Origin of the sequence: Paenirhizobium selenitireducens ATCC BAA-1503 (assembly GCF_900492185.1) — a bacterium.
Classification (GTDB): Bacteria; Pseudomonadota; Alphaproteobacteria; order Rhizobiales; family Rhizobiaceae; genus Allorhizobium; species Allorhizobium selenitireducens_A.
Map to the genome: position 1 here is coordinate 395,422 of NZ_UEYP01000003.1, position 56,216 is coordinate 451,637.

At 64.0% G+C, this 56,216-nt stretch carries 54 protein-coding genes (1 of these 54 running past the window's edge); 29 read left to right on the plus strand and 25 right to left on the minus strand.

The window, feature by feature from the left end:
- Positions 1-185: 185 nt before the first annotated feature.
- The gene (locus RHIZ70P_RS08035) at positions 186-353 is read left to right on the plus strand and encodes a DUF1328 domain-containing protein (protein WP_028738513.1); all 168 of its coding nucleotides are present in this window, start codon (positions 186-188) and stop codon (positions 351-353) included.
- 165 nt (positions 354-518) lie between these two features.
- Here RHIZ70P_RS08035 and RHIZ70P_RS08040 read toward each other — a convergent pair whose 3' ends face one another.
- From RHIZ70P_RS08040 to RHIZ70P_RS08060, 5 genes are all read right to left on the minus strand, one after another.
- Positions 519-704, minus strand: coding sequence for a hypothetical protein (locus RHIZ70P_RS08040; protein ID WP_115669857.1), 186 nt, complete (start codon positions 702-704; stop codon positions 519-521).
- Positions 705-1,052 carry a hypothetical protein gene (locus RHIZ70P_RS08045; protein WP_181903974.1) on the minus strand — a complete coding sequence of 116 codons (348 nt, stop codon included), beginning with the start codon at positions 1,050-1,052 and terminating at the stop codon, positions 705-707.
- 90 nt (positions 1,053-1,142) lie between these two features.
- Complete coding sequence (locus RHIZ70P_RS08050; RefSeq protein ID WP_115669858.1) at positions 1,143-2,201, minus strand: zinc-binding metallopeptidase family protein; 1,059 nt, start codon at positions 2,199-2,201, stop codon at positions 1,143-1,145.
- Positions 2,202-2,325: 124 nt separating this feature from the next.
- Positions 2,326-3,312 carry a sensor histidine kinase gene (locus tag RHIZ70P_RS08055; RefSeq protein ID WP_235842176.1) on the minus strand — a complete coding sequence of 329 codons (987 nt, stop codon included), beginning with the start codon at positions 3,310-3,312 and terminating at the stop codon, positions 2,326-2,328.
- A 109-nt stretch (positions 3,313-3,421) separates the two neighbouring features.
- Complete coding sequence (locus RHIZ70P_RS08060; protein ID WP_115669860.1) at positions 3,422-4,216, minus strand: response regulator; 795 nt, start codon at positions 4,214-4,216, stop codon at positions 3,422-3,424.
- Positions 4,217-4,369: 153 nt separating this feature from the next.
- On the opposite strand from RHIZ70P_RS08060, the gene RHIZ70P_RS23230 reads away from it, so the two are divergent.
- Positions 4,370-4,558: a NepR family anti-sigma factor gene (locus RHIZ70P_RS23230; RefSeq protein WP_115669861.1), complete on the plus strand. Its 189-nt coding sequence runs from the start codon at positions 4,370-4,372 to the stop codon at positions 4,556-4,558.
- A 96-nt stretch (positions 4,559-4,654) separates the two neighbouring features.
- On the opposite strand, the gene RHIZ70P_RS08070 is transcribed toward RHIZ70P_RS23230, so the two are convergent.
- Together RHIZ70P_RS08070 and RHIZ70P_RS08075 are read right to left on the minus strand one after the other, a co-directional pair.
- On the minus strand, positions 4,655-5,101 hold the full coding sequence (locus RHIZ70P_RS08070) for a hypothetical protein (protein WP_115669862.1): 447 nt from the start codon (positions 5,099-5,101) through the stop codon (positions 4,655-4,657).
- A 3-nt stretch (positions 5,102-5,104) separates the two neighbouring features.
- Positions 5,105-5,473 carry a DUF883 family protein gene (locus RHIZ70P_RS08075; RefSeq protein ID WP_115669863.1) on the minus strand — a complete coding sequence of 123 codons (369 nt, stop codon included), beginning with the start codon at positions 5,471-5,473 and terminating at the stop codon, positions 5,105-5,107.
- 349 nt (positions 5,474-5,822) lie between these two features.
- Here RHIZ70P_RS08075 and RHIZ70P_RS08080 point away from each other — a divergent pair, with 349 nt between their 5' ends.
- From RHIZ70P_RS08080 to RHIZ70P_RS08095, 4 genes are all read left to right on the plus strand, one after another.
- Positions 5,823-6,020: a CsbD family protein gene (locus RHIZ70P_RS08080; protein ID WP_115669864.1), complete on the plus strand. Its 198-nt coding sequence runs from the start codon at positions 5,823-5,825 to the stop codon at positions 6,018-6,020.
- A gap of 179 nt (positions 6,021-6,199) precedes the next feature.
- Entirely contained in the window at positions 6,200-7,156 is a 957-nt protein-coding gene (locus tag RHIZ70P_RS08085) for a D-2-hydroxyacid dehydrogenase (RefSeq protein WP_115669865.1), read from the plus strand.
- 426 nt (positions 7,157-7,582) lie between these two features.
- On the plus strand, positions 7,583-8,722 hold the full coding sequence (locus RHIZ70P_RS08090) for an acyl-CoA dehydrogenase family protein (RefSeq protein WP_115669866.1): 1,140 nt from the start codon (positions 7,583-7,585) through the stop codon (positions 8,720-8,722).
- A gap of 10 nt (positions 8,723-8,732) precedes the next feature.
- The gene (locus RHIZ70P_RS08095; RefSeq protein ID WP_115669867.1) at positions 8,733-9,806 is read left to right on the plus strand and encodes an enoyl-CoA hydratase/isomerase family protein; all 1,074 of its coding nucleotides are present in this window, start codon (positions 8,733-8,735) and stop codon (positions 9,804-9,806) included.
- A gap of 15 nt (positions 9,807-9,821) precedes the next feature.
- Here RHIZ70P_RS08095 and RHIZ70P_RS08100 read toward each other — a convergent pair whose 3' ends face one another.
- A complete protein-coding gene (locus RHIZ70P_RS08100) occupies positions 9,822-11,231 on the minus strand; it encodes a helix-turn-helix domain-containing protein (protein ID WP_115669868.1) in 1,410 nt (469 codons plus the stop codon).
- Between the two features lie 131 nt (positions 11,232-11,362).
- On the opposite strand from RHIZ70P_RS08100, the gene RHIZ70P_RS08105 reads away from it, so the two are divergent.
- From RHIZ70P_RS08105 to scpA, 5 genes are all read left to right on the plus strand, one after another.
- Entirely contained in the window at positions 11,363-12,895 is a 1,533-nt protein-coding gene (locus RHIZ70P_RS08105) for an acyl-CoA carboxylase subunit beta (RefSeq protein ID WP_115669869.1), read from the plus strand.
- Between the two features lie 13 nt (positions 12,896-12,908).
- Complete coding sequence (locus RHIZ70P_RS08110; protein WP_115669870.1) at positions 12,909-13,286, plus strand: hypothetical protein; 378 nt, start codon at positions 12,909-12,911, stop codon at positions 13,284-13,286.
- A 57-nt stretch (positions 13,287-13,343) separates the two neighbouring features.
- Entirely contained in the window at positions 13,344-13,709 is a 366-nt protein-coding gene (locus tag RHIZ70P_RS08115) for a hypothetical protein (RefSeq protein ID WP_419178279.1), read from the plus strand.
- Positions 13,706-15,712 carry an acetyl-CoA carboxylase biotin carboxylase subunit gene (locus RHIZ70P_RS08120; RefSeq protein ID WP_115669872.1) on the plus strand — a complete coding sequence of 669 codons (2,007 nt, stop codon included), beginning with the start codon at positions 13,706-13,708 and terminating at the stop codon, positions 15,710-15,712. Before RHIZ70P_RS08115 ends, RHIZ70P_RS08120 begins: the two co-directional genes overlap by 4 nt.
- Before the next feature lie 246 nt (positions 15,713-15,958).
- Positions 15,959-18,094 carry a methylmalonyl-CoA mutase gene (gene scpA, locus RHIZ70P_RS08125; protein ID WP_115669873.1) on the plus strand — a complete coding sequence of 712 codons (2,136 nt, stop codon included), beginning with the start codon at positions 15,959-15,961 and terminating at the stop codon, positions 18,092-18,094.
- A gap of 4 nt (positions 18,095-18,098) precedes the next feature.
- Here scpA and RHIZ70P_RS08130 read toward each other — a convergent pair whose 3' ends face one another.
- Positions 18,099-19,040, minus strand: a complete 942-nt coding sequence (locus RHIZ70P_RS08130; RefSeq protein ID WP_115669874.1) for a LysR family transcriptional regulator — start codon at positions 19,038-19,040, stop codon at positions 18,099-18,101.
- Between the two features lie 168 nt (positions 19,041-19,208).
- On the opposite strand from RHIZ70P_RS08130, the gene RHIZ70P_RS08135 reads away from it, so the two are divergent.
- The 7 genes from RHIZ70P_RS08135 (at position 19,209) to mmsB (ending at position 26,398) form a co-directional block, all read left to right on the plus strand.
- Positions 19,209-20,411: an ABC transporter substrate-binding protein gene (locus RHIZ70P_RS08135; protein WP_115669875.1), complete on the plus strand. Its 1,203-nt coding sequence runs from the start codon at positions 19,209-19,211 to the stop codon at positions 20,409-20,411.
- A gap of 25 nt (positions 20,412-20,436) precedes the next feature.
- A complete protein-coding gene (locus RHIZ70P_RS08140; protein WP_115669876.1) occupies positions 20,437-21,216 on the plus strand; it encodes an ABC transporter ATP-binding protein in 780 nt (259 codons plus the stop codon).
- Positions 21,216-21,917: an ABC transporter ATP-binding protein gene (locus tag RHIZ70P_RS08145; protein ID WP_115669877.1), complete on the plus strand. Its 702-nt coding sequence runs from the start codon at positions 21,216-21,218 to the stop codon at positions 21,915-21,917. The genes RHIZ70P_RS08140 and RHIZ70P_RS08145 overlap by 1 nt, the downstream gene beginning before the upstream one ends.
- A 4-nt stretch (positions 21,918-21,921) precedes the next feature.
- Positions 21,922-22,809, plus strand: coding sequence for a branched-chain amino acid ABC transporter permease (locus RHIZ70P_RS08150; RefSeq protein WP_115669878.1), 888 nt, complete (start codon positions 21,922-21,924; stop codon positions 22,807-22,809).
- Position 22,810: 1 nt separating this feature from the next.
- Entirely contained in the window at positions 22,811-23,812 is a 1,002-nt protein-coding gene (locus tag RHIZ70P_RS08155) for a branched-chain amino acid ABC transporter permease (RefSeq protein WP_115669879.1), read from the plus strand.
- Between the two features lie 93 nt (positions 23,813-23,905).
- A complete protein-coding gene (locus tag RHIZ70P_RS08160) occupies positions 23,906-25,501 on the plus strand; it encodes a GMC family oxidoreductase (protein WP_115669880.1) in 1,596 nt (531 codons plus the stop codon).
- A 21-nt stretch (positions 25,502-25,522) separates the two neighbouring features.
- Positions 25,523-26,398 carry a 3-hydroxyisobutyrate dehydrogenase gene (mmsB, locus tag RHIZ70P_RS08165; protein WP_115669881.1) on the plus strand — a complete coding sequence of 292 codons (876 nt, stop codon included), beginning with the start codon at positions 25,523-25,525 and terminating at the stop codon, positions 26,396-26,398.
- A gap of 637 nt (positions 26,399-27,035) precedes the next feature.
- Here the strand turns inward: mmsB and RHIZ70P_RS08175 are convergent.
- From RHIZ70P_RS08175 to speB, 5 genes are all read right to left on the minus strand, one after another.
- Positions 27,036-27,836 carry an ABC transporter permease gene (locus tag RHIZ70P_RS08175; RefSeq protein WP_115669883.1) on the minus strand — a complete coding sequence of 267 codons (801 nt, stop codon included), beginning with the start codon at positions 27,834-27,836 and terminating at the stop codon, positions 27,036-27,038.
- Positions 27,833-28,687, minus strand: coding sequence for an ABC transporter permease (locus tag RHIZ70P_RS08180; protein ID WP_115669884.1), 855 nt, complete (start codon positions 28,685-28,687; stop codon positions 27,833-27,835). The genes RHIZ70P_RS08175 and RHIZ70P_RS08180 overlap by 4 nt, the downstream gene beginning before the upstream one ends.
- Positions 28,684-29,718 (minus strand): ABC transporter ATP-binding protein, encoded by a 1,035-nt coding sequence (locus RHIZ70P_RS08185; protein ID WP_115669885.1) that lies wholly within the window; start codon positions 29,716-29,718, stop codon positions 28,684-28,686. The genes RHIZ70P_RS08180 and RHIZ70P_RS08185 overlap by 4 nt, the downstream gene beginning before the upstream one ends.
- Before the next feature lie 267 nt (positions 29,719-29,985).
- Positions 29,986-31,074 carry an ABC transporter substrate-binding protein gene (locus RHIZ70P_RS08190; protein ID WP_115669886.1) on the minus strand — a complete coding sequence of 363 codons (1,089 nt, stop codon included), beginning with the start codon at positions 31,072-31,074 and terminating at the stop codon, positions 29,986-29,988.
- 77 nt (positions 31,075-31,151) lie between these two features.
- Entirely contained in the window at positions 31,152-32,207 is a 1,056-nt protein-coding gene (gene speB, locus RHIZ70P_RS08195; RefSeq protein WP_115669887.1) for an agmatinase, read from the minus strand.
- Positions 32,208-32,376: 169 nt separating this feature from the next.
- Here speB and gcvA point away from each other — a divergent pair, with 169 nt between their 5' ends.
- The 7 genes from gcvA (at position 32,377) to RHIZ70P_RS08230 (ending at position 40,732) form a co-directional block, all read left to right on the plus strand.
- A complete protein-coding gene (gcvA, locus tag RHIZ70P_RS08200; RefSeq protein WP_115669888.1) occupies positions 32,377-33,387 on the plus strand; it encodes a transcriptional regulator GcvA in 1,011 nt (336 codons plus the stop codon).
- A gap of 17 nt (positions 33,388-33,404) precedes the next feature.
- Entirely contained in the window at positions 33,405-34,580 is a 1,176-nt protein-coding gene (locus tag RHIZ70P_RS08205; protein ID WP_115669889.1) for an aminotransferase, read from the plus strand.
- A gap of 36 nt (positions 34,581-34,616) precedes the next feature.
- Positions 34,617-35,831: a TIGR03862 family flavoprotein gene (locus tag RHIZ70P_RS08210; RefSeq protein WP_115669890.1), complete on the plus strand. Its 1,215-nt coding sequence runs from the start codon at positions 34,617-34,619 to the stop codon at positions 35,829-35,831.
- A gap of 186 nt (positions 35,832-36,017) precedes the next feature.
- On the plus strand, positions 36,018-36,821 hold the full coding sequence (locus RHIZ70P_RS08215) for a TIM barrel protein (protein WP_115669891.1): 804 nt from the start codon (positions 36,018-36,020) through the stop codon (positions 36,819-36,821).
- Between the two features lie 309 nt (positions 36,822-37,130).
- Positions 37,131-38,060: a sugar ABC transporter substrate-binding protein gene (locus tag RHIZ70P_RS08220; RefSeq protein ID WP_115669892.1), complete on the plus strand. Its 930-nt coding sequence runs from the start codon at positions 37,131-37,133 to the stop codon at positions 38,058-38,060.
- 70 nt (positions 38,061-38,130) lie between these two features.
- Positions 38,131-39,669, plus strand: a complete 1,539-nt coding sequence (locus tag RHIZ70P_RS08225) for a sugar ABC transporter ATP-binding protein (RefSeq protein ID WP_115669893.1) — start codon at positions 38,131-38,133, stop codon at positions 39,667-39,669.
- A 49-nt stretch (positions 39,670-39,718) separates the two neighbouring features.
- Positions 39,719-40,732 carry an ABC transporter permease gene (locus tag RHIZ70P_RS08230; RefSeq protein WP_115669982.1) on the plus strand — a complete coding sequence of 338 codons (1,014 nt, stop codon included), beginning with the start codon at positions 39,719-39,721 and terminating at the stop codon, positions 40,730-40,732.
- Positions 40,733-40,830: 98 nt separating this feature from the next.
- Here RHIZ70P_RS08230 and RHIZ70P_RS08235 read toward each other — a convergent pair whose 3' ends face one another.
- The 9 genes from RHIZ70P_RS08235 to RHIZ70P_RS08275 all read right to left on the minus strand — a co-directional run bounded on the left by RHIZ70P_RS08235 (position 40,831) and on the right by RHIZ70P_RS08275 (position 50,020).
- Complete coding sequence (locus RHIZ70P_RS08235) at positions 40,831-41,334, minus strand: DUF3833 family protein (RefSeq protein ID WP_235842177.1); 504 nt, start codon at positions 41,332-41,334, stop codon at positions 40,831-40,833.
- A gap of 73 nt (positions 41,335-41,407) precedes the next feature.
- A complete protein-coding gene (locus tag RHIZ70P_RS08240; protein WP_115669894.1) occupies positions 41,408-42,121 on the minus strand; it encodes an SDR family NAD(P)-dependent oxidoreductase in 714 nt (237 codons plus the stop codon).
- A 106-nt stretch (positions 42,122-42,227) separates the two neighbouring features.
- The gene (locus RHIZ70P_RS08245; RefSeq protein ID WP_115669895.1) at positions 42,228-43,346 is read right to left on the minus strand and encodes a Gfo/Idh/MocA family protein; all 1,119 of its coding nucleotides are present in this window, start codon (positions 43,344-43,346) and stop codon (positions 42,228-42,230) included.
- A gap of 42 nt (positions 43,347-43,388) precedes the next feature.
- Positions 43,389-44,198 (minus strand): 5-deoxy-glucuronate isomerase, encoded by an 810-nt coding sequence (gene iolB, locus RHIZ70P_RS08250; protein ID WP_115669896.1) that lies wholly within the window; start codon positions 44,196-44,198, stop codon positions 43,389-43,391.
- Positions 44,195-44,437 carry a hypothetical protein gene (locus RHIZ70P_RS08255; RefSeq protein ID WP_115669897.1) on the minus strand — a complete coding sequence of 81 codons (243 nt, stop codon included), beginning with the start codon at positions 44,435-44,437 and terminating at the stop codon, positions 44,195-44,197. The genes iolB and RHIZ70P_RS08255 overlap by 4 nt, the downstream gene beginning before the upstream one ends.
- Positions 44,434-45,339, minus strand: a complete 906-nt coding sequence (gene iolE / locus RHIZ70P_RS08260) for a myo-inosose-2 dehydratase (RefSeq protein WP_115669898.1) — start codon at positions 45,337-45,339, stop codon at positions 44,434-44,436. The genes RHIZ70P_RS08255 and iolE overlap by 4 nt, the downstream gene beginning before the upstream one ends.
- 2 nt (positions 45,340-45,341) lie before the next feature.
- Positions 45,342-47,162 carry a 3D-(3,5/4)-trihydroxycyclohexane-1,2-dione acylhydrolase (decyclizing) gene (gene iolD / locus RHIZ70P_RS08265; RefSeq protein WP_115669899.1) on the minus strand — a complete coding sequence of 607 codons (1,821 nt, stop codon included), beginning with the start codon at positions 47,160-47,162 and terminating at the stop codon, positions 45,342-45,344.
- Positions 47,159-49,072 (minus strand): bifunctional 5-dehydro-2-deoxygluconokinase/5-dehydro-2-deoxyphosphogluconate aldolase, encoded by a 1,914-nt coding sequence (locus RHIZ70P_RS08270; protein WP_115669900.1) that lies wholly within the window; start codon positions 49,070-49,072, stop codon positions 47,159-47,161. The genes iolD and RHIZ70P_RS08270 overlap by 4 nt, the downstream gene beginning before the upstream one ends.
- Before the next feature lie 129 nt (positions 49,073-49,201).
- Positions 49,202-50,020 carry a MurR/RpiR family transcriptional regulator gene (locus RHIZ70P_RS08275; protein ID WP_115669901.1) on the minus strand — a complete coding sequence of 273 codons (819 nt, stop codon included), beginning with the start codon at positions 50,018-50,020 and terminating at the stop codon, positions 49,202-49,204.
- Positions 50,021-50,228: 208 nt separating this feature from the next.
- Here RHIZ70P_RS08275 and iolG point away from each other — a divergent pair, with 208 nt between their 5' ends.
- The gene (gene iolG, locus RHIZ70P_RS08280; protein WP_115669902.1) at positions 50,229-51,224 is read left to right on the plus strand and encodes an inositol 2-dehydrogenase; all 996 of its coding nucleotides are present in this window, start codon (positions 50,229-50,231) and stop codon (positions 51,222-51,224) included.
- 88 nt (positions 51,225-51,312) lie between these two features.
- On the opposite strand, the gene RHIZ70P_RS08285 is transcribed toward iolG, so the two are convergent.
- A complete protein-coding gene (locus RHIZ70P_RS08285; RefSeq protein WP_115669984.1) occupies positions 51,313-52,356 on the minus strand; it encodes a Gfo/Idh/MocA family protein in 1,044 nt (347 codons plus the stop codon).
- Positions 52,357-52,361: 5 nt separating this feature from the next.
- Positions 52,362-53,147 (minus strand): ThuA domain-containing protein, encoded by a 786-nt coding sequence (locus RHIZ70P_RS08290; protein ID WP_181903976.1) that lies wholly within the window; start codon positions 53,145-53,147, stop codon positions 52,362-52,364.
- 129 nt (positions 53,148-53,276) lie between these two features.
- On the opposite strand from RHIZ70P_RS08290, the gene RHIZ70P_RS08295 reads away from it, so the two are divergent.
- The 3 genes from RHIZ70P_RS08295 to RHIZ70P_RS08305 form a co-directional block, all read left to right on the plus strand.
- Positions 53,277-54,164, plus strand: a complete 888-nt coding sequence (locus RHIZ70P_RS08295; RefSeq protein ID WP_115669985.1) for a PfkB family carbohydrate kinase — start codon at positions 53,277-53,279, stop codon at positions 54,162-54,164.
- A 96-nt stretch (positions 54,165-54,260) separates the two neighbouring features.
- Entirely contained in the window at positions 54,261-54,560 is a 300-nt protein-coding gene (locus tag RHIZ70P_RS08300; protein WP_181903977.1) for a DUF982 domain-containing protein, read from the plus strand.
- Between the two features lie 252 nt (positions 54,561-54,812).
- On the plus strand, positions 54,813-56,216 hold the 5' portion of the coding sequence (locus RHIZ70P_RS08305) for an ABC transporter substrate-binding protein (protein WP_115669905.1). It continues 120 nt past the right edge of the window; the window shows 1,404 of its 1,524 coding nt (coding positions 1-1,404); the start codon lies at positions 54,813-54,815; the stop codon falls past the right edge of the window.

Genomic DNA, 56,216 nt, shown 5'->3' on the forward strand with positions numbered 1-56,216 from the left:
TTATGACTATCGTGGCGACAAAACGATTGGAAAGCCAGAAGGTTCCGTAATGTTTATCGCAATTTGACCAGCCCCTTTTTCCCGGCGGACCAGCTTCTGAAGACCGGCTGAAACAAGATGATTAATCGTCGGGGAACAATTTAAGCGCAGCGCCGTTCTTCTGCCATCGAAAAAGGAGAACCGCCATGCTTTACTACGCTCTCGTCTTCCTCGTCGTCGCGCTGATCGCCGGTGTCCTCGGCTTCGGCGGCATTGCCGGCGCATCTGCCGGTATCGCCAAGATCCTCTTCCTCGTCTTCATCGTCCTGTTCCTGATCTCGCTCGTTTCGCAGCTGTTCCGCCGCCGCGCCTGAGCAGACGTGACGCTCCCCTCTACGCATGGAAAGAGCCGGCGCCGCCCGGCTCTTTCCATTTGGCCGTTTCCTGCCCCCCCAGCTCATGGCCTGCCGCGCATACAAAAAATCCGCCGTTGCGGCGGAGATCAGGATCAAAGGCTTTGGAAGGTGGCGGCGTGGCCGTCAGAACAGGATCGACGCAAGCATGGCGACCAGTGTCGCCACGATCAGAAGAACGACAATAACCGTCGAGCCGCGCCAGCGCGGCGGAACCATGCTTTCCAGATCGCTGTCGAGTTTGGCTTCCTGGGCCATATCCCGCGTCTGGCCGTCGATCCGCCGATCCCTGTCGCTCAGGCTCTCGGGCATTTACTTATTCCCTTCATACAGATCGAACGCCGTCCGGCCCGGGCGCGCCGCATCGGCGGAAAACGCCTTGGCCTGCACGGTTTCGCCCGCCCGACCGTCGAGTGCGGACAATTTGACCGGATCGATCGTCTGACGGATCTGCCGACCCGCCAGCAGTTCGGCGTTGACCGGAACGCAATCGCCGTAGATCAGGCCGGCCAATTGGCGCGCCTTGTCCATTTCGCGCGGAAGCGCCGCACGACAATCGGCACTCGTGTCATAGGAGATGACTGCGACCGGCTCTTCGAGGCACGTTGTCTGCTCGGGATGGCACGCCACCAGAATCATGAGGGCAGCAAGCGTATTCATCGACGTTCTCCTTGGTTGAAAGGTTAACGTCGCAAGGGGTTAATGGTTCCGCCGCCCCCCCCCTGCGTCCGGCTCCTGCCGCTCCGGCCGTCAGGCCGCGGGTGCGGCGTGGATCAGTTCGTGGATGTATTGCAGCTTGCCCATCACCGGCGCGGACAGCACGAACGGGTAAAGGTCGCGCTGGCCCATGCTGCGGTTGATGCTGTTGATGGCGATGGTGAGCGGGACCCAGGCGTCGACCAGGACGCGGGCATCGACGGCCCGATAGCTGTCGAATGTCGTCGTCAGCGCCAGTTCCGGCGCATCGGTCTCCGGACGGGTCCGCAGGCCGAAGGCATCCGCCGTATCCAACGCATCGACGATGTGGAAGTAATGCGCCCAGGTTTCGGCAAAGTCCTCCCAGGGGTGGCTCGCCGCATAGGCACTGACAAAGGACTGTTCCCAGCCTGGTGCCGGTCCCTCGGCATAGTGATGCTGGAGGGCCGCGCCATAGTCCTGGCTTTCGTCGCCGAACACGGCGCGGAACGTCTCCTGCTTACCCCGGTCACGCACCAGCCGGTCCCAGTAGTAGTGGCCGACCTCGTGGCGGAAGTGGCCGACCAGCGTGCGGAACGGTTCGCCAAGCGAAACGCGTCGCGCCTCGCGCTCCGCATCGGAGGCTTCGGCGACGTTGAGGGTGATAAGGCCATTGGCGTGACCGGTCAGGACCGTCGAGCCGGCGCTGCTGTCGTCGGCGAGAAACTCGAAGCCCAGGCCGTTCTCCGGATCTTCGATGCGGGTGACCAGCGGCAGCCCGAAGCGCATCAGCGAATAGAACAGATGGCGCTTTGCCAGTTCGATCCTCTGCCAGTTCTCGCTGTTCTCCGGGGTCGACAGATCGGGAATCGTCAGATTGTGCCGGCAGGCCATGCAGAAGCCCGATGGATGCTCGTCCTCGACCAGCCAGTTGCAGGCGCCGATACCGGCATTGGCGCAGGGATTGAGCGGGGTCTGGCGATCGGACGGTTCGAAGAAGGCATCGCCATCCTGTTGAAGGGCGATCATGTCGAACCGGCCGGGACGATATCCGAGCCGCAGTCCGCAGCTGACGCACCCGTCATTGTCGAAGTGGACGACGTTGGTGCAGTTGGAGCAGTGGAACAGACGCATGCGAGTTCCCCGTGACGGTGAGACGAAGGGTCCGGATTTTGGACGGCTCGCACATAACGAAGCGTGGCATTACCCGGCGGGCTTACAATCACTCGCATCGAAAATCGTTCCGACGCAGCGTCGCCTATTCGTAGCTTTCCTGCGGGAAAGTGAGTTCGTAACGGACCTGGTCCTTTTCCAGACTGTGCCTCGCCTGGCCGTTGACCGAGGACGGAACGACCCTTTCCAGGACGGTGCTGCCGAACCGGGCCGTCCTTGCCGCCTTCAACGCCTCGCTGTCGAGGCTTCCCACGGGTTCGACCCACAGAACGCGGATCTGCGGCCCTGCATCGGTCTCGATCCGTTCGCAACTGACCTCGATCCGCCGGCGGCGCGACAGGAAATCGCCGTGGCTGACCGCGTTGACCACGAGTTCGTGCAGTGCAAGCCCGATGTGCAGCGAGGCGTTCGGGGTCAACAGAACGTCCTCTCCCGAAACCTTCACCAGGTCGGCGTTCTCCTGAACGTAGCGATCGACCTGCTGCTTGAGCAGGTCGCGGAAATAGGCCCCGCGCCAGCTCGAATCGGTGATCAGGTCCTGGGATTGCGACAAGGCATGCAGCCGGCCGCGGAACTTCGTGAGGAAGGTCTCGAGCGTCCCGGAATAGCGCGCAGTCTGCGATGCGATGCTCTGGATGATCGCAAGCAGGTTCTTCGAGCGATGGCTGACCTCGCGCAGCAGGGCCCTCAGCAACCGCTCCCGCCGCCGGTCCTCGGTGCGGTCGATGACAATAGTCATCAGGCTGACCTCCTGATCGGCCATTGCAATCATGCGACAACGGAATTCGAAGAAGGTGTCGTCCCCTGCCTCGATCTCGAGTTCGGCGTGATCGCCGGGCTTTGCCAGCCCGGCTTTCATTTCCTTCAGGCGGGCGCCGATATCCGCCCCGAAGATCGCCTCGTCGCTGGGCGTTACCCCCGACTTCAGCGACCAACGCGCGGGCAGAGTAGTGATGCAGATGTACCGGCCCTCGCTGTCCTGAAGGCACAGGCTGGCACTCATGTCGATCAGCGCGGTGATTAGGAACTCGCGCAACTTGTCGTCGCCGCGCTCAGGTTCAAACCATGTCAATCGATGTACCAATTTTTCACTCCGCCGCTGTTCGGCAAACTGCTGTGAGCCTCACCGGGGCTCTGGTGCCCCCGTCCGCGTGGAGCATCCGCTGGCCTCCTTGAGCCCGTCAGGCGCTTTCGGCGACCCGCTCGTTGAAGAACAGCGCCTGGCTGATCAAGGCCTTCACCATATCGGGGTTGAAGGGCTTGGTAACGAGGAAGGCGGGTTCCGGTCGCTCACCGGTCAGCAGTCGCTCGGGGAAGGCCGTGATGAAGATAACCGGAACGGTATCGACCTTGAGGATGTCGTTCACCGCATCGATACCCGAGCTGCCGTCAGCGAGCTGGATGTCGGCAAGCACCATCTTGGGGTTCGTGCGCTTGTAGAGATCGATCGCTTCCGCATGGGTACGGGCGATGCCGGTGACACGGTGACCGAGATCCTCGACCATCTGCTCGATGTCGAGCGCGATCAGCGGCTCGTCCTCGATGATCATGATATCGGTCGCCACCTGGCGCGAGATCTCGGCGGATGCTTCGTTGAACAGGGCATTGAATTCGGCTTCCGTCACGCCGAGAACCTCGGCTGCCTCGCTCGGCGAGAACCCTTCCACCGTGATCAGCAGGAAGGCATGGCGCGCCCGCGTCGGCACGTTGGCGAGATTGGCGGCGGCGCGCTTTTCCCAGGCGAACGGAGTGGAGATTTCCGGGATTTCCACATGCGTGGAATCAAACAGCGTGACGAACAGCTTGTAGAGAGAAACGCGATCATTGGCGCCCTTCGGAAAGATCGAAAGGTCGGCGATCAACGCCTCGAGCGTCGCCGCGACGTAGGCGTCTCCGGAAGTCTGGGAGCCGGTGACGGCTCGAGCGTATCGCCGGAGGTAGGGCAGATGGGCGGCAACGCGGGCAGTAAGAGACATGCGGTTTCTCCAATTGAATATAAGTATGGGTGCGGACTGGGCTGAAAACGCGCAATCCAAAAAAAAGTTCCGCCGGTAAGGAACTTTTTTTCCGTTGCCCCACTTAATAGATTAATTTCATGCGCGCCTAGGGGTCAAAGGGGATTGATGAAAATGCCGGACAAGCAAGCCGATCAGGGCAAGGGGCCTGCGCCCACCGCGTCGAACAAGAAGGACGCCAACGCCATGATCGCCGGAAAGCTGCGCGGCTATTACGACAGTATCGTCGAAGAGGGCACGCCTCCCGCATTCCTCGATCTTCTCGAGCGCCTCGACAAAGCGGAGCGCGGCGAAAAGGATTGAACCCGGTCCGCACCATGGTTCCGTCCTTCCGCCTGCGCCCCGGCCCGCTGCCGATGTGAGGGGAGACCAGGCCTCCCCAAAGCGATAGGTTCGGCGCTAACCGCGCGGCCCTCGTCCAAAACCCCGGCTACGCGCCAGCACGTAGACCAGACTGCCGACCATGATCGTCGTGACGATCGGGCTGTGCCGCATCATGACGGGCAGTTCGGCGATCAACCGGCCCGTGACCGGATCCGGACCGCGCGCGGCCATCGCGGCCTGCCGCTCCAGCATGCGGCGTTCGGTCTGCCGGTTGAGCACGGCGACCACCGCGAGAACCACGAGCGCCGCAGCCATGGCCGCACCCGCGACCACCAGGCTTGCCGCGATCGGCCCCGCCTCTGAGGCGACAAAAAAGGCCAGCGCCATCACCAGGGCCACATAGGCGGTCAGGAAGAAGAGGCTGGCAATTACCCCGCCGACCGCCCTGCGCTTGACCTCGACCACGGTCGTCGAGACATTGCCCAATGCCAGGACGACAATCTGCTGGAGCAATCCCCGCATGGATCAGCGCCGGCTCAGGAGAGCGGCGAGAAAGCCGACGCCGGCTGCAATCGCGACCGCCTGCAGCGGCTTGCTGCGGATCTGCGCTTGGAGATCCTGTTCGGCCGACCGAAGGCTGTCGCGGGCGCTCTCGACATACTGGGCGGAGACGTCGGCGGCTTCGGAACCGAGCTGGCTGGCCCGGATGCTGGCTTCCTTGAGCTTGCCCGTGCCGAAGGAGGCGACGGTCTGGGTCAGCGCGGCGATGTCGCGACGCAGGTTTTCCAGTTCCGCCTGAACGTCGCCGGCGCTTGCGCTGGTGGCAACCTCCGCCTCGTCGATCAGGTTGTCCGCCTTGGCCTTCGCCTTGTCCGCCATGGATACAGTCGCCATCAGAAATCTCCTTGTGAACTTTTGGGACGCGTCATCGGCTTGGTGCTGATGAGTACGCGTGATCTGCCTCGTGCTGAAAACGTCTCAACCGTCGATCGGTTCCTCATTTTTCTAGGCTTTCCCCCGATAGCGCGCAAGCGTCCTCGACTCTCAGACAGTCCATCGCTCCACGCCCTTCTACGCACTCTCATGCGTGCTTACGCGCTCTCATGTGTGAAGTTTACACGGAATGGAATCTCGGGCGGGGGAGAAAATCTTTCGGCTCGAGCACCGGAACCTAACCCCGCCGGTCGCGTTGTTGAGCCGAGGACAACGACCTCTACCGTAACCAACCGAGAAGGAGATCGGCATGAATTGGAACCAGATCGAAGGCAATTGGGAGCAGTTCAAGGGCAAGGCCCAGGAACAGTGGGGCAAGATCACCGGCGACGACATGGACGTGATCGCCGGCAACCGCAAGCAGCTGTCCGGCAAGATCCAGGAAGCCTACGGCAAGTCCGAGGAAGAAGCCGAACGCGAGATCGACACCTGGCTCGGTCGCCACTAAACGATTGCACGAACAACGAGCCCGGGACCACCGTCCCGGGCTTTTTCGCGTCCGCTTTTCCCGACCCTGTCTTCTCAACGCATGCGTGTTGGACCGTACTCTTCGCCGCCGAACCGTCCTTGCCATGGTAATGAACCCTCTTTCTAATGCGCGTGCCTGAGCAAGGAGTGCCGACTGCCATGTTGACGATCGTCTTTCTCGACCGCGATACACTTTCCCCCGAGACCATTCTGCGCCCACCCGGATTTCCGCATGAACTGGTGGTTCATGATCGAACCACCGCCGAGCAGGTCCGCGAACGGATCGCCAGGGCCGACATCGTCATCTCCAACAAGGTGCCGCTGCGGCGTGAAAGCCTGATCCACGCCCCGCGCCTGAAGATGATCGCGGTCGCCGCCACCGGCACCGACATCGTCGACCTCGCCGCCGCCAAAGAGCGCGGCATCACCGTCTCCAACATCCGCAACTATGCAAAGCACACCGTGCCGGAGCACACCTTCGCCCTGATTTTGGCGCTTCGCCGCTCGATCGTTCCCTATCGCCAATCGGTGCTCGACGGGCGCTGGCAGGAGGCGGCGCAATTCTGCTTCTTCGACCACCCGATCGCTGACCTTGGCGGCTCCACGCTCGGCATTATCGGCCACGGCACGCTCGGAAAGGCCGTCGGCCGCATCGCCGAGGCTTTTGGCATGAAGGTGCTGATCGCCGGCCGCAAGGGAACGGACCAGGTCAAACCCGGCCAGACGCCGTTCGACGAGGTGATGCGCCGAGCCGATGTCCTCACCCTGCACTGCCCGCTCAATGCCGAAACCCGCGGCATCATAAGCACGCGAGAATTCGCCCTGATGGAGAAGACGCCGATCCTCATCAACACCGGCCGCGGCGGACTGGTCGACGAGCTGGCATTGGAGCAGGCGCTGGAAAAGGGCGAAATCGCCGCTGCCGGCTTCGACGTCACCGACGGCGAACCGCCGGCCGCCGACAGCCCGATGATGCGCATCGCTACCCGCCCCAACGTCATCCTCACCCCGCACGTCGCCTGGGCCAGCCGCGAGGCGATCCAGGCGCTCGCCGACCAGTTGATCGAGAACATCGAATTCTTCGTCGCCGGCACGCCAAGGAATGTGGTGGGTTGACGGACCGACGATCGCTCCGGACCTTGAGGCGTGCGTGAAGCGATCTCGAACTGTCCGCCTCCGCCCCATCACCTGTAGTTTGCCCCTCATCCGCCCGCCGGCACCTTCTCCCCGCAGGCGGGGAGAAGGACCATGCGGCACCGCCGTGGCCGTCCCCTCTCCCCGTTTACGGGGAGAGGGTCAGGGTGAGGGGCAAATGCCAGACGCAAACGACACCCCCTTGGTTTCCGTTCGCGCGCCCTCATCCGGCGCTGCGCGCCACCTTCTCCCGGCCAGAAGCCAGGAGCACCCGCCCAAAAGATCGCACACTCCCTTTTCGCAACCCCGACTTTCGCCAGGGGTGATCGTCGGTCCGAAGCTGTGGTAAGCCGGTCGGCAATCAAGGGCGCCGTGACGCAGGCGGTGCCCATCTCTTGGAGGAGAGCCATGGATTTCACCCTCAGCGATCAGCAGCAGGCCTTCGTCGACATGGCGACCGACTTCGCCGCCGAGGAACTTGCCCCCTTTGCGCTTGAATGGGACCAGAGCAAGCATTTTCCCATCGACACGCTGAAGAAGGCGGGCAGCCTCGGCCTCGGCGCCATCTGTGTCGCCGACGACGTCGGCGGCTCCGGGCTCGGCCGGCTCGACACGGCGCTGATCATCGAGGCACTCGCCACCGGCTGCCCGACGGTTGCCGCCTATATCTCGATCCACAACATGTGCGCGACGATGATCGACCGCTACGGCACGCCCGAGCAGCGCGAGACCCACCTGCCGGCACTCGCCACCATGGATGCGCTCGCCAGCTATTGCCTGACCGAACCCGCCTGCGGCTCGGATGCGGCCGCCCTGAAGACCCGCGCCGTGCGCGACGGCGACGATTATGTGCTGAACGGCCAGAAGCAGTTCATCTCCGGCGCGGGCGCCAGCGCCCTCTATCTCGTCATGGCCCGCACCGGCGAAGATGGCCCGAAGGGCATTTCCACCTTCCTCGTTCCCGGAGATGCCAAGGGACTGACCTTCGGCGCCAACGAAAAGAAGATGGGCTGGAACGCCCAGCCGACCCGCGCCGTGATGATGGACGGAGTGCGCGTGCCCGCCGAAAACCGGCTCGGCGCCGAAGGCGACGGCTTCAGGATCGCCATGTCCGGGCTCGACGGCGGACGCCTCAACATTGCCGCCGCATCGCTCGGCGGCGCGCAATTCGCCTTCGACAAGGCGGTCGCCTACATGAAGGACCGCAAGGCCTTCGGCCGCCCGATCGCCGAATTCCAGGCGCTGCAGTTCGAACTTGCCGACATGGCGACCGAACTGGAATCGGCCCGCACCTTCCTTTGGCGCGCCGCAAGCGCGCTGGACGACAGGGCGCCCAACGCCACGACGCTCTGCGCCATGGCCAAGCGTCTGGTCACCGATCGCTGCTTCGATGTCGCCAACCGCGCCTTGCAGTTGCATGGCGGCTATGGCTATCTCGCCGAATACGGCATCGAGAAGATCGTCCGCGACCTGCGCGTCCACCAGATCCTCGAAGGCACCAACGAGATCATGCGGGTGATCGTCGCCCGCTCGGTGATCGGCGCGTAAGGAGAGAACCATGCGATACCTGACGACGGACCTCACCGGCGAGGAGGTGCTGACCGGCCAAACCGGCGCGCTCGGCCTGATCGCGCTGAACCGCCCCCGTGTCATCAACAGCCTGTCGCGCGAGATGATCCGCCAGATCGAGACGGCGCTCGACACCTTCGAGACCGATCCGTCGATCGCCGCGGTCCTCGTCACCGGCGAAGGCGAGCGCGGCTTCTGCGCCGGCGGCGACATCAGAATGCTCTACGAGAGCGGCCGCGCCGGCAGTCCGGACGCGCAAGAATTCCTGCGGGAGGAATACCGGCTCAACGGCCGCATCGGCCGCTATCCGAAACCTTACGTCGTCATCATGGACGGCATCACCATGGGCGGCGGCGTGGGCTTGTCCGGCCATGCCAGCCACCGCATCGCCACCGACACGACGAAGCTCGCCATGCCGGAAACCGGAATCGGCTTCTTTCCCGATGTCGGCGCAACCTGGCTTCTGTCCCACGCCCCGGGCGAACTCGGCACCTATATGGGCCTGACCGGCGAGCCTATCGGTCCGGCCGACGCCATCGCCGCCGGCTTTGCCGACGTTTTCGTTCCCGCCGCGAATCTCGTTTCCCTTGCAGAACGCCTCGCAGCAATACCCGCTGGCGTAGACGCCCAAGCCGTGACGGACTTGATCGCGAACTTCGCAGCGAAGGCGCCCGAGGGACAGTTCGCCGCGAACCGCGCCCTGATCGACCGCTGCTTCGCCTTCGACAGCGTCGAGCAGATTCTTGCCGCACTCGAGGCCGAGGACAGCGACTTCGCGGCGAAAGCCAAGGCGACCATGCTGACCAAGTCGCCGACGAGCCTCAAGGTGACGCTGGCGCTACTGCGCGCCGGCCGGACCTCGCCGGATCTCGAAACCTGCCTCGCGCGTGAATTTTCCGCGACTGCGCAGACGTTGAAGACTCCGGATTTCTACGAGGGCATCCGCGCCGCCATCATCGACAAGGACCGTAACCCGCAATGGTCCCCGGCCACGCTCGATGCGGTCGGCCCGGACATCGTCGAAGCGTTTTTCGCGCCCCATCCGCAGCCGCTGTTCGGGTAAAAGGGTCTTCCCCCCTCACTCGATCTCGTAAGGCGTCGCGTTCCGCACGCTGTGGTCCACCACCAGCTTGCGCTTCAAGGGCGGCACGGCGCGGCTGGTGCATTTGACCCTTTCGCAGATCCGGCAGGAAATGCCGATCGGGTCGAAGGCGGCGCGGTTGGAGAGATCGAGATCGTCGGCATAGACGAATTGATCGGCGTAGGAGATCTCGCAGCCGAGCGCGAGCGCATAGCGCGGCTGGGCGGCGCGAAAGCCGAGCGTGCCCTTGTTGACCTGCATGGCAAGACAGAGATAACGCACCCCATCCGGCGTCTCGGCCAGCTGGCGGATGATCCGCCCCGGCGCCTCGAAGGCCTGGTGGGCGTTCCACAAGGGACAGGCCGCGCCGAAACGGGCGAACTGCAGACGCGCCGCGCTGTGCCGCTTGGTGATGTTTCCGGCCCTATCGATGCGGGCAAAGAAGATCGGCACGCCCTTCAGCCCCGGCCGCTGCAGCGTCGAAAGCCGATGGCAGACCTGCTCCAGCGATGCGCCGAAGCGGGCGGCGAGAAGCTCGATGTCGTGGCGCAACTCGCGCGCCGCCTGGTGGAAGCTGCGATAGGGCAGGATCAATGCGCCGGCGAAATAATTGTGCAGCCCAATCCGGCAGACCTCGACCGCCTCCTCGGTGCGGAAGCCCGCCTGCTTCAGCACCTGCTCGATCGTGTCGCTGGCGTGGAGTTGCGCCACCTGGACGGCGATCTGGAAATCGCGGGTCGGCGCCGAGGCATAGCGCGAGAGCGTCAGGATGCGGCTTGCCGGGTCGAAGCGGCGGATCGCCTCCTCGCCCGCATCGCCGCGCACCACGCGCACCCCGTGGCGGCTCTCGAGGAAGCCGGCAAGCGCCGCGTAGTTCTCTCCCTCCCCGAGCTTCAGCTGGCCGGCCAGGCTCTCCGCCAGGATGTCGATGTCGTGGATGTAGTTGTCGACGAAGTGGAAGAAGTCGCGCACCTCGTCATAGGAGGTGGTCTCGTTCGAGGGGGCGGCGCCGAACCGGTCGTCATAGCTCACCAGCTGTTCGCTGTTGCGGCGATAGGCCTGATGGCAGGTGATCAGCGCATGGGCGAGCCCCGGCGCATTCTGGGTGACGAGCTTCAACTCCTGCAGGCTCGGCGAATAGGTCTCGAACAAGGGGTCGCTCAGCGCCTCCGACAGGGCCGACAAGAGCCGGTCGTTCTGACCCGACGAAAGTTCAGTGATGTCGATGCCGAACTTCTCCGCCAGTGCCAGCAGCACCGAGGCCGAGACCGGCCGCTGGTTGTTCTCGATCTGGTTCAGATAGCTGGTGGAGATGCCGATCTTGTCGGCAAACTGGGCTTGCGTGGCATGGCCCGCCTGCCGGATTTCGCGCACCTTGCGCCCGATGAAAAGCTTGCCGATCGCCATTTGCAATTTCGCATTTTGCTGTTTGCAAATTCATAATTCCACAATTGCACCTGTTCAATCATTTTCTTTGCAAGCCCCTCCGTTTAAGGGCACAAATCACAGAGGCGCCTTGCATTTTGTCGGGAGGAAGCATGCTACAGATTCTGGACCAGCTCGAGGCGCGCCGCGCCGAGGCCCATCTCGGCGGCGGCCAGCGCCGCATCGACGCCCAGCATGCCAAGGGCAAGCTGACGGCGCGCGAGCGCATTGAAGTCCTGCTCGACGAGGGCTCCTTTGAAGAATACGACATGTATGTCACCCATCGCTGCACCGATTTCGGAATGCAGGAACAGAAGATCGCCGGCGACGGCGTCGTCACTGGCTGGGGCACGATCAACGGCCGCCAGGTCTATGTCTTCTCCCAGGACTTCACCGTGCTCGGCGGCTCGCTGTCCGAGACCCATGCCCAGAAGATCTGCAAGATCATGGATATGGCGCTGAAGAACGGCGCGCCGGTGATCGGCCTCAACGATTCGGGCGGCGCCCGCATCCAGGAAGGCGTCGCCTCGCTTGCCGGTTATGCCGACGTATTCAAGCGCAATGTCGACGCCTCGGGCGTCGTGCCGCAGATTTCCGTCATCATGGGCCCCTGCGCCGGCGGTGCGGTCTATTCGCCGGCCATGACCGACTTCATCTTCATGGTGCGCGATAGCTCCTACATGTTCGTCACCGGCCCGGACGTGGTGAAGACCGTCACCAACGAGATCGTCACGGCCGAGGAACTCGGCGGCGCCGGCACCCACACGAAGAAGTCCTCGGTCGCCGACGGCGCCTATGAGAACGACATCGAGGCACTGGAGCAGGTCCGCCTGCTGTTCGATTTCCTGCCGCTCAACAACCGCGAAAAGCCGCCGGTGCGCCCCTTCCACGACGACCCGGCGCGCATCGAGGCCCGCCTCGACACGCTGATCCCGGACAGCTCCAACAAGCCCTACGATATGAAGGAACTGATCTACGCGCTCGCCGACGAGGGCGATTTCTTCGAGATCCAGGAAGCCTTTGCCAAGAACATCATCACCGGCTTCATCCGCATGGAAGGCCAGTCGGTCGGCGTCGTCGCCAACCAGCCCATGGTGCTCGCCGGCTGCCTCGACATTGATAGCTCGCGCAAGGCCGCCCGTTTCGTCCGCTTCTGCGATGCCTTCAACATCCCGATCCTGACGCTCGTCGACGTGCCCGGCTTCCTGCCCGGCACGGCGCAGGAATATGGCGGCGTCATCAAGCACGGCGCCAAGCTCCTGTTCGCCTACAGCCAGGCGACCGTGCCGATGGTGACGCTCATCACCCGCAAGGCCTATGGCGGCGCCTACGACGTGATGGCTTCCAAGCATATCGGCGCCGACATCAACTATGCCTGGCCGACCGCCGAAATCGCCGTCATGGGTGCCAAGGGCGCGACCGAAATCCTCTACCGCTCCGAACTCGGCGACGCCGAGAAGATCGCGGCCCGCACCAAGGAATACGAGGTCAACTTCGCCAACCCGTTCAAGGCTGCCGAGCGCGGCTTCGTCGACGAGGTGATCATGCCGCATTCCTCACGCCGCCGCATCGCCCGCGCCTTCGCCTCGCTACGCAACAAGCAGGTCGGCACGCACTGGAAGAAGCACGACACGATCCCATTGTAAGGGGAACATGCCCATGGCCAAGACCCCCGAAATGACCAAGCATCGCGGCTTTCCGTCCGGACTGCCGGGACACGGTCATCATTTTACCATCAGGCGGCCGAACCAGAACGGGGCGACACCGCTGAAGCCCCTGCAACGGCTCGCCCGGCCCAACACGATCGAGCAGAAGGTCGACGCGGCCTTCCTGCACGCGCTCTGGCACCATTTCGGCGACGAACCGTTCGAGCGCGGCAATCTCGATGCCGGCCGACTCAACCTGCTGTTCGGCCGCGAGGTGATCCCGGCCGAGAGCCCGTTCGACCCGACCTCCTACCAGGCGCTGCTGCGGATCGACGAGCGCGTCGGCCGCAAGAGCTTCCCGGAAGCCTTCGAAGACGTAATGGAAATCTGACATGGCGCCCGACGAAATCCGCCAGCGGGGTCGCAGCTGATGGCCAAGGATCCGCTCATGCCCAAGCATGCCGGCTTCCCGGCCGGACTGCTCGGAACCCAGTGGCAATTCACCATCCGCCGGGCCAATTCCAAGGTCACGCCACTGACCGCCTGGCCGCGCCACCGCACCATGGACAAGTCCGTGGCGCTCGCCGACATCGAATTCGTCCAGGCGCTCTGGCGCCATTTCGGCACGGAACCGTTCCAGCGCGGAAACCTGGATGGCGAACGGCTCTGCCGCTTGTTCGGGCGCGAAGTGCTGCCGGCGGAACGGGCCTTCGATCCCGCCTCGTATTTCGCCCTGCTGAAACTCAATGCAAGCCTGGCGCGGAAGAACTTCCCGCAAGCCTTCGAAGACACAATGGAAGCCGGAAAGCCATGATCAAGAAACTCCTCATCGCCAACCGTGGCGAAATCGCCTGCCGCGTCATCAAGACCGCTAGGAAGATGGGCATCAAGACCGTCGCCGTCTATTCCGACGCCGACCGTGACGCGCTGCACGTGAAGATGGCCGACGAGGCCGTGCACATCGGCCCGGCGCCGTCCAACCAGTCCTACATCGTCATCGAGAAGATTCTCGAGGCGATCGCCAAGACCGGCGCCGACGCCGTCCATCCCGGCTACGGCTTCCTGTCGGAAAACGCCGTCTTCGCCGATGCGCTGGCCAATGCCGGCATCACCTTCGTTGGCCCGCCGGTCAATGCGATCCAGGCCATGGGCGACAAGATCACCTCGAAGAAGCTCGCTGCCGAAGCCGGCGTCTCGACCGTTCCGGGCCATATGGGCCTGATCGAGGACGCCGACGAGGCGGTCAAGATCTCCGACCAGATCGGCTATCCGGTCATGATCAAGGCGTCGGCCGGCGGCGGCGGCAAGGGCATGCGCATCGCCTGGAATGCCGAGGAAGCCCGCGAAGGCTTCCAGTCGTCCCGCAACGAGGCGAAGAACTCCTTCGGCGACGACCGCATCTTCATCGAAAAATTCGTCACCGAGCCGCGCCACATCGAGATCCAGGTGCTGGGCGACAAGCATGGCACCGTGCTCTATCTCGGCGAACGCGAATGCTCGATCCAGCGCCGCAACCAGAAGGTCATCGAGGAGGCCCCCTCGCCCTTCCTCGACGCCGCCACCCGCAAGGCCATGGGCGAACAGGCCGTGGCTCTCGCCAAGGCGGTCGGCTACCACTCCGCCGGCACGGTCGAATTCATCGTCGATGGCAAGCAGAACAAGTTCTACTTCCTCGAGATGAACACCCGCCTGCAGGTCGAACATCCGGTCACCGAACTGATCACCGGCCTCGACCTCGTCGAGCAGATGATTCGCGTCGCCTCGGGTGAGAAGCTGTCCTTCGGCCAGGACGACGTCAAGCTCAATGGCTGGGCGATCGAAAGCCGCCTCTATGCCGAAGACCCCTACCGCAACTTCCTGCCGTCGATCGGCCGGCTCACCCGCTATCACCCGCCGGTAGAGGGCGTGCAGGACGACGGCACGATCGTGCGCAACGACACCGGCGTCTATGACGGCGGCGAGATCTCGATGTATTACGACCCGATGATCGCCAAGCTCTGCACCTGGGCTCCGGATCGTCTGACCGCGATCGACGCCATGTCGAAGGCGCTCGACAGTTTCGAGATCGAAGGCATCGGCCACAACCTGCCCTTCCTCTCGGCCGTGATGCAGCAGGAGCGCTTCCGCTCCGGCAAGATCACCACCGCCTACATCGCCGAGGAGTTCAAGGACGGATTCACCGGTGTCGCTCCCGACGAAAAGGCCGCCCGCAAGCTGGCCGCCATCGCCGCCGTCATCAACCAGACGCTGCAGGAGCGCGCCGTCGCCATTTCCGGCACGATCGGCAATCACCAGCGCAAGGTGGGCCGCGACTGGGTCGTCACGCTTGCCGGCCATGAATTCCCGGTTGCCCTGTCCACCGGCGTCGACGGCATGGCCGTTGCCTTCGCCGACGACGGCAAGTGCGCCGTCACCGGCGGATGGCTGCCCGGCCAGTTGCACACCGTCTTCCACATCGACGGCGAGGCCGTCGGCGTGAAAATCAACCTCGTCGGCCCGGCGATCCGGCTGCGCTGGCGCGGCATGGACGTCACCGCACGCGTGCGGTCGCCGCGCGTCGCCGAGCTTGCCAGGCTGATGCCGGAAAAGCTGCCTCCGGACACCTCGAAAATGCTGCTCTGCCCGATGCCGGGCGTCATCACCTCGGTCGCCGTCAAGGAAGGCGACCAGGTGGAAGCCGGCCAGGCGCTCGCCACCGTCGAGGCGATGAAGATGGAGAACATCCTGAAGGCCGAGAAGCGCAGCGTGGTCAAGAAGATCGCGGTCAAGGCCGGCGAAAGCCTCGCCGTCGACGGCCTGATCATGGAATTCGAATAGTCGTCCCGACCCCTTCTCCCCCACAGGGAGAAGTGCCGAGCGAATGCGAGGCGATGAGGGGGCCACGGGCACAGTGCTTCGCCCCTCATCCGCCTGCCGGCACCTTCTCCCCGTGAACGGGGAGAAGGCCGAGGCGGCAAAGCTTGCGTTACCCTCTCCCCGCCCGCGGGGAGAGAGCAGGGTGAGGGGCAAACAGCAACACTAGCCGTCGGCCCGCAGTTGGTGCGGAGCAGGGAGACTGGACCAATGACCGAAAAGACCATCAAGGACTGGGAAGCGCTGGCCGAGAAGGAGCTGAAGCGTCCGGCCGATACGCTGACCTGGCACACCCCGGAAGGCATCGACGTCAAGCCGCTCTACACGGCGGACGACCTTTCCGGCATCGACCATCTCGGCTCGCTGCCCGGTTTCGCGCCCTTCGTGCGTGGACCGCGCGCCACCATGTATGCCGGCCGCCCCTGGACGATCCGCCAATATGCCGGCTTCTCCACGGCGGAAGAATCCAACGCCTTCTATCGCAAGGCGCTCGCCGCCGGCCAGCAGGGCGTCTCGGTTGCCTTCGACCTCGCCACCCATCGCGGCTATGACTCGGATCACCCGCGCGTCGTCGGCGACGTCGGCAAGGCCGGGGTGGCGATCGACTCGGTCGAGGACATGAAGATCCTGTTCGACGGCATCCCGCTCGAAGCCATCTCGGTCTCCATGACCATGAACGGCGCGGTCATCCCGATCCTCGCCAACTTCATCGTCACCGGCGAGGAACAGGGCGTTTCGCGCGACAAGCTCAGCGGCACCATCCAGAACGATATCCTCAAGGAGTTCATGGTCCGCAACACCTATATCTACCCGCCGGCCCCCTCGATGCGCATCATCGCCGACATCATCGAGTACACGGCGAAGGAGATGCCGAAGTTCAACTCCATCTCGATTTCCGGCTACCACATGCAGGAAGCCGGCGCGACGCTGGTGCAGGAACTGGCCTTCACGCTCGCCGATGGCCGCGAATATGTCCGCGCCGCGCTCGCCAAGGGCCTGAACGTCGACGATTTCGCCGGCCGCCTGTCCTTCTTCTTCGCCATCGGCATGAACTTCTTCATGGAAGCCGCCAAGCTTCGCGCCGCCCGCCTTCTCTGGACCCGCATCATGCAGGAGTTTCAGCCGAAGAAGGCCTCCTCGCTGATGCTGCGGACCCATTGTCAGACCTCGGGCGTGTCGCTGCAGGAGCAGGATCCCTACAACAACGTCATCCGCACGGCCTACGAGGCGCTGTCGGCGGCGCTGGGCGGCACCCAGTCGCTGCATACGAATGCTCTGGATGAAGCTATCGCGCTGCCGACCGATTTCTCCGCTCGCATCGCCCGCAACACCCAGCTCATCCTGCAGAACGAGACCGGCGTCACCAAGGTCGTCGATCCGCTCGCCGGCTCCTACTATGTCGAGAGCCTGACCAACGAGCTGGCGGAAAAGGCCTGGGCCCTGATCGAGGAAGTGGAAGCCATGGGCGGCATGACCAAGGCGGTCGATGCCGGCCTGCCGAAGCGGCTGATCGAGGAGGCCGCGACCCGTCGCCAGGCCGCCGTCGACAAGGGCGAGGAAGTCATCGTCGGCGTCAACAAGTTCCGGCTGGAGAACGAAGACCCGATCGACATCCTCGACATCGACAACACTGCCGTGCGCACCTCGCAGATCAAGCGCATCGAACAGACCCGCCGCCAGCGAGACCCGAAGGCGGTGGAAACCGCGCTCGCCCGCATCACCGATTATGCCCGCACCGGTGAGGGCAATCTCCTGGAAGCCGCCGTAGAGGCTGCCCGGGCCCGCGCCACCGTCGGCGAGATCTCCGACGCCATGCGTGCCGTCTATGGCGACCATGCCGCGACCCCTGTGGTCGTGCACGACATCTACGGCAAGGCTTACGAAGGCGACCCGGAAATGCAAATGCTGTCCGGCCGCCTGAACGATTATGCGAAGAAGGCCGGCAAGCCACGCATCATGGTCGCCAAGCTCGGCCAGGACGGCCACGACCGCGGCGCCAAGGTGATCGCCTCGGCTTTCGGCGACATCGGCTTCGACGTCGTTGCGGGTCCGCTGTTCCAGACGCCGGAAGAGGCCGCCGCACTCGCGGTTTCCGAAAAGGTCCAGGTGGTTGGCATGTCGTCGCTCGCCGCCGGTCACAAGACGCTCGCGCCGCAACTGGTGGAGGCGCTCAAAGCCAGGGGCGCCAAGGACGTGATCGTCGTCGTCGGCGGGGTTATCCCGCGCCAGGACTACGACTATCTCATGCAGCACGGCGTCTCGGCCGTGTTCGGTCCGGGCACCAATGTCATGGAGGCGGCGCGCACCGTGCTCGACCTCATCGAGGGGCGCCTGCGCAACGCCTGAGGCGTCAGCCCACTGCTCCGATGACCGGACGCCCGACGGCGGGGCGTCCGGTGAAGGCTTCCGCCTGGCCGCTGACCACGCCGCGCAGGAATTCGATCACGGTCCGCACCCGCGCCACCTGCCTCAGATCGTGATGGCAGGCGATCCAGTAATGGCGGCAGAGGTCGATCTCGTCTTCCAGCACCACCTGCAATTCCGGATAGCGCTCGGCAATGAAGATCGGCAGCACGCAGAGCCCCAGCCCGCTGCGGGTCGCGGTCAGCTGGGCGAAGATGCTGGAACTCTGGAAGTGAGGCCGGATACGCGGATGGATGTCGCCCAGATAATCCAGTCCCGGCGCGAAGATCATGTCCTGGATATAGCCGATGAAGGCATGTTCCAGCAGTTCGTCCCGGTTCTTCGGCTCGCCGCGCCTGGCGATGTAATCGCGCGTCGCATAGATCTTCAGGTGATAGTCGGTGAGCTTCTCGGTAAAGTAAGGCCCGCCCTTCGGCGGATCGAGGACCACTGCGACGTCGGCCTCCTTGCGCGACAAGGCCATGATCTGCTGGATCGTCACCAGTTCTAGCGAGACGTTCGGGTGCCGGGTGGTGAAATCCGGTAACATGTGCGTGAAGAAGAAGTTGGAAAACCCCTCCGGCGCCGACAGCCGCACCACCCCGCGCTGCGCCGTCGGCCCGCCCGCAAGATCCGCCTGCAACCGCTCCGTCTCCTGCTCGATCTTCTCCGCCGTCTCGACGAAGCGCTGGCCCATGACGGTCAGCACGTAGCCTCGCGGATTGCGCTCGAACAGCTTGACCTTCAGCGCGAACTCCAGCCGGTCGATCCGCCGCGAGACCGTCGCATGGCTCGAACGAAGCTGTCGTGCGGCGGTCGACAACTGCCCCGTCCGCGCCACGGCGAGAAAGAATTGCAGGTCGTCCCAGGTGAAATTGAAATTGCTCATGCAGCCCCCGTCTGTTCAAAAATGAACAGAGCCTGTTTGCATTTAGTCAGGAACTCCGCTTGCGTCAACGGGAGCTTTCCGGGATCATGCCACCTGACATGCTGCTCTGAGGAGGACAGCTGGTCAATTTTGAACAGGTTCGCGACCTGCACTCTGGGAGGAGATCAAATGCGCAACAAGCTCATCGCGTCCATGGCCATGGTTCTGGCATCGAGCACGGCGGCCTTCGCCGAGCCGTCTGACGGCAAAGTGAAGATCGGCATCCTGAACGATCAGTCCGGCGTCTATGCCGACTTCGGCGGTAAGTTCTCCTACGAGGCCGCCAAGATGGCGGTCGAGGATTACGGTGGCAAGGTGCTCGGTGTTCCGGTCGAAGTCGTCACCGCCGACCACCAGAACAAGCCCGACATCGCGTCCAACATCGCCCGCCAGTGGTATGACACCGAGCAGGTCGACACGATCATGGAACTGACCACCTCGTCGGTCGGCCTCGCCGTCCAGGCGCTGTCCAACGAGAAGAAGAAGATCACCATCAACACTGGTGCGGCTTCCACGGACCTGACCGGCAAGCAGTGCACCCCTTACGGCTTCCATTGGGTCTATGACACCCATGCTCTCGCCGTCGGTACCGGTGGCGCCATCGTTGAGCAGGGCGGCGACAGCTGGTTCTTCCTGACCGCCGACTACGCCTTCGGCTATTCGCTGGAAGAAAACACCGCCAACTTCGTCAAGGAAAAGGGCGGCAAGGTACTCGGCGCTGTGCGCCATCCGCTCGCCACCACCGATTACTCCTCGTTCCTGCTGCAGGCCCAGTCGTCGGGCGCCAAGGTCATCGGCCTTGCCAATGCCGGCATGGACACCCAGAACGCCATCAAACAGGCGGCTGAATTCGGCATCGTCCAGGGCGGCCAGCGCCTGGCGGCCCTGCTCTTCACCCTCGCCGAAGTTCACGGCCTCGGACTTGAAGCCGCCCAGGGCCTGACGCTCACCGAAGCCTTCTACTGGAACCGCGACGACGAGAGCCGCGCCTTCGGCAAGCGCTTCTTCGAGCGCACGGGAGCCATGCCGAACATGGTTCATGCCGGCACCTATTCCGCCGTCACCTCCTACCTGAAGGCCGTCGAAGCCGCCGGTACCGACGAGACGGAGGCGGTTTCCGCCAAGCTGCATGAACTGCCGATCAATGACGTCTTCGCCAAGGGCGGCAAGGTCGCCGCCAACGGCCGCATGATCCACGACGTCTACCTGATGGAAGTGAAGAAGCCGGGCGAAAGCGATGTCGCTTGGGACTATTACAACGTCCTGTCGACCATCCCCGGCGACGTGGCTTTCATGGACCCGGCCAAGTCCGGCTGCCCCCTGGTCAAGTAAGCAACCGAAGAACGCGGACAGATAAATGAGCAATGATCCTGTGCACCAGCAGGACGAGCCGCGGGTGGTCCTTTCCGCCCGCGGCCTTGGCAAGGATTTCTTCGGCTTCACCGCCGTGAACAATGTCGATCTCGACGTCCACCACGCCCGTATCCATGCCCTGATCGGGCCGAACGGCGCCGGCAAGACGACGGTGTTCAACCTCCTGACCAAGTTCCTGCAGCCCACCCGGGGAAAGATCACCCTTCTCGGCACCGACATCACCAACACCAAGCCCGACAAGATCGCGCGCATGGGCATGGTGCGGTCGTTCCAGATCTCGGCCGTCTTTCCGCACCTGACCGTGCTCGAAAACGTCCGCGTCGCCCTCCAGCGGCCGAATGAACTGGCCATACAGTTCTGGCTGCCGCTCTCTTCGCTCGACCGCCTCAACGGCCGGGCGGAGGTCCTGATCGACGAACTCGGGCTCACCCCCTATCGCGACACGCGCGCCGCCGACCTGTCCTATGGCCGCAAGCGCGTGCTGGAAATCGCCACGACGCTGGCCCTCGATCCGGAAGTCCTGCTGCTCGACGAGCCGATGGCCGGCATGGGCCAGGAGGACGTCCGCATGGTCGCCGACATCATCCGCGAAGTCGCCCGTCACCGCGCCGTGCTGATGGTCGAACACAATCTCTCGGTCGTCGCCGACATCTGCCACCACGTCACCGTCCTGCAGCGCGGCGAGATCATCGCCGAAGGCGACTACGCCACCGTCAGCCAGGATCCGCGGGTGCGCACCGCCTATATGGGCACGGAGGACTAATGGCACCGCTTCTCAACGTCGCCGGGCTTCAGGCCTGGTATGGCGAAAGCCACGTTCTTCATGGCGTCGATCTCTACGTCAATGAAGGCGAAATGATCTGCATCCTCGGCCGCAACGGCATGGGCAAGACCACCACGCTCAGGACCATCATGGGCATCCTGCGCAAGCGCTCGGGCGAAATCACCTTCGCCGGCCAGGACATGATGTCGGTCCCGCTGCACAAGTCGGCCCGCGCCGGCCTCGGCTTCGTGCCGGAAGAGCGCGGCATCTTCGCCACGCTCTCGGTCGAGGAAAACCTGATGCTGCCGCCGGTGGTCGCCAAGGGCGGGATGAGCCTCGAGGAAATCTACGAGCTCTTCCCCAACCTCGAGGAGCGCCGCAACAGCCCGGGCACCAAACTGTCGGGCGGCGAACAGCAGATGCTCGCCATGGCCCGCATCCTGCGCACCGGCGCCCGCTGCCTGCTGCTCGACGAGCCGACCGAAGGTCTTGCCCCGGTCATCATCCAGCGCATCGGCGAAGTCCTGGTCAAGCTCAAGGAGCGCGGCATGACCGTCGTTCTCGTCGAACAGAATTTCCGCTTCGCCTCCAAGATCGCCGACCGCTTCTACCTCATGGATCACGGCCAGATGGTTGCCGAATTCCCGGTCGGCCTTCTGCCCGAGCGCATGGATATGCTCAACAAGGTTCTGGGGGTCTGACACCATGATGATGATTTTCGGAATTCCCCTGCAGGCCTTCCTCGGCCAGTTGCTGATCGGCCTGATCAACGGCTCGTTCTATGCGCTGCTCAGCCTTGGCCTGGCGGTCATCTTCGGCCTGTTGCGCGTCATCAACTTCGCCCATGGCGCGCAATACATGCTCGGCGCCTTCGTCGCCCTGCTGCTCCTGACCAAGGGCGGCGCCAGCTACTGGGTGGCGCTTGTCGCCTCGCCGATCATCGTCGGCCTGGTCTCGGCGGCGATCGAACGGACCATGCTGTCGCGGCTCTACAAGCTCGACCATCTCTACGGCCTGCTCTTCACCTTCGGCCTCGCGCTGACGATTGAGGGCACGTTCCGCTATTTCTTCGGTGCTTCCGGCCAGCCCTACCCTGCGCCATCGCAGCTTCAGGGCGCCGTCAACCTCGGCTTCATGGTGCTGCCCATCTATCGCGGCTGGGTCGTGGTGCTCTCCATGCTCGCCTGTCTGGCCACCTGGCTGCTGATCGAAAAGACCAAGCTCGGTTCGTATCTGCGCGCCGCGACCGAGAACCCGGTCCTCGTGCAGTCCTTCGGCATCAACGTGCCGCTGCTGCTGACGCTGACCTATGCGCTCGGTGCCGCCCTTGCCGCCTTTGCCGGCGTTCTCGCCGCCCCGATCTACCAGGTCTCACCGCTGATGGGGACGAACATCATCATCGTCGTCTTCGCCGTCGTCGTCGTCGGCGGCATGGGCTCGATCATGGGCGCGATCGTCACCGGCTACATGCTCGGCATTGCCGAGGGCCTGACCAAGGTCTTCTACCCGGAAGCCTCCAACATCGTGATCTTCGTCATCATGGCAATCGTACTGATCCTGCGTCCGGCAGGCCTGTTCGGGAAGGATGTCTGACATGTCCCACCACGCACCCGCCGTTTCGGACGCCAACACCGTCTCCGCCCATCCGCAGGCCTCTCTGCTGCGCTACGGGCTGCTCGCCATCCTGCTGGCCCTGCTGTTGGCGGCACCCTTCCTGGTCTATCCGATCTTCGTGATGAAGCTTTTGTGCTTCGCCCTCTTCGCCAGCGCCTTCAACCTGCTGCTCGGCTATACCGGCCTCCTGTCCTTTGGCCACGCCGCATTCTTCGGCGGCGCGGCCTACTTCACCGCCCATGCGGTCAAGGAATGGGGCGTCCCGCCAGAGATCGGCATCCTGATCGGCATGGCCGGAGCGGCCGTCCTCGGCCTGCTGATGGGCCTGATCGCGCTCCGCCGCCAGGGCATCTACTTCACCATGATCACCCTGGCTCTAGCGCAGATGTTCTACTTCTTCTGCCTCCAGGCCAGCTTCACCCATGGCGAGGACGGCATCCAGTCGGTACCGCGCGGCCATCTGTTCGGCTTCATCGACCTGTCGGTGACGACCAACATGTATTATTTCGTGCTCGCCGCCTTCCTCATCGCCATGGCCGTGATCTGGCGCTTCATCAACTCGCCCTTCGGCATGATCCTCAAATCGATCCGCGAGAACGAGAACCGCGCCATCTCGCTCGGCTATTCGGTCGTCCACTACAAGCTCGGCGCCTTCGTCATGTCGGCGGCACTCGCCGGTCTCGCTGGCGGCATCAAGGCGCTGGTCTTCCAGTTCGCGACGCTCACCGACGTCACTTGGCAGATGTCGGGCGAAGTCGTGCTGATGACCCTGCTCGGCGGCATCGGCACCATCATCGGCCCGATCTTCGGTGCCGGCCTCGTCGTCGCGCTGCAGAACTTCCTCGCGACCTCCGACTTCCCCGTGACGGTCATCACCGGCGTGGTCTTCATGGTTTGCGTGCTGCTCTTCCGTCGCGGCCTTGTCGGCGAATTCTACGGCTCGCGGATCGGCCGCAAGCTCGGCTTCGACCACCGCGTCTGATCGCGGCTGCCGACAGCCTGAACAGTGCTTTGAAATTGCGAAATGACAATTCCCGGCCCTTGGGCCGGGAACGGTGTGCCTCGGGGTAAAGACATGGAAAGCTACGACTATATCGTCATCGGCGCCGGCACAGCCGGCTGCGTCATGGCCAACCGGCTGGCGGCCGATCGGTCGACCCGCGTGCTGCTGCTGGAGGCCGGCGGCAGCGACAACTACCACTGGGTGCACATCCCTGTCGGCTATCTTTATTGCATCAACAATCCGCGTACCGACTGGTGCTTCACCACCGCCAAGGAAGAGGGCCTGAACGGCCGCTCGCTGAGTTATCCGCGCGGCAAGGTGCTGGGCGGATGTTCCTCGATCAACGGCATGATCTACATGCGCGGCCAGGCCCGCGACTACGACCAGTGGCGCCAGATGGGCTGCGAGGGCTGGGGCTGGGACGACGTCCTGCCGCTGTTCCGGAAATCGGAAGACTTTTACAAGGGTGCCGACGAGATGCACGGCGCCGGCGGCGAATGGCGGGTTGAAAAGGCGCGCGTCCGCTGGGCGGTGCTTGAAGCCTTCCAGCAGGCGGCCAAGGAGGCCGGCATCCCCGAGACCGCAGACTTCAACCGTGGCAGCAACGAAGGGTCTGGCTACTTCGACGTCAACCAACGATCCGGCATCCGCTGGAACACCGCCAAGGCCTTCCTGCGCCCCGCCGTCAAGCGCGGCAACCTCACCGTCCTCACCAAGGCGCACGTCAAGCGCCTGATCATCGAGGATGATGCCGTGACCGGCGTCGAGGTGCATCATGACGGCGTGACCAAGCAGTTCTCGGCAAGGCGCGAGACAGTGCTGTGCGCCGGCGCGATCGGATCGCCGCATATCCTGGAGCGCTCCGGCATCGGCCGCGGCGAGGTGCTGAAGAATGCCGGCATCGAGGTGGTGAAGGAGGTCCGGGATGTCGGCGAGAACCTGCAGGACCATCTCCAGCTTCGCCTCGCCTTCAAGGTTACCGGCGTGCCGACCTTGAACGAGAAGGCCACGAGCCTGATCGGCAAGGCATCGATCGGTCTCGAATACCTGTTGAAGCGCTCCGGTCCCATGGCCATGGCACCGAGCCAGCTCGGCATATTCACCCGGTCCGGGCCGGAAAAGGAAACGCCCGACCTGCAATATCACGTCCAGCCGGTGACGCTGGAGAAGTTCGGCGAGCCGGTGCATCCCTTCCCGGCCGTGACCGCCAGTGTCTGCAACCTGCGGCCGGAAAGTCGCGGCTCTGTCCATGCGGCGGCACCCGACTTCGCCGCCCAACCGGTGATCGCACCGCACTACCTCACCGCACCGGCCGATCGCGAGGTGGCGGTCAAGGCGATCCGGCTGACCCGCAAGATCGCCAGCCAGCCCTCCTTCGCCCGATACAATCCGCAGGAATTCAAGCCCGGACCGGCCTACGAATCCGACGAAGATCTCATGCGCGCCGCCGGCGATATCGGCACGACGATCTTCCACCCTGTCGGTACCTGCCGTATGGGTGCGGACGAGGGAAGCGTCGTCGATCCGCGGCTCAAGATGCGCGCGTTGAAACGGCTGAGGATCGCCGACGCCTCGATCATGCCGACCATCACCTCCGGCAACACCAATTCGCCGACCATCATGATCGCCGAGAAGGCGGCCGAGATGATCCTTGCGGACAATCGCTGACGCGAAAGACAGGAGAGAGACATGGCCACTATCGCATTCATCGGACTGGGCAATATGGGCGGCCCCATGGCTGCCAATCTCGTCAAGGCAGGACACACGGTGAAGGGGTTCGACCTATCGGCCGACATCCTCAAGTCGGTGGCCGCCTCCGGCGTGACGCCGGCAAGCTCGATCGAGGAGGCGACCTCGGGCGCCGATACCGTCGTCACCATGCTGCCGAAGGGCGCGCATGTCCTCTCCGTCTGGAGCAATCTCGCCTCGGCGGTGAAGTCGGGCACGCTGCTGATCGATTGCTCGACCATCGATGTTGGAAGCGCCCGCAAGGCGCATGAGCTCGCCGCCGGCGCCAACTGCCTTTCGCTCGACGCGCCCGTCTCGGGCGGCACCGGCGGTGCCGCGGCCGGCACGCTCACCTTCATGGCCGGCGGCAGCGACGGTGCCTTCGACCGGGCCAGACCCGTGCTCGAGGCCATGGGCAAGAAGATCGTCCATTGCGGCGGCAACGGCGCGGGACAGGCGGCCAAGATCTGCAACAACATGATCCTCGGCATTTCGATGATCGGCGTGTGCGAGGCCTTTGCGCTCGGCGAAAAGCTGGGGCTGAGCCACCAGGCATTGTTCGACGTCGCCTCGACCTCGTCCGGCCAGTGCTGGTCGATCAACACCTATTGCCCGGTCCCCGGCCCCGTGCCGACTTCGCCGGCCAACAACGACTACAAGCCGGGCTTTGCCGCAGCCCTGATGCTGAAGGATCTGAAGCTGGCGCAGGAAGCAGCGCTTGCTGCCGGTGCCGCGACCCCGCTCGGCGCGGAGGCAGCACAACTCTTCGACTTGTTCGACAAGCAGGGCCATGGCGGGCGCGACTTTTCCGCCATCATCGAGATGCTGCGCGGCTGAGTCTCCTCCCTCGCCCGCACGCAAACGGCCGACGGAAGCGCTTCCGTCGGCCGTTTTACATTCAAGGGGGTGGAGGAGTACGACTCTGGGGGGGGTGGGGTCGTCGTACTCCTCCCGCGATGCCTATCGAGGTCATGGCCGTCCGGCATGGGGCAGCGGGACGGCGCCGATAGGCATCGCGACGGTCCCATACGTGATGGGACCGATGGCGTGACTATCAGGACTTCGAAGGTCGCGGGCGCACCGCGTCGGTCGCACGGACGGCGCACAGCATGCGCAAGTGTCCGCGCACGGTCGAAGGACCGAGTAAGCGGGCTAAAATGGATCGAAGTATGGATGCCGCGCGTGGCCCGGTGAACTTCAGGAACGCCTCGATAGGCGACCTTGGGGCCCTCGCGGGCCGTGAAGGCGACAAATCACTCGCGTCCGCCATGAACGCGGACCCTGTTGCGCACGTCATGTGCCTCATCCCCATGTTTCATCATCCGCTACGTCATGCGCGGAGTTCCATCCGGAACAGAGCAAGGGTTAGGCCCCAAATCTAAACGAAGGGTAAATGCGGTCGCTTCTTCCCCCGCATTTACTTTTCCGAAACGAAAGGCGTCGGATGGCCCCCGGCGCCTTTGCAGGATGCGGATCAGCGGTCGTCGTCGGCCATGGCCCCGAGCAGCTTGGGCAAGTCGCCGAAACGGGCAACGAGACCGAAGATGAGCGCCGCGACCACGACAAACAGGATCGTCACTGAGGCCATGGTCGGCGTGTAACCGTAGCGCAGGGCATTGAAGATCTTGATCGGCAGCGTCTCCATGGTGAAGCCCACCGTCATGTAGGCGACGATGTATTCGTTGAGCGACAGCACGAAGGCAAAGGCATAGCCGGAGATCAGATAGGGGCGGATCAGCGGCAGGACCACGGTGCGAAACACCGTCCTGTCATCCGCGCCCATGGTCGCCGCCGCCTCGACCAGCGAGCGGTCGATGGCCGAAAAACCGAGCGACAGCGTCACCAGCGGCAGGGTGACGAAGAAGATCGCGTGCCCGATAACCGCCGTCCACGGTTGGCCGTAAAAGCCCGTGGTGGCCCAGAAGGTCAAAAGCCCAAGCGCCGTGATGACCGGCGGCAGGGTGAACGGCGCGATGCCGAGCACCTGGAAGATGTTCGCCCACGGCGCGATCCGCCGCCACAGGAACCAGGCGAGCGGCAGGGCGATGGCGACCGCCAGCGCCGCCGAAGCGAGTGCCAGCATGACCGAGGCAAAGAAGGCCGAGCGCCAGCCGGTATCGGTGAAGATCGCGCCGTACCAGGCGAGCGAAAAGCCCTGTGGCGGAAAGGTCAGGCTCTGCTTCTCGTTGACCGAGACGCCGGCGACGACGACGATCGGGGCGGCGAGAAAGAGACCGATCAGAAAGAAGTAGATACGCGTCAGGACCGTGTTCATGCCGTCTCTCCCTTGCGCCCGACGAACAGCGTCAGCGCCACCATGCCGAGCGTGACCAGCACGAGGAACACCGCCATGGCAGCCGCGAACGGCATGTTCGACTGGTAGATCGCCTGGTCGGTGATGAGCACCGACAGCGTCCAGTGCTGCGGCCGCCCGAGGATCTGCGGCAGAAGGTACGAGCCCAGCGCAAAGATGAAGACCATGATCAGCGTGGCGAGAATGGTGTTCCTCAGCGCCGGGACGACGACGGTGAAGAAGGCGCGGATCGGCGAGGCGCCCAGCGTTCGCGCCGCTTCGGTCAACGTCGGATCAAGCCGAACGAGCGCGGGATAGAGCACCAGCACGGTATAGGGCAGCGCCTGATAGGCCATGCCGGTCAGCACCGCGCCGAAATTCGGCATCAGCGCGACGGGCTTCTCCATCAGCCCAATCATGACGAGCAAGTTGGTGATGCCGGCCGTGCGCGAAAACAGCGTCGACCAGGCAAAGCCGATGATGACCTCGGAGAGCGACAGGATCGACAAAAGCACGACCAGCCATAAAACCTGCGCCTTGCGCGACATGCGGGCGAGAAGATAGGTGAAGGGCAGGCCGATCACGACGCAGACCACGGCAACCGCGATTGCCAGCATCAGCGAGAACCCGAGCACGCCGGCGAAGAACGGGCTGATGAAGCGGGCATAATTGTCCAGCACGAAGGCCGGGGAGTAAAAGCCGGCCGGATTGCGCTGGAAGAACGAGACCGCGATCATCGTCGCGAACGGCACGACGAAGAACAAGATCAGCATGGCCGCCGGAAAGGCGAGCGGCGCATAGTCGAGGGCTTTCTGCGGCGGTTCGCGTCTCATGCGGCAAGCACCACGGCTGTTGCTGGATCGATGACCACGCCGACCTCTTGTCCCACCGAAACCATCGGCCGCTCGCGCGGCGTCGAGACGGCCACCACTTCGGCACCGGCCACGTCGACGAAGGTTTCAATCGTGCCGCCGAGATCGCGGATGAAGGTGACGCGACCTGTCAACCGCCCCTCGCCCGGCGCCGACAGATGAATGTCTTCCGGCCGGACCGACAGGCTTGCCGTGGACTGGCCCGCAGGCGGGGCGAAACCCGCGACCGCCTGGCCGAGCACCAACGTGCGCCCGCCCTCGACGGTAAGGGGCAGAAGATTGGTGGAGCCGATGAAGTCCGCGACGAAGCGGTCGGCGGGCTTGCGGTAGATCTCGATCGGGCTTGCTGCCTGGCGGATCTTGCCACCGTTCATCACGACGACGGTGTCGGCCATGGTCATCGCCTCGCGCTGGTCATGGGTGACGACGATGGTGGTGATGCCGAGCTGCTGCTGCAGCTTGCGCAGCTCGACCTGCATGGCCTCGCGCAGTTTGGCGTCGAGCGCCGAGAGTGGCTCGTCGAGCAGGAACAGTTTGGGCGAAATGGCGAGCGCCCTGGCAATCGCCACGCGTTGGCGCTGGCCTCCGGACAACTTGGTGACCGGCCGGTCCGCATAACCGGTGAGATGGATCATGTCGAGCAATCCCTCGACCCGTTTCGCCTGCTCCTCGCGACCGATGCCACGGATCCTCAAGGGATAGGCGATGTTTTCGCCGACGGTGAGGTGCGGGAACAGCGCCAGCGACTGGAACACCATGCCGAGATTGCGCTTGTGGGTCGGCAATGCGGTGATGTCGACCCCGTCGAGCACGATCGAACCCGTGCTCGGCTGTTCGAGACCGGCGATCATGCGCAGAAGAGTGGTCTTGCCGCAGCCGGACGGGCCGAGCAGGCAGACGAAACGCCCTTCCGGCACCGAGAGCTGCGCCTGATCCACGGCCGTGAAGGGACCGAATTGCTTGGTAACGGCGTTGAGGGTCAGACCGGACATTCTGTCTCCGAGATAACTATGGGCAATGGAAATCAGACCCTGTCTGCCCCGGCGGCGCTCTTCCATCAAGGAGAAATTGTTGCGCGGTCGATTCGAGGCGCGAGCGGGATACTCGCTTTCTCAGCATGCGGAAGGGCAAGAATCTGCCCCAATCAACCCTGCCGGGCACCTCCTCCCCGCGGGCGGGGAGAAGGAAACACGCCGTAAACCCTGCCGTTCCCCACTCCCCGCAAGCGGGGACAGGGGAATGGCAGGACAATTTCATACTCAGCCCACGATCAGTTCGGTCCACTTCTGGTTCAGCCAATCCGACTTGGTCTGGTAGAGGTCGTAGCGCGGAATGATCGGCGCGATGTCGGACGATACGGCGGCGAACTCTTCGGCCGTCAGGTCGAGCAGTTCGCGCTTGACGGTCGGAGCCGTGCCGACCTTGCGCGACAGGGTCGCCTGGATCGACGGCTGGGACATGTAGTCGATGAAGACATGGGCCTCTTCGGACTTGGTCGAAGCGCGCGACAGCGCCCAGCAGCCTGAATCCATGATGCCGCCTTCCTTGGGGAAGGTCGAGCGAACCGGATGACCGTCGGCGGCGGCAAGACCGGTGACGTCGTGGTAATACTGGCCCATCGGGATCTCGCCCGACTTCAGCGCCTGTTCGAACTGCGCCTCGTCACGATACCACAGGCGGACATTCGGCTTGACTTCGGCGAGCTTTTCGAAGGCCTTGAGGATGCCTTCCTCGGTGTCCAGGGCATTGGTGCCGCCGAAATGGGTCTTGGCCGTCACTTCCAGCAGGAAGGAGTTGGAGACGAGCGCCAGAAGGCCGAGCTTGTCGGCATTCGCCGGGTCCCAAAGGGCAGCCCAGGAGGTCGGCGCTTCCTTGAACACGTCGGTATTGGTGACCAGCGTGATGTACCAGGCAACCGCACCGATGCCGGCCACACGGCCGTCCGGATACTTGTTGACGAAGGCGTCGATCAGGCCCGAGGCGTTCTTGATCTTGGCCATGTCGAGTGGGGTCCACAGCTCGGTCGACTGACCCTTCAGCATGGAGACCTGCGACATCATCGAGACGTCGGCCGGCGCCTGGCCGGCCTTGGCGGCCTGCTCGAGCTGGACGAGCCAGGCTTCGCCGGTCGGCTCGGCGACGGATTCAACTGCGATGCCGGTTGCCTTGGTAAATTCCGGGAAGATGTTCTTGTCGAACGAATCCTTGAAATAGCCGCCATAGACGCCGACCTTGAGCGACTTGTCCTGGGCCTTGAGGATCGACGGCATGGCGAGCATGCCAGCACCGGCGAGCGAACCGGCCAGCACGCCGCGGCGGCTGACGGAGGCATTGAGAATTTTCTTCATATTCCGTTCCCTTTTGTTGATTTGCTGCTTGTGAACTTGGGGTGCGGGACGCTGATCGCGCCCCGAAGATGCGCGGCTCAGCGGCCCCTGATGGCCGGACTATAGACCATAAGGCTGAGGATTTCGAAGAGAACCTGCGCCCCGGCATGGGCGGTATTGTAGGTCGCGTCATATTGCGGCGCGACTTCCACGACATCGCCGCCGACCAGGTTCATGCCCTTGAGCCCACGGATCAGCTCGAGCACCTCGCGCGAGGTCAGTCCGCCCACTTCCGGCGTGCCGGTGCCCGGCGCGATGCTCGGATCGAGGCTGTCGATGTCGAAGGACAGATAGGTCGGGCCGTCACCGATGATCTTCTTCGCCTTCTCGATGATCGCAGGCATGCCGAGACCGGTGATCTCTTCGGCATGGATGACCGTCATGCCGGACTCGTAGGAGAATTCCCACAGATATTCGGCCGGACCGCGAATGCCGATCTGGATAGTGCGGGTCGGATCGAGCGTGCCGTCGAGAACGGCATTGCGGAAGGGACCGCCGTGATGGAACTTCGACTGGTCGAAGGGGCCGCCGGTGTCGCAATGGGCGTCGATGTGGACGAGGCCTACCGGCCCATGCTTGCGGGCAAGCGGCTTCAGGATCGACTGGGTGATCGAATGGTCGCCGCCGACCGACAGCGGCATGACGCCCGCCTCGACGATCTTCGACAGGTAGCTTTCGATATCATCGTGGCTGAGCTCCAGGCGATAGCGGCTGGAGAACGGCACGTCGCCGATGTCGCCGACCTTGAGGTCGAACACGGGCGCGCAGTCCAGCACGTGATTGTAGGGACCGATGCGATCGATGCTGCGCAGCGCACGCGGCCCGAAGCGCGAGCCCGGACGATTGGTGACGCCGAGATCCATCGGTACGCCGACGATCGCCACCTGCAGATCGCCGAAATCGGGATTTTTCGGATCAACGGGATGATGCGGCGCCGACAGGAAGGTCGGCACCCCGGCGTAAGGCGCTGCACGCGTGCCGTTCCGGAAGATCTTCTCTCCCACCTTGGCGAACTTCGGATCGAAGATTTCGCCGGCATTGTCGCCACCATATTTGGCGCGCAGTTCCGCAAGCTTCTTTTCATCGAACGTCATTTCGTCACCCTCTTCATCGGCACGACGGTGCAACGGGTCGCCAACGGCTTTTTATGCGGCAGCTCGTCAACCTGCCTCTAATGTGAGCATTAATTCGCAAAGCCTATGGAAATGCAATTCACGATGTTATAGCAATCGCTGTGAGAAAAATTCACAGATTCGAGGCTCCATGTCGAACCGCCTGCCGCCGCTCAATCCGCTCCGCGCCTTCGAGGCGGCGGCCCGGCGCGGCTCGATCTCGGCGGCCGCGCGCGAGCTGAGCGTCACCCATGGCGCGGTCAGCCACCAGATCAAGACGCTGGAGGAAACGCTGAAGGCGGCGCTGTTCGAGCGCGGCGGCAAGCGGCTGAAGCTGACGCCGCAGGGTGCCCTCCTGCTGCCCGCCGTCTCCTCCGCCTTCGATGGCATTGCCGCCGCTACTGCCCTGATGAACCGACCGTCGACCAGCGGACGCCTGCGCATATCATGTGTGCCGGCCCTCCTGTCGCTCTGGCTCATCCCGAGGATGAACAGTTTCTCCGAGCAATATCCGGAGATCAGCCTGACACTGACCTCGAGCAATGACGCGGACCTGATCCATTCACCCGACATCGACGTCGCCATTCTCTATGGCCCCGGCGGCTGGCGCGACTGCTGGACGCGCCAGTGGAGCACGCTGCAGCTTTTCCCCGTCGCCTCCCCGACCCTGCTCAACGCCCGACCGCTGCGATCGATCCGCGACCTGCGCGACCATGTTCTCTTGCATGGCGACGATGGCCGGGAATGGACCACCTGGCTTGCCGCCGCCGACCAGCTCGACATGCCGCGCGGGCGGGAGCATTTCATGAGCGATGCAAGGCTTTCGACCGAAGCCGCCCGCCATGGCCAGGGTGTGGCCCTGGGCGACAGCATCACCGCCTCCAGCCTGATTGCCGCCGGCGAACTGGTCATCCCCTTCGACCTTTCCGTGCCGGCATCCGACGCCTTCTATGTCGCGACCCGCAACGAGATGCGCGCGGCCCCGATCGTTCGCGTCTTCATCGACTGGTTGTTTGCCACGCTGGAAAACGAACGCAGTTCACAGATGAGCCCGGCGATCCGCCAGGCCGGCCGAAGCCGGGCGCCCCGCGCCGCCAAGGTTTCGCCGGCGCTTGAGACAACCCGTTCCGACACCGGCCAGAGCGCCGACCAAATCTCCTGAAACAAACGAGCACGACAATGCCTGTATCCGCCTTCAACCCGCTGATTTCCCGCCTCTCGCCACCGCCCGTGCCTTCGGTCTTAGCCTGGGCACGCGCCTATGACGGCGCCCGCGGCCCGCTGATCGACCTCTCCCAGGCCGTGCCCGGCTATCCGCCGCATCCGGACATGCTGGCCTGGCTGGGCGAGACCGCCGCGTCGCGCACTTACGCCGGTTATGGTCCGATCGAAGGCGAACCGGAGCTGCGCACCGCCTATGTGGCGGAGATGGCGGAGGTCTACGGCGCGACCGTCGGGGCGGAGAACATCCACATCACCTCGGGCTGCAACCAAGCTTTCATGGCAGCGGCCATGGCGATCGCCGGTCCTGGCGATGCGGTGGCGTTGACCGATCCCTACTACTTCAACCAGGAGACGACGCTCGCCATGATGGGCATCGAGCGCCGCCTGTTGTGGCTCGATCCGGCGAACGGCTTCGTGCCGAACATCGAAGCCGTCAGAAAGATCCTCTCAACCGGCGTCAAGGCGCTCGGGCTGGTTTCGCCCAACAACCCGACCGGCGCCATCTATCCGGCAGGTCTTCTGCGCGAGATCTTCGAGGCCTGCCGAAAGGCCGGCGCCTGGCTGATGCTGGACGAGACCTATCGTGACTTCCTCCCGGAGGGTCAGCGTCCCCATGACCTCTTGTCCGTTCCCGGCTGGGAGGACAACCTGATCCTGCTCTACTCCTTCTCGAAATCCTTCTGCATTCCGGGCCATCGGCTCGGTGCGATCACGGCAGGCCCCAAGGCCGTGGCGGAGATCGCCAAGGTGATGGACAACCTGCAGATCTGCGCTCCGCGCGCGCCACAGGCGGCGGTTGCCCGCGCGATACCGGCGCTGAAGGACTGGCGCAATGCCAACCGTGCCGAAATCGCAAATCGGGCCGAGACGCTGCGCGCCGTGATGGCCAAGCTTCCGGACTGGAAGATGGATTCGATCGGCGCCTATTTTGCCTTCATCCGCCACCCCTTCCCCGGCACGCCCTCGGCGGAGGTAGCAGAAAAGCTGGCAAAGCAGGCCGGCGTGGTGTGCATTCCTGGCGCCTATTTCGGCGAGGGCCAGGAGAACTACCTGCGCTTCGCCTTCGCCAATGCCGACAGCGAAACGATCGCCACGCTGGCCGACCGCCTCTCCGCCTTCACCCTCGGCTGACACAAGAGAACGGGCGGGGACATGGCGGGTGGGAACATGACGGCAAAGCGCATCGCGATCATCGGCGGCGGACCGGCGGGCCTGATGGCCGCCGAACAGCTGTCGCACGCCGGCCATGCGGTGATCGTCTACGAGGCCATGCCGACGGTGGCGCGAAAATTCCTGCTGGCCGGAAAATCGGGGCTGAACATTACCCACGGCGAGCCCTATGAGCGTTTCGTCACCCGCTTCGGCACGGCGGCGGACTGGTTGCGCCCGATGCTCGACGGCTTCACGCCCCAGGACGTGCGCGACTGGGCCGATGGCCTGGGAACCGAGACCTTCACCGGCACCTCGGGGCGGGTGTTTCCCAAGGCGATGAAGGCCTCGCCGCTGTTGCGCGCCTGGCTGAAACGGCTGGAGGCGCAAGGTGTCGCGATCCTCACCCGCCATCGCTGGATCGGCTTCGACGGCAATGCCTGCCGGATCGACACGCCGCATGGCCAGAAAACCGTGGAAGCCGACGCCGTGCTGCTGGCGCTCGGCGGCGCGAGCTGGCCGCGGCTTGGCTCGGACGCGGTCTGGGTTCCGTGGCTTCAAGCCCAGGGCGTCGGCGTCGCGCCATTCCGCCCCGCCAATTGCGGCTTCGACTGCGCCTTCAGCGAAACCTTTGCCGAACGGTTCGCCGGAGAGCCGGTGAAATCCGTGACCGCGACCAGCGCCGTCGGGACAAACCAGGGCGAATTCGTCATCAGCCGCAACGGCATCGAGGGTAGCCTGATCTATGCCCATTCCAGCGCCCTGCGCGACGCCTTGCAGAAGGACGGCACGGCCAGCCTGGTGCTCGACCTCGCACCGGGACGCACCGTCGACAAGCTCGCCCGCGATCTGGAGCGCCAGGATGCAAAGGCGAGCTTTGCCAACCGCCTGCGCAAGGGCGCCGGCCTCGACGGGGTGAAGGCCGCCCTGCTGCGGGAACTGATTGCCGACGCCAACCGTCTCGATGCCCGACGCCTTGCCGAAACGATCAAGGCGCTGCCGCTTCCCGTCGTTAAGCCGCGGCCGATCGCCGAGGCGATCTCATCGGCCGGCGGCATCACCTTCGACAGCGTCGACGAGAACCTGATGCTGAAAGCCCTGCCCGGCACCTTCGTCGCCGGTGAAATGCTCGACTGGGAGGCACCGACCGGCGGCTATCTGCTGACCGCGTGTCTCGCAAGCGGAAGAAGTGCGGCACGCGGCATAGAAGCCTGGCTGGCGAAGAACGGCTAGCACCGGAACCCGGAACCCATTACCCATCGCGCAACCCACACGGGCGCTTTCCGGCGCCGGTCGGCAGCCTTTCGTCCGCGCGCTGCGTTCGTCAAGGCTGACACTTTGACCCTGCCACGGCGCTGACCTACGCTCACGTGTGCGAGGGCGGCGCGATCGGGCGCCGCCGGGAGGAGACGAAAGCCGATGAAATTTTCCCTCAACCACATGACCGCGCCGGCTATGCCGATTGCGGACTTTCTCGACCTTGCGCTCTCGCTCGGCATCCACGCCGTCGAAATTCGCAACGACCTGTCCGGCAACGCCATCCTCGACGGCACGACGCCCGGGGAGATCCGCAAACTGGCTGAGGACCGCGGTATCGAGATCATCTCGATCAACGCGCTGCAACGCTTCAACGATTGGACCGAGGCGCGCGCAAGAGAAGCCGAGGAACTGATCGCCTATGCCCGCGACTGCGGCGCCAAGGCGTTGGTCCTGGTTCCGAAGAACGATGGCACCGGCCGGGAGGACGGCCAGCGTCAGCAGAACCTGCGCGAAGCACTCTCGGCGCTGAAGCCGCTACTGCAAGAAGCCGGCATCACCGGCCTGGTCGAACCGCTCGGCTTTGCCATCTGCTCCCTGAGCTCCAAGCAGGAAGCAGCGGAGGCGATCGAAGCCGTCGATGGAGCGGGCGTGTTAAAGCTGGTGCACGACACCTTCCACCATCACCTGGCCGGCGAACCAGCCCTCTTTCCCGCGATGACGGGGCTGGTTCATGTTTCCGGCGTGACCGACCAGGCCGTTTCCGTGGCCGGCATGCGCGACAGCCACAGAGTTCTGGTCGAAGGCGACGACCGTCTCGACACTATCGGACAGATCCGTGCACTTCTCGCCGCCGGCTATGACGGCTGCCTCTCATTCGAGCCCTTTGCCCCGAGCGTGCACGCGCTCGCCGATCCGGGCGCGGCGGTCAGGGAAAGCATCGACCACATTCGGGCGGCGGTCTAGCCGGCGCGCCGAGCCCCCGATCTCGGTCGCCCGCCGCGCGAAATGGAATGGAAATTCCATTTCGCGCGGCCCGCCTCCTGGCAATTTCCCCTGTCTTTCCGAGGATATGGCCGAAATTTCTCCCAAGCCGACATCTCTCCGTTGACGGATCGGCCAATAAATGGAATAAATTATCTGCATTTCAGGATCAGCGGTCTATTCATTCCGTTTTATCCGACGCGTCGGGAGCGCGGAACAAGTGCAGGTCGGCTCGAACGCCGATCTCCGGCAGGAGAAGGTGAGCCGGGCACCATTTGAGGAGGAGAAATCATGAAAAAGCTCATTCTGGGCGCCGCCATGTCCGTTCTGTTGAGCACGGCCGCCCATGCGGAAACCGTCGGCGTGTCGATGGCGCTATTCGACGACAACTTCCTGACCGTGCTTCGCAACGGCATGCAGGACTATGCCAAGACGCTCGACGGCGTGACACTGCAGGTTGAGGACGCGCAGAACGACGTCGCCAAGCAGCAGAGCCAGATCCAGAACTTCATCGCCGCCGGCGTCGATGCGATCATCGTCAACCCGGTCGACACCGACGCGACCGTCGCCATGTCGAAGATCGCCGCCGATGCCGGCATTCCGCTGGTCTATGTCAACCGCGAGCCGGTGAACGTCAACGAACTGCCGGACAAGCAGTCCTTCGTCGCCTCGGAGGAAATCGTCGCCGGCACGCTGGAAGCCAAGGAAGTCTGCCGTCTGCTCGGCGGCAAGGGCAAGGCCGTCGTGATGATGGGCGAATTGTCCAACCAGGGCGCGCGCATGCGCACCAAGGCCGTCCACGACGTCGTCGCCACCGACGAATGCAAGGGCATCGAGATCGTCGAGGAGCAGACCGCCAACTGGCAGCGTACGCAGGGCGCCGACCTCGTCACCAATTGGCTCTCGAGCGGCCTGGAGTTCACCGCCGTCATCGCCAACAATGACGAGATGGCGATCGGCGCCGTGCAGGCGCTGAAGGCCGCCGGCAAGGACATGAAGGACTATGTCGTCGCCGGTGTCGATGCGACCCAGGACGCGCTTGCCGCCATGGAAGCCGGCGACCTCGACGTCACCGTGTTCCAGAACGCCGCCGGCCAAGGCAAGGGCGCGCTCGACGCGGCCTTGAAGATCGCCAAGGGCGAGGCTGTCGAGAAGAAGGTCTACATTCCCTTCGAACTCGTCACCCCGGAAAACCTCAAGGACTACCAGAGCAAGAACTGATCTCCCAGGGGATCACCGGAATGCGGGTCACGGCCCGCATTCCCTTGCATGAGGCGAGAGGAGAACTGCCATGGTCAGCCCGACCACGATGGCCGCAGTCCGCAAGAGCGGTGCTGTTCCCACTTCGGAATACCTGCTGACGGCCGAGGGCGTGCGCAAGGAATTCCCCGGCGTGGTCGCCCTCGATGACGTGACCTTCCGGCTGAAGCGCGGCAGCGTGCATGCGCTGATGGGCGAAAACGGCGCCGGTAAATCGACGCTGATGAAGATCCTCGCCGGCATCTATCATCCCGACAAGGGCACGGTACGATTGAAGGGCGTCGACATAAGGCTGGAATCGCCGCTCGACGCGCTGGAGAACGGCATTGCCATGATCCACCAGGAACTGAACCTGATGGCACCGATGACGGTGGCGGAAAACATCTGGATCCGCCGCGAGCCGCTCACCCGCCTCGGCTTCGTCGACCACAAGGAGATGAACCGCAAGACGGCGGATCTCTTCAACCGGCTGAACATTTCCATCCATCCGCAAACCAAGGTCGGCGAATTGTCGGTCGCCAACCGGCAGATGGTCGAGATCGCCAAGGCGGTCTCCTACGAATCCGATGTGTTGATCATGGACGAGCCGACCTCGGCGCTGACCGAGCGCGAGGTCGCCCACCTGTTCCAGATCATCCGCGGACTTCGCGACCAGGGCATCGGCATCGTCTACATCACCCACAAGATGAACGAGCTTTTCGAGATCGCCGACGAGTTCTCGGTCTTCCGCGACGGCAAGTATATCGGCACCCACGCCTCCACCGACGTGACGCGCGACGACATCATCCGCATGATGGTCGGCCGCGAGATCACCCAGATGTTCCCCAAGGAGGACGTGGCCCTCGGCAACGTCGTGCTGTCGGTCAAGAACCTGACGCTCGACGGCGTGTTCAACGACGTCTCGTTCGACGTGCGCGCCGGCGAGATCCTCGGCGTCGCCGGCCTCGTCGGCTCCGGCCGCTCCAATGTCGCCGAGACGATTTTTGGCGTGACGCCGGCCTCGTCCGGCACGATCGAGATCGACGGCAAGCCGGTCGACGTCTTCAGCCCGACCGAGGCGATCCGCCATCGCATGGCTTTTCTGACCGAGGACCGCAAGGAGACCGGCTGCCTGCTGATCCTCAACGTGCTGGAAAACATGCAGCTCGCCGTCCTGCAGGACAAGTTCGTCCGCAACGGCTTCGTCCAGCAGGCGGCGCTGTCAGCCGAATGCGAGGAAATGTGCCGAAAGCTGCGCGTCAAGACGCCGAACATGAACGAGCGCATCGAGAACCTGTCGGGCGGCAACCAGCAGAAGGTGCTGATCGGCCGCTGGATGCTGACCAATCCGCGCATCCTTATCCTCGACGAGCCGACCCGCGGCATCGATGTCGGAGCCAAGGCGGAAATCCACCGGCTGGTGACGGAAATGGCGAAGAACGGCGTCGCCGTGATCATGATCTCATCGGAAATGCCCGAGGTGCTCGGCATGAGCGACCGGATCATGGTCATGCACGAGGGACGCATCACCGGCTTCCTCGATCGCGCGGAAGCCACACAGATCAAGGTGATGGATCTCGCCGCGCGCTGAGCTGCCGGCGATCATGAACCTTGGAGGAGAACCTATGAAGAGCGAAACCATGGCCAAGAACGAGGTCGATCCGAGGACCGGAAAAACCCAGCACCGGAGCATCCCACCGGAGGCGAACATCTTTCTCGTCCTGATCGGCATTGCGCTGATCTTCGAACTGCTCGGCTGGCTGTTCGTCGGCCAGAGCTTCCTGATGAACCCGCAGCGGCTGACGATCATGATCCTGCAGGTCTCAGTGATCGGCATCATCGCCGTCGGCGTGACCCAGGTCATCATCACCGGCGGCATCGACCTCTCTTCCGGTTCGGTCGTCGGCATGACGGCGATGTTCTCGGCGAGCTTCGCCCAGGCCTCTACCTGGCCGCGTGCGCTCTATCCGAGCCTCACCGACATGCCGTTCTTTGTGCCGATCGCGGTCGGCATCGCCGTCGGTCTGCTCGCCGGCTTCATCAACGGCCAGTTGATCGCCCGCACGAAGATCCCGCCCTTCATCGCCACGCTCGGCATGATGGTGACGGCGCGCGGCATTTCCAAGTGGTACACCAAGGGCCAGCCGGTCTCGGGCCTCAGCGAAGAGTTCATTTTCATCGGCACGGGCATCGCCCCGGTCGTTGTCTTCCTCATCGTCGCGATCATCTTCCACGTCGCGCTGCGCTATACCCGCTATGGCAAGTTCACCTATGCGATCGGTGCCAATGTCCAGGCGGCCCGCGTCTCAGGCATCAATGTCGAGGCACACCTGATCAAGGTCTATGCCATCGCCGGCATGCTGGCGGGGCTGGCCGGCGTCGTGACCGCCGCGCGCGCCCAGACCGCCCAGGCCGGCATGGGCGTGATGTACGAACTCGACGCCATTGCCGCAGCCGTGATCGGCGGCACTTCGCTCGCCGGCGGCGCCGGCCGCATTTCCGGCACGGTAATCGGCACGATCATCCTCGGCGTGATGACCTCCGGCTTCACCTTCCTTCGGGTCGACGCCTACTACCAGGAGATCATCAAGGGCATGATCATCGTCACGGCCGTCGTCGCCGACGTCTACAGGCAGAAGAAGCGCAAGGTCTGAGAGATAACTCCCACAGCGAAAGCCACCTGGCGGCGCCCCGGCGCCGCCTTTTTCTTTCATGAAAGCCCTTTGCCGCCTTAGAGTGGCGGACTGCCGCCTTACCTCTCGAATTCGACCACGGTCTTGGCCACCGGCAGGCCGAATTTCGTCACCAGCGCGGTGTTGAGAACGGAACCGTCGCTGCGCAGGACCATCTTGTCGTAGAAGCGGACCTTGTTCGCCTGCCTGGCGGAATCGAGATAGACGAGATAGTTGAAGCGCGCGACATTGCCCTGAAGCGTCACCTTGGTTTCGCCGATCACATCCTCGCGGGTTCCGGAATAGCTGGCCGGCCCGGTCTTGACGAAGCGCCAGGTCTTGGTGTCGCGGGTACCGTCGTCGAAGACGAAGTCCTCCCGAAGCGTCAGCGTCTTGCCGTCCCATTTGCCTGTGAGATCAACGGTGAACTTGCGCTTCACGCCATTGATGGCGCTGAACGAGCCGACTGCCTTGCTCTTACCGGCGAAAAAGCCTTCGAGCGTGAAAGCCCCGGCAGCGGCACCGGAGGCGGGCATGAGGACAGGAAGAAGAAGGGCGAAGAACATGGATCTGGTCTTGGACATCGTAGCGTCTCCTGCGTGAGGTTCTGGCCCATCTACGCTTGGTCTCGGGAAATGGATCTGCTGCCGCCCCGCGTCACCATGGGATCGTTTGGCCATCATAGGCGTAGAAGCCGCCGCTCCGCGGCGGATCGAGCCCTTCGAGCACGCACAGCATCCGCCGCACGCTGTCGTCGGGCGTGAGCCGGTCGTGTCCAGCCGAGAAGCGATCGGAAAGCGCGGTGGCGACGGTTCCGGGATGCAGCGCCGCCACCACCGCCTGCGGTCGCGATCGGGCGATCTCGATTGCTGAGGTCCGCACGATCTGGTTCAGCGCAGCCTTGGAGGCGCGGTAGGAGATCCAGCCACCGAGCCGATTGTCGCCGATCGATCCGACCCGCGCCGACAGGAATGCGATCAGGCTGCGGCGATCACGGTGCAGCAGGCCGGCGAAATGCTTCAGCACCATCGCCGGGCCGATGGCATTGAGGGCAAACTGCGCGGCCATGGCATCGGTGCGGATGGCCTTGATCGTTTTTTCCGGGCCGACCCCGTCGATGGTCAGCGCTCCGGTGGCACAGGTGATGACGTCGAAACCGGCGCCCTCACCGTGTAGCCGCTCAGCCGCAGCAGAGACAGAAGCCTCGTCTGTCACGTCAAAACCGTCGCTGCGGCGCGAAAGGCCGGTCGCCCGAGCGCAGGCCGGATCGTCTCGGAAAGCGCTGAGAAAGGCGGAGCCGATGCCGCCCGATGCGCCGAGCACCAGCGCGTGATAGCCGCACCCGAGCGACGGCAGAATTTTGCTTTCCATGATCGGCCCTCCGCGACAAGGCGGGCATGGAACAGCCGCCAACGTCTCTGCCATGGACTACGGCCGGAAGGCGACGGCGGATCAATCGCACCGGAAACGAAGGAAACTATCCCTCGACGGTGACCCAGCGTCGTTCGGTGAAGGACTGTGCCATGGCATGAACGCTGCGCTCGATCCTGAGGCCGTCGTCGAAACCGATCACATGCGCCTTGTCGCCGCCGATCGCGGCGATCAGTTCGCGGCATTCGATGACCTTCAGGTCGTTGAAGCCGAGGCCGTGGCCGGGGGCCGGGATGAAGCGGTCATAGGGCTTGTGATGCGGGGCGGCGAGAATGGTGCGGAAGCCCTGTTCCTCCGGGCGACCGGAAGCCTGGTAGAGCTGGAACTCGTTCATGCGTTCCTGGTCGAACAGGATGGAACCGGCCGAGCCGAAGATCTGCACGGCGATGCGCCCCTTGCGGCCCCAGGCCGAACGATTGGCCATCAGCGCGGCGGAGATGCCGCCCTCGAGGCGCAGAAGCACGCTGGCAATGTCGTGGTTCTCGACGTGGCGACTGCCGCCGCTCGCCAGCGACCGTGTCTCATAAGGCTTCACCATGTCGGTCACCACCGCTTCCACATGGCCGAACAGCGTGAACAGCAGCGACAGCGGATGGACGGCGAAATCGTCGAGCGCGCCATATCCGGACGAAGCTTCGCTCTTCCAGTAGAAGGGCTGGGCCGGGTCGGCCATGAAGTCCTCGTCCATCTCGACGCGGACGTGGTTGACGGCACCGATCGCGCCCTCGCCGATCAGCCGGCGGATATGGCGGATCATTGGATTCTGGATATAGTTGTAGCCCATGACCGCCACCCTGCCCGAGCGGGCGGCAGCGTCACGCATGCGGATCGCATCGGCCAGTGCCGGCGCCATCGGCTTTTCGCACCAGACATGCTTGCCGGCTTCGAGCGCTGCGATCGCCATCTCGGCGTGGAAGGCATTGGGCGTGGTCACCGAAATCACGTCGATCGATGGATCGGACATGAGGTCGCGCCCGTTGCAGGTCGAATTGGCAAAGCCGAGCTCAGTCGCTTTCTTCGCCGCCAGATCGGCATTGACCTCGGCGAGCGTTATGAGGCGCGGACGTTCAACATCGCCGAAGATGCTCGCCACGTTGTTCCACGCCAGTGCGTGGCACTTTCCCATATAGCCGGTGCCGATGAGCCCGATGCCGAGACCCGCCATGTCTTCCTCCCAGAAGTCGATGTGTGAAATGTTTCTCAGCGCTTACGGATTGTCGCGCTGGTAGATCCAGTCGTGGTCCGGATGGTTCTGGAAGCGCCACTTGCGCAAGGGGCCGGCCATGACGTTGAGGTAGTACATCTCGTAGCCATAGGGCGCGCCGCAGGGATGATGACCCTTGGGCACCAGAACCACGTCACCGTCGTTGACGGCCATCGTCTCGTCGAGCGAACCGTCCTCGGTGAAGACGCGCTGGAAGCCGAAACCCTGGGCCGGATTGAGACGGTGGTAATAGGTCTCCTCGAGATAGGTCATCTCGGGAAACCTGTCCTCGTCATGCCGGTGCGGCGGATAGGACGACCAGTTGCCCGACGGCGTGAGAACTTCCGTCACCAGCAGCGCGTCGGCGACGTCGCGGTCTTCCATCGCGATCGGATAGATGTAACGGGTATTGGCGCCCTTGCCGCGCTCAACCAGCGAGATACCGGCCGGGCCGATCACCTGCGCCTCTCGGCCGGGCATGGCGGGGGCCGTGCAGACGGCAAGCGTGCAGTCGGTGGTGGCGGTCGCCGACCAGTCGGAACCGGCCGGCACGTAGACGCAATGCGGCGGGGCGCGCTCGAAGACGCTCATGCGGTCGCCGAGTTCGCCGAAATCCCTGCCGCCACCGGAAACCTTCGCCTTGCCTTCGACTAGGACGAGAATGACCTCGGTCTCGCCGGTCGGCTCGGAGGCCGTCTCGCCGGCCTTCAGCCGATAGAGGCCGAAACCGACATAACCCCATCCGGCATCCGCCGGCGTGATGTCATGCACCTTGCCGGAGGCACCGTTTGGCTTGCGCAGCAGATTCGTCATCCCTCGTCTCCCTTGTCGTCCCTGGCCGCCTCGTCCGCCGGAGGCTTTTCACCCGGCGCCGGCTGCGGTGCCAGGAACAGCTCGTAACCCGCATAGGCCGCCGCTCCGATGAAGACGATGGCCCAGCCCGCCTCACCGCTCGAAAGCTCGAAGAGGCCCCAGGCCGCCGGTGCGACGACGGTCACGATGCGGCGCCAGAGCGGCTTGAAGAACGGATGCTGCGGGTCGAGAAATTTCACGCTGTCTCCTTGTCCAGCCCGGCCTGTCTGGCCATGGCCTTTAGCGATTTCAAACCAAGGCTCTGATATTCGAAGGGATTGCGGACATCCGGGTCCTGCTCGGCTTCGATGACCAGCCAGCCTTGGTAACCATGCTCGGCAGCGATCCGCAAGACCGGCGGAAAGTCGACACCGCCTTCCGGATCGCCCGGCACGGTGAACACGCCGCGTCGAACGCCTTCGAGGAAGGAGAGATTCTCGTCCCGAACCTGCCGGGCGATGATCGGCCGGATGTTCTTGGCATGGATGTGGCCGACGCGGTGCATGTGGTTTTTCGCCACCCGCTCCGGATTGCCGCCCCCGAACAGGCAATGGCCGGTGTCGAGCAACAGTTTCGCATGCGGCCCGGTACGGGCCATCAGCTTGTCGACTTCCTCTTCGCTCTCGACGATCGTGCCCATGTGATGGTGGTAGACGAGCGCAATGCCCTGCGCAGCGGCATATTCGGCCAAGGCCTCGACGCCGGCGCCGAACCTCGCCCAGTCCGCATCGGAGAGCTTCGGACGGTCGTTGACCGCCACCGCGTCATTGCCGTGGATGGCGTTGGAGGTTTCGCAAACGATGATGACCTTCGAGCCCATGGCCTTGAGCAGATCGAGCGCCGGCTGCACCGCCGCCTTTTCCTCCTCGATCGTGTGGGTGAGCAGGTTCAGCGAATGCCAGCCGGAGACGTAGCGCAGACCGCGTGGTTCGAGCACGGCCTTGAGGCCCGCCGGATCCTCAGGGAACTTGTGGCCCTTCTCGATGCCGTCGAAACCGATCTTCGCCGTTTCGTCGAGGCATTGTTCGAGGCTGATGTGGGCGCCAAGCGAGCGATCATCGTCGTTCGACCAGGCAATCGGATTGGTACCATAGGAGATCATGCTTAGCGTCTTTCCTTGAGAGCGGCCTCGTAGCGGACACGGGCTTGATTGACTTCGGCGCGGGGCGAGACTTCCGGAACGGCGACGTCCCAGAAATGCCCGCCGGCCTCCGGCGTCGGATAGGGGTCGGTATCGATGACAATGACCGTGGTCACGGTCGCGTCGCGCGCTGCGGCAAGCGCCTGTTCCAGCTCGGCGATCGACGAGACTTTGCGGGCGCTTGCCCCCATTGAGGCGGCATGCGCGGCAAAGTCGATGGCCATCGGCTGGACATTGGTATGGGCGTAGAGATTGTTGAACTCGGCCCCGCCTGTGCCCATCTGCAGCCGGTTGATGCAGCCGTAGCCGCGATTATCGGTAATCACGACCGTGATCTTGAGACCCATGGCAACCGAGGTCGCGAGCTCAGAATTCATCATCATGTAGGAGCCGTCGCCGACCATGACGATGACGTCGCGCTCCGGCTCGGCCATCTTGATGCCGAGACCGCCGGCAATCTCGTAGCCCATGCAGGAGAAGCCGTATTCCATGTGGTAGGAGAGCGGCAGCTTGGCCTTCCATAGCTGGTGCAGTTCGCCGGGCATCGTGCCGGCCGCGCACATGACGACCGTATTGTCGCGCGACTGGCGCTGCACGGCGCCGATCACCTGCATGTCGGTCGGCAACTGATTGCCATCCTTCGGCGGCGCGGTCACGGCATCGGCTTTGGCGAACCAGGCACTCTTGAGATCGGCGTCGGGTGCGGGGAAGACGGCGTCGCCGAGCGCCGCCGACAGGCGTTCGAGACCGATCTTCGCATCCGCCGTCAGCGCGATCGCATCATGCTTGGCGCTGTCATAGGGCTGGACGTTGAGGGCGAGTATCTTGCGCGCCGGGTTCTTGAAGAGCGCCCAGGAACCGGTGGTGAAATCCTGGAAGCGCGTGCCGACGCCGAAGACGAGATCGGCATTCTCGGCGACGATGTTGGCGCAACCCGTTCCGGTCACGCCGACGGCACCGAAATTGAGCGGGTGATCCCAGGCGAGTACCGACTTGCCGGCCTGCGTCTCGACGACGGGGATGCCGTGCTTTTCGGAGAAGGCCTTGAGCGCCTCGGTCGCGCCGGAAAAATGCACGCCGCCGCCGGCGACGATGACCGGGTTTTTCGCCGCCTTCAGCGCCACGATCGCCGCGTCGAATTCCGCCGCATCCGGTTCGGGACGACGTTGACGCCAGACCCGCTGTTCGAAGAAGCTCTCGGGGTAGTCATAGGCTTCTGCCTGGACGTCCTGACAGAAGGCGAGCGTCACCGGGCCGCAATCGGCCGGATCGGTCATCGTGCGCATCGCGCGCGGCAGGGCGGTCAGCAATTGTTCCGGCCGGGTGATGCGATCGAAATAGCGGCTCACCGGCTTGAAGCAGTCGTTGACCGACATCGTGCCGTCGCCGAAATCCTCGAGCTGCTGGAGAACCGGATCGGGACCGCGATTGGCGAAGACGTCGCCTGGGATCAAGAGGACCGGCAGCCGGTTGACGTGGGCGAGCGCCGCGGCCGTCACCATGTTCGCCGCACCCGGTCCGATCGAGGAGGTGACCGCCATCGCGCGACGGCGGCGCAGTTGCTTGGAATAGGCGATCGCCGCATGGGCCATCGACTGCTCGTTCTGGCCGCGATAGGTCGGAAGCTGGTCGCGGACCCCGTAGAGCGCTTCCCCGACGCCGGCGACATTGCCGTGGCCGAAGATCGCCCACACACCGGCGATATAGGTCTCGCCATGCTCGTTCATCTGATTGGCGAGGTAGCGCACCATAGCCTGTGCGGCCGTCAGTCTCACCGTTTTCATGCCTTTCCTCCCTTGGCGCGCGCCTTGTCCCAGACCGCGCAAAGACTGCTGTAACGTCCCGCCATCTCCTCGACCGCTTCGGCATCGGTGATCGCGCCGGAAAGCCAGTTGCGGGCGGCATCGCCGAAGATCGTGCGCCCGACGGCAAAACCCTTGACCAGATCGAAGCCGGCGGCAAGCGCGAAGCTCTCCTCCAGCTCGGCGGCCGGAGCATCGAGCCCGAGCACCACGATGCCGCGGGCATAGGGGTCGTTGCGCCGCACCGCCTCGCAGGCATTGGCCCAGGAGGCTTCGGTCTTCATCGGTTCGAGCTTCCACCAGTCGGGATAGACGCCGATCTCGTAGAAGCGGTCGATGATCTTCGCGACCGTGTCGTCGTCCGTCGGGCCGACCTTCGAAGGGATGACCTCGAGCAGCATTTCGAGCCGGTTGCGTCGGGCCGCGGCGAAGAGCCTTGCCACCGTCTCTTCCTGGTTCGCCCTGAGCTCCGGTGGGTCGTCGGGATGGTAGAAACAGAGCACCTTGACGACATGCTCGACCGGCCATTCGCAAAGGCCGCCGAAATCGGCGCCGATCTCAGGCTCCAGCGTCAGCGGCCGCGAGCCGGGCCATTCGACCGGCCGGCCGATCCAGAGGCCGGAGCCCGCGGCGCGGTAGAGCGTGTCGCGGCCGAGCCGGCCGTCACAGAGAATGCCATAGCCGCTGCCGCCTGCCGCGACCTGCTGGGCGGCCTTGAGGCAGAGCTCCTTGAAAGCGCCGATGCGCTCCGGCGCAGCGCCCGCCTCCTCGGCCATGGCTTCGAGCTGCATGCGATGGTCGAAGGCGAAGACACGCATGACCGGCCAGTCGGTCTTGCGGTTCGTCGACCAGTGCACCTGTTCGAGGGCGGTATCCTTGCGGAGCGCCTTGTTGCGGATGCCCCGGTCGAAGAAATACTGGAGTTCCTCCCAGCTCGGATAGGCCGGCGTGCAGCCGTGACGGGAGACGGCGAAGGCCCCGCAGGCATTGGCGTATTTGAGGCTGGTCGGCCAGTCCTCGCCGGTGAGCCAGCCCTTCAGGAGGCCCGACATGAAGCCGTCGCCGGCGCCGAGGACGTTGAAGACCTCGATCGGGAAGCCGGGCCCCTTCTGGCCGGCGTCGAGGCTGTCTGGAATTTCGCCCTCGAAGACCACCGCCCCCATCGGGCCGCGCTTACAGACGAGCGTCGCCGGCGTGATGCGGCGCACCGCACGCAGCGCTTGAAGCGTGTCGGTCGATCCGCCGGCGATATGGAATTCCTCTTCCGTGCCGACGATCAGGTCGAAGAGCGGCAGCGTCGACTGCAGCTTGGCGGTGACGGCTCCCGATTCGATGTAGCGGCTCTCGCCGGCGCCGTGGCCGGCAAGGCCCCAGAGGTTCGGCCGGTAGTCGATGTCGAGCGCGGTGCGCGCGCCGCTTTCGCGGGCGATCTTCAAAGCCTTCAGCACCGCGGCCTCGGTGCGCGGATGGGACAGATGGGTGCCGGTCGCCAGCACGCAACGCGCTGTCCCGATGAAGTCGGCATCGACATCGTCCTCGCACAACGCCATGTCGGCGCAGTTCTCGCGGTAGAAGATCAGCGGAAACTGGTGTTCGTCACGGATGCCGAGAAGGACAAGCGCCGTCAGCCGCTCGGGATCGGTCTTGACTCCGCGCACATCGACGCCCTCGCGCACCAGCTGCTCGCGGATGAAGCGGCCCATGTGCTCGTCGCCTACACGGGTGAGCACGGCGGACTTCAGGCCGAGCCGGGCGGTGCCGGCGGCGATATTGGTGGGGGAGCCGCCGATATACTTGTTGAAGGAGGCCATGTCCTCGAGTCGGCCGCCGACCTGTGCGCCATAAAGGTCGACCGACGAGCGTCCGATCGTGATCAGATCGAGTTGTGCCAAGCAAACCTCCCTTTGGGCGGCGGGTCGCTGGCCGCGCCGTCCATTCCGTCAGGCGGCCGCGGAAACACGGCCTCCTCTCCTCTTGGAATGGACTTTAAATTCCATTTTTGGAATTTTCAATACAAATATTCAGGACTCCTGCCGCGCCGTACCCACTGCGACCGAGAGCGTGATCGCAAGGCACAGTGTCGCGGAGAGCGAGCGGAAGGCACCGAAATCGACCTCGGAGACCGAAAGCGCGATCGCATCGAACCGGCGCAAGGGGCTGACGATCGTATCGGTGATGGCGACGATCGGAATCCCTTTCTTCGCCACCTCCTCGACCAGTTCCATGGTCTCTGTGGAATAGGGCGAGAAGGTGATCGCCAGGAGCGCGTCGCCCGGCCTGATCGCGTGGTGATTTTCCAGCTTGCCGACGGCGCTGTGAAGCATCGCCGGAACATTCATCTTTTCCAGCGCATAGGCCATGTAGCTGGCGACCGGGAAGGAGCGGCGCAGGCCGATGATGTGAATCATCCCGGCGCTCGCAAGCACATCGACCGCGCGTTCCAGCATGTCCGGTTCGACCGACTTCAGCAAGCCCTCGAGCGAGGTGCGGCCGGCCTCGACGAATTCGGCGAGCAAGGCGGTCGGGCTGCCCTCGCCCATATCGCGAATGTGTTGCAGGCGTGTCGAATAATCCGGCCAACCGCCGACGAAGGAATCGCGAAACAGCTTCTGCATTTCGGAAAAGCCGGAAAAGCCGAGGATCTGGCAAAAACGCATGAAGGCCGATGGCTGGACGCCGGCGCCTTCCGCCATTTCCGCCACAGTCGAGACCGCGATCCGGTCCTTGTTGGCGGCGACATAGTCCGCACACTGGCGCAGCCGCTTCGGCAGGCTTTCCGACACTTCCAGCAATCGTTCCTCGAACGCCTTGATGCTGGCTGGTCCGCCGGTTTCCGTCATGACTGTCCTTTCCGCAATGCCGCTTGACACAAGCGATATCGCAATCTAGCAAAATAGAATTAATATTCCAAATGGAGTTTTGGCTCCATTCGGTGACCTACGCCTCCGTACCGCCGCCAGGATGGCAAGGCGAAACGAGGGGCCGGCACAAACGGTGTTTAGGGCGCCCGAGGCCTGATCGGCAAGGCGACCAAGGGAGGAGAAGACGATGGTGACGAAACTGGCCCTTCTGGGCGCCGGCCGGATCGGCAAGGTGCATGCGCGCGCGATCGCCGAGGACAAGCGGGCGAAACTGGTTGCCGTCGCCGACGCCTTTCCCGAGGCGGCCAAAGCCATTGCAGAAGTCTCCGGCGCGGCGGTGAAGACTGTCGACGAGATCGAGGCCGACAAGGACGTCGACGCGGTTATCATCTGCACCCCGACCAACACCCATGCCGACCTGATCGAGCGTTTCGCGAAGGCCGGAAAGGCGATCTTCTGCGAAAAACCGATCGACCTCGACGTCGCCCGCGCCCGCACCTGCCTTGAAACGGTGCGCAAGGTCGGCGGCAAGGTCATGCTCGGCTTCAACCGCCGCTTCGATCCGCATTTTCAGGCCGTGCGCAAGGAGATCGATAAGGGCTCCATCGGCAAGGTCGAGATGGTGACGATCACCAGCCGCGATCCCGGCGCTCCGCCGGCCGACTATATCAAGGTTTCGGGCGGCATTTTTCGCGACATGACCATTCACGACTTCGACATCGCGCGTTTCCTGCTCGGCGAGGAGATCGACACGGTGATGGCCTCCGCCTCGGTCCTGATCGACCCGAAGATCGGCGAACTCGGCGACTACGACTCGGCGAGCCTGATCCTGACGACCAAGAGCGGCCGCCAGGCGTTGATCTCCAATTCGCGCCGCGCCTCCTACGGCTACGACCAGCGCATCGAGGTACACGGTTCGCTCGGCGCCGTCTCGGCGGAAAACCAGAGGCCGGTGTCGATCGAGGTCGCCACCAAGGACGGCTACACCCGCCCGCCGCTGCACGACTTCTTCATGACCCGCTACACGGCCGCCTATGCCGCCGAGATATCAGCCTTCATCGACGGTCTGGAAAAGGGTACGCCCCTTTCTCCCTCGGCCGAGGATGGCCTGATCGCACTGGCGCTTGCCGACGCTGCGTTGAAGTCGGTGGAGCAGAAGGCGGCGGTGAAGGTCGTCTACTGAGGCTTGACGCCAGTCTTCGAGGCTTCGCCTACCACCATCAGGCGCTACGCGCCACCTTCTCCCCGCCGGGGAGAAGGGCTTCTGCCGGCTATACGGCAAGTTCGCGCCGTTCGCGCTCCGTCACCAGGGCGAGGTCGAGAATTTTTTGCAGGTTGGCGGCATGGCGGAAGCTCGGTTCCTGCATGTATCCGCCGCGAATTGCGGCGATGAACTTCTGGTAGTTGGTCTCGACCGGGTCGACCTCGATCTCCTTCCAGACCGCCGTTTCCACATCTTCCTTGAGGCAGGCCCTCAGTCGCGAACCGTCGATCCGGTGGATCACCTCCAGCGCGCCCTTGTCGCCGTGAACCCGAAGGTGAAGCTCGTTCAGGTGGCCGGTCGCCCAGCGGCTGGCGTGGATGACGCCCATGGCGGCGTTGGTGAATTCTGCAGTCATGGTGAAGCTGTCATTGGCATCGAGATCATATTCGCCGATGCGGTTGCCCGGCGCCTTGTCGAAGGTCTTCAGCCGGGCGAACACATGGTCGATCTCGGTCGCTGCGCCGAAGCCGGCAAAATCGAGGATGTGGATGCCGACATCGCCCAGCACGCCGTTGGACCCGTGCTTGGTGGACAGGCGCCACAGCCACTGGCTCTCGCTCGCCCAGTCGCCCCAGGCCTTGGACACCAGCCAGCTCTGCAGATAGGACGCCTCGATGTGGCGCACCCGGCCGATCTCCCCATCGATCACCATCTGCCGCGCCTTCTGCACCTGCGCGACATTGCGATAGGTCAGGTTGACCATGTTGACAAGACCCGAGGCTTCGGCCGCCGTCGCCATTTCGTCCGCCTTGGCATAGGTCTCGGCAAGCGGCTTCTCGCACATCACGTGCTTGCCGGCGGCGAGCAGCGCAAGCGTCGTCGGATGATGAATGCGGTCCGGAGTCACATTGGTCACGGCATCGAACTCGCCCCAGCCGATGGCCTCGTCGACCGAGGTGAAGGTATGGGCGATATCGTGGCGCGCGGCGAAAGCGCGGACCTTGGCAAGGTCGACATCGACCGCCGCCACCAGTTGCACGTCCGCAATCGTGGCGAAGTTCATCGCATGGGTATTGGCCATGCCGCCGGTGCCCAGCACCAGGAGACGGATCGGGGTCACTTGTAGCCCTCTTCGCCGGCCTCGTGCAGCTTCGGCCCGCACTCGGTGATCGGTTCGAGCGCGCGCTCGACCGGCACGTTCGGCGCTTCGTGCACACCGGCGAAGGCCGGGCGCGGATTATAGGCCCATTTCACCGCATTCTGGATGATCCTCTGCACGGTGGCGTCGTGATAGGTCGGATAGGTTTCGTGACCGGGGCGGAAATAGAAGATGTTGCCCGCGCCGCGGCGCCAGGTCATGCCCGACCGAAACACCTCGCCGCCGGCAAACCAGGAGATGAAGACGGTCTCTAGCGGTTCCGGGACGGAAAAGAACTCGCCATACATTTCCTCGTTGTCCAGGACGAAATTTTCCGGGATCCCCTCGGCGATCGGATGCCCCGGATTGACCGTCCAGATCCGTTCGCGCTCTCCGGCCTCGCGCCATTTCAGCGCGCAGGGCGTGCCCATCAGCCGCTTGAACGGCTTGGAGAAATGGCCGGAATGCAGGACGACGAGCCCCATGCCCTCCCAGACGCGGCGCACCACGCGCTCGACCGCTTCGTCGGACACAGCACCATGGTCCTTGTGGCCCCACCACAACAGCACGTCGGTCGCAGCCAGCCGCTCGCCGCTCAGCCCGTGTTCCGGCTCCTGCAAGGTCGCGGTCGTCGCCTCAATGTCGTCTTGCGCATTGAGCGCCGCGGCGATGGTGGAATGCATTCCGTCCGGATAGATGCCCCGGACCACGGCATTGGTATGCTCGTGGATATTCTCGCCCCAGACAACGGCCCTGATCGTCACGGTCAATCTCCTTGCGCTCTCTTCATCCTTGGGCAAGAAATGGGCACGAGCGCGGCGCGGTTCCGGCAATCGGCGAAAATGACGGATCAAGCCATCCGCGGCGCAAAACAGAAGGACTTCACACACCGCATGCGCACTTCCCCTCCGCCGGCAAGCGGCCCGATCATCGTGATCGGCCACATCAACCACGACCGAATCTGGCGATTGAACGCACCCTTGCGTTCCGGCGCACGGATATCCTGGTCGGACCGGCGCGTGCGGCTGGGGGGCGGCGGATATTACACGGCGCGGCGGCTAATGGACCTCGGCCATCCGGTCTGCCTTGTTTCGACGCTCAAGGACGATCGCTACGGCGCTTGGGCGCGCGACGTTCTGGCGCGCCAGGCTTATGACCTGACCCATGTCGGCACTGTGGAGGGAGAGACGGAATGTGCAGACATCCTGCTCGAGCCGAACGGCGAGCGGACCATACTCTCGGAAGAGAAGCGCGCCAGCCGTGGATTCTCGCTTTCGGCGCCGGTGAAAGGCAGGGCCTTCTACGTCAACGGCTCCCGGCTATGCGACGCGATCCTCCAGTCGCTGGAACAGGCCTCGCTGGTCGTATCGCAATTTCCGCTCGGCACCCCCACGCCACGGCCCGCCGACATCATCGTCGGCTCGAAAGCCGATTTTCCCGGAGAGAGCCTCGAGCAGATCTGGCAGAAGGCTACCAACATTTCCGGCCCGCGGCTGACGCAACTCGCCCTGACCGACGGCCCCCGTGCGATCACCCTGTTCGACGGCATCGAGCGCCGCGACGTGCATGCCGTCCATCCGGTATCGAGCCGGGACACGATCGGCGCCGGCGACAGTTTCAGCGCCGCCCTGCTGCATGCCCTGGTCGGCGGCGAAACCCTGTCGGAGGCCGCCGAATGGGCGGGCGAGGCGACGGCAGACTGGCTCAGGCAACGCGATGCCCGCGCCGGGACGGACTGGGCAGACGAACCGTCATCGCTATCAGCCGCCCTCACGGCATGAGCGCCACACGGCCTCACAAACAGTTGAAATAAAGGCAAAATTTTCAAGGAACCTTTTCCCTTTCCGCGTGTTCGTGTCGGCGTGATGGAGAAGGTAATGCCCCCTGGAAATTCCACCTGGACCGATCCGGTCGAACTCACCCTACAATCTGGACTGGAGCGGACGTTCCGCGAACCCTACGACGCGCTCTATTTCCTCGAGGAGGAATGGCCGACGCGCAGCGGGGCCGCCTATGAACGGGCCAAGCGCTGGTGCCGGCTGGCGATCGAGACCGACGAGGCGGCGGACGTCGCCCGCAAGGCGTTCATAGCCGCTGCCCGCCAGGCGGGCATGCTGGCCGGGGCCGGCGTAGGGCGGGGCAACTCCTCCGCCGGTGGTCGGATGGCCGTCGCCTGAAAAGGCGTCCCCGTCGGCGTCCGAAATTCTTTTCATCGTGGTCCTCCGCTGGCCCGTCGGTCGCGGTTTCCCCTGTCCTCGCTCGGCACACGGCTGGCCTTCGCCGTGCGGTGGCACCGGACTGGTGCTTGCACGACGCGGCAAACACAAAAAACCGCATTGTGCCCGCGCCGGCGAGATGCCAGTATTTGTTGCAGTGCGCCATCGGCCAATATGCCGGAACGGTAAGAGCGCCAGGAACAGGGGAATTTCATGACCGATGCATTGCCGGCCGTCAGGCCCAACCTCCTCCGCAGTCTTGCCCTCGGCCTGGCCGCCACCGTGGCCGTCATCCTCTCCAGCCCGACGCTGGCTGCCGAGAAGGACCTGACGCTCGGCATGACCATCGAGCCGACCGGCCTCGACCCGACGATCGCCGCGCCCGTAGCCATCGGCCAGGTGACCTGGCAGAACGTCTTCGAGGGTCTGGTGGCGATCGACCGCGATGGCAAGATTAGGCCGCAACTGGCCAAGAGCTGGGAGATTTCGGCGGACGGCTTGACCTATACCTTCAAGCTCGAGGAGGGCGTGAAGTTCCATGACGGCGAGGACTTCAACTCGGCCGTGGCCAAGGCATCGCTGGAGCGCGCCCGCGGGGCCGACAGCGTCAATCCGCAGAAGCGCTTCTTCGCCGCCATCGACACGATCGAGACGCCGGATGCCGCAACGCTGGTGCTAAAGCTGAAGGAACCCGCCGGCAGCCTGCTCTACTGGCTCGGCTGGCCATCCTCGGTGATCGTCGGCACCAAGAGCGCGGCTGGGGCCAAGACCACGCCGATCGGCACCGGCCCGTTCAAGTTCGTCAACTGGGCCAAGGGCGACAAGGTAGAGCTTGCCGCCAATCCCGACTACTGGAACGAGGACGTCAAGGTGAAGCTGGAAAAGGTCACCTTCCGCTTCATTGCCGATCCGCAGGCCCAGGCCGCGGCGCTTAAATCCGGCGATGTCGACGCCTTCCCCGAATTCGGCGCGCCGGAGCTGGTGGAGAGCTTCAAGGACGACGCGAAACTGACGACCGTGATCGGCAATACCGAGCTCAAGGTCGTGGCCGGCATGAACAACGAGCGCAAGCCGTTTGACGACCAGCGCGTGCGCCAGGCGCTGATGATGGCGCTCGACCGCGCGGTGATCGTCGACGGTGCCTGGTCCGGCTACGGCACGCCGATCGGCAGCCATTATACGCCCAACGATCGCGGCTATCTCGACCTCACCGGCACCCATCCCTACGATCCGGAAAAGGCCAGGGCGCTTCTGGCCGAGGCCGGCTATCCGGACGGCTTCACCTTCACCATCAAGACGCCGCAGATGGCCTATGCGCCGCGTTCCGCCCAGGTGATGCAGGCGCTGTTTGCCGACATCGGCGTGACGATGAACATCGAACCGACCGAATTCCCGGCCAAATGGGTGCAGGACGTGTTCAAGGGCCGCGACTTCGACATGACCATCGTTGCCCATGCCGAGCCGATGGACATCGATATCTATGCCCGCGACCCCTATTATTTCGGCTACAAGAACCCTGCCTTCAACGACATCCTGAAGAAGGTCGAGGCGACGTCCGACACCGCCGAGCAGGACAGGCTCTACGGCGAGGCGCAGAAGATTCTCGCAGAGGACGTG

Coding starts and splice junctions, on each gene's coding strand:
- RHIZ70P_RS08035 (WP_028738513.1), top strand. CDS start 186: ATGCTTTACTACGCTCTCGTCTTCCTCGTCGTCGCGCTGATCGCCGGT.
- RHIZ70P_RS08040 (WP_115669857.1), bottom strand. CDS start 704: ATGCCCGAGAGCCTGAGCGACAGGGATCGGCGGATCGACGGCCAGACG.
- RHIZ70P_RS08045 (WP_181903974.1), bottom strand. CDS start 1,052: ATGAATACGCTTGCTGCCCTCATGATTCTGGTGGCGTGCCATCCCGAG.
- RHIZ70P_RS08050 (WP_115669858.1), bottom strand. CDS start 2,201: ATGCGTCTGTTCCACTGCTCCAACTGCACCAACGTCGTCCACTTCGAC.
- RHIZ70P_RS08060 (WP_115669860.1), bottom strand. CDS start 4,216: ATGTCTCTTACTGCCCGCGTTGCCGCCCATCTGCCCTACCTCCGGCGA.
- RHIZ70P_RS23230 (WP_115669861.1), top strand. CDS start 4,370: ATGCCGGACAAGCAAGCCGATCAGGGCAAGGGGCCTGCGCCCACCGCG.
- RHIZ70P_RS08070 (WP_115669862.1), bottom strand. CDS start 5,101: ATGCGGGGATTGCTCCAGCAGATTGTCGTCCTGGCATTGGGCAATGTC.
- RHIZ70P_RS08075 (WP_115669863.1), bottom strand. CDS start 5,473: ATGGCGACTGTATCCATGGCGGACAAGGCGAAGGCCAAGGCGGACAAC.
- RHIZ70P_RS08080 (WP_115669864.1), top strand. CDS start 5,823: ATGAATTGGAACCAGATCGAAGGCAATTGGGAGCAGTTCAAGGGCAAG.
- RHIZ70P_RS08085 (WP_115669865.1), top strand. CDS start 6,200: ATGTTGACGATCGTCTTTCTCGACCGCGATACACTTTCCCCCGAGACC.
- RHIZ70P_RS08090 (WP_115669866.1), top strand. CDS start 7,583: ATGGATTTCACCCTCAGCGATCAGCAGCAGGCCTTCGTCGACATGGCG.
- RHIZ70P_RS08095 (WP_115669867.1), top strand. CDS start 8,733: ATGCGATACCTGACGACGGACCTCACCGGCGAGGAGGTGCTGACCGGC.
- RHIZ70P_RS08100 (WP_115669868.1), bottom strand. CDS start 11,231: ATGGCGATCGGCAAGCTTTTCATCGGGCGCAAGGTGCGCGAAATCCGG.
- RHIZ70P_RS08105 (WP_115669869.1), top strand. CDS start 11,363: ATGCTACAGATTCTGGACCAGCTCGAGGCGCGCCGCGCCGAGGCCCAT.
- RHIZ70P_RS08110 (WP_115669870.1), top strand. CDS start 12,909: ATGGCCAAGACCCCCGAAATGACCAAGCATCGCGGCTTTCCGTCCGGA.
- RHIZ70P_RS08115 (WP_419178279.1), top strand. CDS start 13,344: ATGCCCAAGCATGCCGGCTTCCCGGCCGGACTGCTCGGAACCCAGTGG.
- RHIZ70P_RS08120 (WP_115669872.1), top strand. CDS start 13,706: ATGATCAAGAAACTCCTCATCGCCAACCGTGGCGAAATCGCCTGCCGC.
- scpA (WP_115669873.1), top strand. CDS start 15,959: ATGACCGAAAAGACCATCAAGGACTGGGAAGCGCTGGCCGAGAAGGAG.
- RHIZ70P_RS08130 (WP_115669874.1), bottom strand. CDS start 19,040: ATGAGCAATTTCAATTTCACCTGGGACGACCTGCAATTCTTTCTCGCC.
- RHIZ70P_RS08135 (WP_115669875.1), top strand. CDS start 19,209: ATGCGCAACAAGCTCATCGCGTCCATGGCCATGGTTCTGGCATCGAGC.
- RHIZ70P_RS08140 (WP_115669876.1), top strand. CDS start 20,437: ATGAGCAATGATCCTGTGCACCAGCAGGACGAGCCGCGGGTGGTCCTT.
- RHIZ70P_RS08145 (WP_115669877.1), top strand. CDS start 21,216: ATGGCACCGCTTCTCAACGTCGCCGGGCTTCAGGCCTGGTATGGCGAA.
- RHIZ70P_RS08150 (WP_115669878.1), top strand. CDS start 21,922: ATGATGATGATTTTCGGAATTCCCCTGCAGGCCTTCCTCGGCCAGTTG.
- RHIZ70P_RS08155 (WP_115669879.1), top strand. CDS start 22,811: ATGTCCCACCACGCACCCGCCGTTTCGGACGCCAACACCGTCTCCGCC.
- RHIZ70P_RS08160 (WP_115669880.1), top strand. CDS start 23,906: ATGGAAAGCTACGACTATATCGTCATCGGCGCCGGCACAGCCGGCTGC.
- mmsB (WP_115669881.1), top strand. CDS start 25,523: ATGGCCACTATCGCATTCATCGGACTGGGCAATATGGGCGGCCCCATG.
- RHIZ70P_RS08175 (WP_115669883.1), bottom strand. CDS start 27,836: ATGAACACGGTCCTGACGCGTATCTACTTCTTTCTGATCGGTCTCTTT.
- RHIZ70P_RS08180 (WP_115669884.1), bottom strand. CDS start 28,687: ATGAGACGCGAACCGCCGCAGAAAGCCCTCGACTATGCGCCGCTCGCC.
- RHIZ70P_RS08185 (WP_115669885.1), bottom strand. CDS start 29,718: ATGTCCGGTCTGACCCTCAACGCCGTTACCAAGCAATTCGGTCCCTTC.
- RHIZ70P_RS08190 (WP_115669886.1), bottom strand. CDS start 31,074: ATGAAGAAAATTCTCAATGCCTCCGTCAGCCGCCGCGGCGTGCTGGCC.
- speB (WP_115669887.1), bottom strand. CDS start 32,207: ATGACGTTCGATGAAAAGAAGCTTGCGGAACTGCGCGCCAAATATGGT.
- gcvA (WP_115669888.1), top strand. CDS start 32,377: ATGTCGAACCGCCTGCCGCCGCTCAATCCGCTCCGCGCCTTCGAGGCG.
- RHIZ70P_RS08205 (WP_115669889.1), top strand. CDS start 33,405: ATGCCTGTATCCGCCTTCAACCCGCTGATTTCCCGCCTCTCGCCACCG.
- RHIZ70P_RS08210 (WP_115669890.1), top strand. CDS start 34,617: ATGACGGCAAAGCGCATCGCGATCATCGGCGGCGGACCGGCGGGCCTG.
- RHIZ70P_RS08215 (WP_115669891.1), top strand. CDS start 36,018: ATGAAATTTTCCCTCAACCACATGACCGCGCCGGCTATGCCGATTGCG.
- RHIZ70P_RS08220 (WP_115669892.1), top strand. CDS start 37,131: ATGAAAAAGCTCATTCTGGGCGCCGCCATGTCCGTTCTGTTGAGCACG.
- RHIZ70P_RS08225 (WP_115669893.1), top strand. CDS start 38,131: ATGGTCAGCCCGACCACGATGGCCGCAGTCCGCAAGAGCGGTGCTGTT.
- RHIZ70P_RS08230 (WP_115669982.1), top strand. CDS start 39,719: ATGGCCAAGAACGAGGTCGATCCGAGGACCGGAAAAACCCAGCACCGG.
- RHIZ70P_RS08235 (WP_235842177.1), bottom strand. CDS start 41,334: ATGTCCAAGACCAGATCCATGTTCTTCGCCCTTCTTCTTCCTGTCCTC.
- RHIZ70P_RS08240 (WP_115669894.1), bottom strand. CDS start 42,121: ATGGAAAGCAAAATTCTGCCGTCGCTCGGGTGCGGCTATCACGCGCTG.
- RHIZ70P_RS08245 (WP_115669895.1), bottom strand. CDS start 43,346: ATGGCGGGTCTCGGCATCGGGCTCATCGGCACCGGCTATATGGGAAAG.
- iolB (WP_115669896.1), bottom strand. CDS start 44,198: ATGACGAATCTGCTGCGCAAGCCAAACGGTGCCTCCGGCAAGGTGCAT.
- iolE (WP_115669898.1), bottom strand. CDS start 45,339: ATGATCTCCTATGGTACCAATCCGATTGCCTGGTCGAACGACGATGAT.
- iolD (WP_115669899.1), bottom strand. CDS start 47,162: ATGAAAACGGTGAGACTGACGGCCGCACAGGCTATGGTGCGCTACCTC.
- RHIZ70P_RS08275 (WP_115669901.1), bottom strand. CDS start 50,020: ATGACGGAAACCGGCGGACCAGCCAGCATCAAGGCGTTCGAGGAACGA.
- iolG (WP_115669902.1), top strand. CDS start 50,229: ATGGTGACGAAACTGGCCCTTCTGGGCGCCGGCCGGATCGGCAAGGTG.
- RHIZ70P_RS08295 (WP_115669985.1), top strand. CDS start 53,277: ATGCGCACTTCCCCTCCGCCGGCAAGCGGCCCGATCATCGTGATCGGC.
- RHIZ70P_RS08300 (WP_181903977.1), top strand. CDS start 54,261: ATGCCCCCTGGAAATTCCACCTGGACCGATCCGGTCGAACTCACCCTA.